The sequence below is a fragment of the Pigmentiphaga soli genome (assembly GCF_039541095.1).
Lineage (GTDB): Bacteria > Pseudomonadota > Gammaproteobacteria > Burkholderiales > Burkholderiaceae_B > Pigmentiphaga > Pigmentiphaga soli.
The window spans coordinates 1-52,397 of sequence record NZ_BAABFO010000033.1 but is presented as its reverse complement, the minus strand read 5'-3'; the positions used below and the strand labels follow the sequence as shown (position 1 = coordinate 52,397).

Here is a 52,397-nt window from a genome sequence, read left to right as displayed (position 1 = left end):
GCCGCCGGGGCGCGCGCGCCGGCGGCCGGCGCGGCGGCGGCAGCAGGCAAGGCCGCCGGCAGCGACGGCGGCTCGCCGAACGCCGCGCGGTAATAGCCCAGCCAGTCGATGCCGTCGACCGCGCGGCCCGCCTGCGCGGCGGCCTCGACGGCCTTGGCGGCTTCGGCAGGGCCGGCCGCATGCGCCGTCTCGGCCTCTACCGACGCTTCATGGCCCGGCACGGCAGCCGCGGCTTCGGACGCCGGCGCCTCGGCCTCGGGCGCCCGGCCCGTCATGCCGCGCAGCGCCGTGGTGTCGATCCGTTCGCCGCGGGCGGCGGCTTCCAGCGCGTCCAGCAGTTCCTGCGGCGCCGGCTCGGGCATGGCGCCGCGTTCCATCTCGGCGAACATGCGCCGCACCTCGCCGGTGGCGGCCAGGATCACGTCCATGATCTCGGGCGTGACGGCCAGCGTCTGGCCGCGCAGCAGGTCCAGCAGATTCTCGCCGCGGTGGCACAGTTCGACCAGCGGCGTCGCGTCGAGGAAGCCGGCGCCGCCCTTGACGGTATGGAAGCCCCGGAAGATCTGGTTCAGCAGGGCGGTATCGTCCGGACGCTGCTCGAGGTCGACCAGCCCGATATCGACGTCGTCGAGCAGGTCGGACGCCTCGGTCAGGAAGTCGGCAAGCAGGTCCTGCATGTCGGAAAAAGCGGACACGGGGCGGCCTCGCTCAGAAACCCAGGCTTTCGAGCAGGTCGTCGACCTGCCGCTGGTCGGCCACGACGTCGTCGCGGCCGGCCACGTCGATGACCGGGCCGTTCATCCATTCGGAATGCGTGGCGTTGCGCTTGTCGGGCGGCGTGCTTTCGATCAGCAGCTTGACCAGTTCGTCTTCGAAGCTTTGCGCCAGCTTCAGCACCTTCTGGATCACCTGCCCGGTCAGGTCGTGGAAGTCCTGCGCCATCATGATGTCGGTCAGCAGGCTCTGGGTGGCGCGCGCGTCGTCCTGCGCGCGCTGCAGGAAGACATGGGTTTCGGCGGCGATCTGGCGGAAATCGTCCACGCCGAGTTCGCGCGCGTAGAGCTTGTCCCATTTCGTGCTGAGCGCGGCGCCGTCGCGCTCGACGCGGTCCTGGATCTCCTGGCCTTTTTCCACGTTCGACAGCGCCCGCTCGGCGGCCTGGCCGGTCAGCCGGGCGATGTAGTCGAGCCGCTGGCGGGTGTCGGGCAGGGAATGCACGGCCTGCTCCACTTTCTGGTGATAGCCCAGTTCGCGCAGCGCGTCGTGCAACTGCCGGGTCAGCATGCCGATGCGCTGGTAGAACTCCGGGCCGTGCTCGTCGGCCACGGCGCCCGCCTCGGCCGCCGGCGGCTGCGCCTCGGCAGGCTCCTGCGTTTCGGGCTCGACCGCTTCAAGGCGCGCCAGGGTCTCGGACGAAATCTGGTCGAACAGCGCTTCGAGATCTTCGTTGTCGCGAGGACTGGCCATTCACGCACTCCCGTTCATTTTCTGCACGATCTTGGTGACTTTCTCTTCCAGCGTCGCCTTCGTGAAGGGCTTGACGATGTAGCCGTTGGCGCCGATCTGCGCGGCCAGGACGATGTCTTCCTTCTTGGCCTCGGCCGTGACCAGCAGCACCGGCAGCTTGCGCAGCGCGGCATCGGAGCGGATCTCGCGCAGCAGCTCGAAGCCGTTCATGTTCGGCATGTTGATATCGCTGACCACGAAATTGAACATGCCGCTACGCAGCTTGCCCAGCGCGATCTGGCCGTCCTCGGCCTCGTCGGCGTTGTTGTAGCCGAGCTCTTTGAGCAGGTTGCGGACAATGCGCCGCATCGTCGAGAAGTCGTCGACGATGAGGAACTTGAGTTCGTCAGGCTTCATTTGCTCCCTTTCGCGCCTTGATATGGGTGAGTTGGGCGCCGATCATACTTGCCAGCTCCACGGGGTGGAACTTGGCCACGTAGGCGTCCACGCCGACCTGCTGGCCGAGCTTCTTGTTGGCGACCGACGACAGGGAAGAATGCATGACCACGGGAATGCCATTGAAGCGCGGGTCGGCCTTGATGTGGCGGGTGAGCACGTAGCCGTCCATCTCGGGCATCTCGGCGTCGACCAGGATCAGGCCGAGCGCGGCCTCCAGCGGCGTCTTCTCGGCTTCGGCGCGGGCCGCGATGGCCTTGAGCTTTTCCCAGGCCTCGGCGCCGTTGTTGGCGTGCTGGTGCGGCAGGCCCATGCGGTCGAGCACCTCGATGATCTTCTTGCGCGCCAGCGTGGAGTCGTCGGCGAAGAACACGTTGGACTTCGAATCGGCGTCGACCTGCTGGATCTCGGGCGGCACCCGGTCTTCGCCGATCACGGTGGCGAGGATCTGCTCCACGTCGAGGATCGACACCAGCTTGCCGTCCGGCAGTTCGGTCAGCGCGGTCATGAAGCTGGTGTTGGCGGTGGGCATGGACTGCGGCGACTTCACGCGGTCCCACTCGATGCGGACGATGCGGTCGACGTCGGCCACCAGGAAGGCCTGGGTGTGGCTGGAGAATTCCGTGATCAGCAGCTTGGTGCGCGCCGCGTCGGACTGCAGATTGATGGTGGTGGCCAGGTCGATCACGGGCAGGATCGCGCCCCGCAGCGAAATGATGCCCTCGACCCCGCGCGGCACGTTCGGCGTGCGCGTGATGGGCAGGGTTTCGCATACTTCGCGCACCTTGAACACATTGATGCCGAACACCTCGCTGCCGCCCAGCGAAAACAGCAGCAGCTCCATCTTGTTGGACCCGGCCAGCCGCGCCTTCTCGTCCACCATGTCCATCAACCGATTGTCGCCGGCGCCCATGAACCTATCTCCTGAAAGCCGGCCTCGTGCCGGCCGCATGGCCTAGTCATCCGCCCTGGTGCCCGACTGGCGCCAGGGTTCCCCCACATCGTCCGTTTTCCCGGAAACAGCCGGTACATCGACCGCAATCCCGTCTTTCTTGAGGAATTCTTCGCTGCGCTTGTTCAACACCACGATGCTGATGCGCCGGTTTTCCGGCGCGCGCGGGTTGCTGTGGTCGAAAGGCACCGAATCGGCCAGCCCGATTACCCGCAGCGCCTTGTCGGGCGCCATCCCGGCGGCCAGCATGGCGCGCCGCGCGGCGTTGGCGCGGTCGGCCGAGAGTTCCCAGTTGCTATAGCCGGCGTCGCCGCCCGCATAAGGCGCCGAATCGGTATGGCCGGCGATGGATATCTTGTTGTCGACCCCGTTCAGCGCGCGCGCCAGTTCGCCCAGGATCTCGCGGCTGTAGTCCTTCAGCTCCGTCTTGCCGGTGTCGAACATCGGGCGGTTGCGCTCGTCGACGATCTGGATGCGCAGCCCTTCGTCGGTGAAGTCGATCAGGATCTGGTCGCTGAACGGCTTGAGCACGGCCTGGGTGAGGACCAGGCTGCGCAGCTTGGCCTGCAGGGCTTCCAGGCGCTGGCGGTCGCGTTCGTCGATCTGCGCCTGTGCCGGGTCGCCGCCCTGGGTTTCGCCGCGGCGGTGGTTCAGGCTCTGGCCTCCGGTCAGCAGCGCGACCGGATCGCCCGACACCTTGCCGGACGACAGCGTGACCTTCAGCGGCGTCTGGAAGTATTCCGAAATGCCTTTCAGGTCGGCCTCGGCGCTGGTGGTAAGCAGCCACATCAGCAGGAAGAAGGCCATCATCGCCGTCACGAAGTCGGCATAGGCGATCTTCCACATGCCGGCGTGCGCCGTCGACTTGCGGTGCTTGCGGGTCTTGCGGACGACGATCGGCGCAATGCCGTCTTTGAGCGCCATCGGCGAACCCCGTCAGCCAGCCTGGCTGCTGGTGCTGGCCGACTTGCCGCGTACGGTGTCTTCCAGTTCGGCGAACGACGGGCGCTCGGTGGAAAACAGCACCTTGCGCCCGAACTCCACCGCCAGCGCCGGCGCATAGCCGTTCAGGCTGGCCAGCAGCGCCACCTTGATGCATTCGAGCTGCTTGGCACTTTCGCTGGCTTTCTGCTCGAGCACGGAGGCCAGCGGCCCGACGATGCCGTAGGAAAGCAGGATGCCGACGAAGGTGCCCACCAGCGCGGCGCCGATCTTGGCGCCCAGCACGGCGGGAGGGTCGCCCACCGAGCTCATCACGTTGACCACGCCCATCACGGCGGCCACGATGCCGAACGCCGGCAGGCCGTCGGCCATGCGCTGGATGGCGACGGCCGGAATGCCGCTTTCCTGCAGATGGGTGTCGATCTCCTGGTCCATCAGCGCTTCCAGCTCGAGCGGATTCAGGTTGCCGCTGACCATCAGCCGCAGGTAGTCGGTCACGAACTCGACCAGGCCGCGGTCGGCCAGCAGGGCCGGATATTTCTGGAACAGCGGGCTGTTCAGGGGCTCTTCGACGTCGGCCTCGATCGCCATCAGGCCTTCGCGGCGCACCCGGTTCAGGATCTCGTACAGCAGGGCCAGCAGGTCGAGGTAGCGCTGCTTGGTGAAGCGCGAGCCTTGCAGCGTGGTCGGCACCGCGGCCAGCGTGGTGCGCACCACCTTGGCCGAATTGCCGCACACGAAGGCGCCCAGCGCCGCGCCGGCGATGATCACCAGCTCGAACGGCTGGAACAGCGCGCCCAGCGCCCCGCCGTGCATCGCATAGCCGCCCAGCACGGACGCGACCACGATGATGTAGCCAATGATGACGAGCATGCGCTCGCACTCCTGAAAAAACCTCCGCCGGGACTGATCAACGGAGCTACGTCAAGGTTTTCGGCAGCCGCCGCGGAATCTTGAGCGTGGCAAGCGGCCACCGCCGCCGGGACAGCGAGCGGCAGCCGGGCTGCCCCGTGGCCTTCAGGAACGCACCGGATCGGCGTCGGCCCGGCTCCGGGTCTTGCCCGCGCGCGACGGCATGTGGCACAGGCCGCAGACGTATTGATGTGACAATTCGAAACTGTGGGTGACGAACTCGCCGCCGCAATGGGTGCAGCGCGTCATGCCCAGCATGCCGGCATCGAAAAAACGGATCAGCCGCCAGGCGCGGGTGATCGACAGCACCTCGGGCATGCCGAAATGCCCGATCTGCTCGCGGTAAAGGCGGTATGCGCGCAGCAAGGCCTCCACCGGCAGCGTATCGCCCATCGCGCTCTGGTGGCGGTAGATGTTCATGAACAGCGAGGCGTGGATATTCGGCTGCCAGGTCATGAACCAGTCGGTGGAAAACGGCAGCATGCCCTTCGGGGGAGATTTGCCCTTGATCTCACGATACAAGCGAAGCAAGCGCTCACGCGAAAGATTGACTTCGGATTCCAGGACCTGGAGCCGCGCATCGAGACGGATCAGCTCGGAGGCGATCTCGATCTGGCGCGCTTCGGACAGGACGCTTTTAACGCGGGCCATGCGTGGTCCGGATCGGAGTAGCCATCGGGAAGGCCATCGCGTCAGCCGGCCTGCGCCGTGCGGCTGGCCATCAGGATGGCTGCGTGCATGCGCGATGGCGCGTCGTCACGCTTGGGCGACGCCAGCAGACTCCAGACGAGGGTGTCTTCGAAGCGGAACTGCGCCAGCAGCATGTTGGAAGCCGCGATCTTCAGCAGCTGGGCCGTGGTGAGCGACTCGACGATTTCGGCCACTTCGGCGGAAATGCCGAGCCGGTACATGCCTTCGGCGCGATCGACTCGCAGCATCTGCTGGGCCAGCATCAGATAGGTCAGGTTGGCGTCACGAATCTCGGCATTCAGTCTCGACATGGCGGAAGCTTCCGGCGCTTCCGGCGCGATGGCGGCGTCGGGCAGTTCGAAACTCTGATTCATCGTGATTCCTTGGAGGTCATGCTTTGTCTTTGCCACAGGCAAAGCACCCGCCCGATAGGCCGCTGAGATAACATTGCGTGCCGCAACGACACTATCGGGCTCCGCATTATCGGGAATCCCCGGTATCGGCGCACTCGGAAGCCGTCTGGTCTTCATGTTCTCCGCATTCGCTATAGACATGTAAGAAAAAAGCTGACACACTAAGTTTCATATGTTTCATCTCTAAGTGTGATGCTAAAGTCAGCGCTTACCCAAATGACCGATTACACGGCACAAGCTTCATCCGCAGATCCCATGCTGGGCGCGCTGCTCGATACCTTGCCTGCCGCGGCATGGGTCACCGACCTCTCCGGCCGCTACCGCTACGTCACGGCGGCATACGCGAAGATGGTCGGTCGCGGCATCGAACAATGCATCGGCCACACGGCCCACGAGATCCTGCCGCCATCGCTTGCCCGCGTGTACGCGCTACGCCATCAGCAACTGCTGGAAAGCCGCGGCCACCGGCGCTTCGAACAGATCTGGCCGGTCAACGGCGAACCGCGCTGGTTCGAAGTCTGTGTGCGCTGCCTGGTGGACGAGCACGGCGAGCCCATGGGCGTGGCCGGCTACGCGCAAGACATCACGCTGCACGTGGAACAGCAGGAAACCGCGCGCCGCATCCAGGCCGGCCTGGAAAAGCGCGTGGCGCAGCGTACCCGCCAGCTCAGCACCGCCAACGAAGAACTCGAGGCTTTTTCGTATTCGGTATCGCACGACCTGCGCGCCCCGTTGCACGCCATTCGCGGCTTCGCCGAGTTGCTGCGCGACAACTTCGAACCCGCCCTGGGCGGCACCGGGCGCGAATACCTGCGCCACATCATCGAAGGTACCGACCGCATGAGCGGCCTGATCACCGACCTGCTGCAGCTCGCGCGCGTCAACAGCGGCGGCCTGTCGCGCGAACGCACCGACCTCGGCGCGCTGGCGCACGACGTGCTGGCCGAACTCGCGGCGCAGGCGCCCGAACGGCGGGTGCAATGCTCGGTGGCCCCCACCCCGCCGGCCGACTGTGACCGCGGCCTGATGCGGGTGGTGCTGGCCAACCTGCTCGGCAATGCATGGAAATTCACCAGCCGCACCGAAGCCGCGCGCATCGAATTCGGCAGCTTCGAACGCGACGGCCGCCCGGTCTACTTCGTACGCGACAACGGCGCCGGCTTCGACAGCCACAACGCCGAACGCATCTTCGGCGCCTTCCAGCGCTTCCATCGCGAAGCCGACTTCCCAGGCACCGGCATCGGGCTGGCCACCGTCAAGCGCATCATCGGCCGTCATGGCGGGCAGGTGTGGGCCGAAAGCGTGCCGGGGGAAGGGGCGGCGTTCTACTTCACGCTGGATACGCTGGACTGCTGATCAGGGATTTCGGCCGAACTGCCTGTGCGTAGCCAGGCGCCGGAGCACGGCCACGGTCCCATCCAAACACGCACGCTCATTCCCTTAGGGCGGCGATCAAGTCCTCTGCGCCGGTGTAGCGTTCGGCCGAAGTGGCTTCGCACCCACATCGTGTTCACCGACGGCCCATTCGAGACTGCTTAGCGCATCGTGGGCATCGACCGCTGCGGCGAGAGCCCGCGCAAAGGCTTCGGGCACGCCATCGTCCGGACGCAGCCTCCCGGCTCTGGTGAGGCACGCAAGCCCTTCTTGGCCGGTACACCGTTCCTCCCAGAGATGTAACTCCGAATTACGAGAACAGACGCCACGCGGGCCTCCTTTCGTCGACTTTGCCGAAAACATTAGGACTTTATTTTCAGACCACCCCCTGCCCGGCGCCTAAAGTTCCAAACCCCACCCCCCGTTAACAGGCTCAACGCGGCCCAATTCGCATCCAGATTCATGCAGGGCCCGCGGCGGCGCGCCGGCGGCGGGTATTGCCGAAAGCCGGCGCACGCCAACCGGGCACGGTGCGGTGGCCCTGCCATCCGCCCATGCAGCTACGGGCCCATCCGGCCCGAAACGAAACAGACTCATCCCCCTGGGAGAAAGCCATGGCACAAGTCATCAATACCAACATCGCTTCGCTGAACGCGCAGCGCAACCTGAACGACTCGCAGAACACGGTCAACACCGCGCTGCAGCGTCTGTCCACCGGCCTGCGGATCAACAGCGCCAAGGACGACGCCGCCGGCCTGGCCATCTCCGAACGCATGTCGACCCAGATCAACGGCCTGAACCAGGCCGTGCGCAACGCCAACGACGGCATCTCGCTGGCGCAGACGGCCGAAGGCGCGCTGACCCAGATCAGCAACAACCTGCAGCGTATCCGCGAACTGGCGGTGCAGTCGCGCAACGCCACGAATACCGATGACGACCGCCTCGCGCTGCAGAAGGAAGTGGACCAACTGCGCGATGAAATCGACCGTGTTGCCAAGAACACCGATTTCAACGGCACCAAGCTGATCGACGGCTCGTTCACCAATCAGGCCTTCCAGGTCGGTGCAAACCAAGGGCAAACCATCAGCATTAGCGCGATTGCCAATGCGAACGTCGATCAGCTCGGCTCGTGGACCAGCGTGGATTCGAAAGCGTCGCTTACCGCGAAGGCTGCCGTCGGCGTTACGACGCCTGCGTCGCAAGATCCCGGCGAAGAAACGCTGTTGGGAACGGCTTTTGCCGCTCCCACCGATACTAACGGAGATGGCACTCAGTTCGACTACGCTGGCTTCAACATGGAGGTCAACGGCACCACCGTAGCCGTTGCTGCCGCAACCGGAGCCACGGCAAATGCTGCCCGTGCTGACCTGCTGTCGAAGGTCAAGGACGCTCTCGACAACGCCACCGGGATCCCCGCTCTCGACGATCTGTCAATCGACGACAGCACGCCCGGCCAACTAGATTTCTCCAACGCAGGCGGCGCGGCCATCACGATCACTGGCCTCCCCGGCGTCACTTCGCTGGAAATCGATGCCCAGACGGATACCGCCGCCAGCACGAGCTTCGCCGCCATTACCGCTGGCCAGCTCAATATCAATGGCCAGGATATTGTCTTGGGTGCCGCCACGAGCGCTTCCCAGCGTACCCAGCAACTGGTGTCGGCCATCAACAACTCGACCGGCACCACCCATGTGAAGGCCAGCGTCGACAGCGACGGCAACCTGACCCTGACCGCGGACAATGACCAGGACATCGCAATCACGACCAACCTCGCCGATCCGGCCGACCTAAAGACGGCCACCGGATTGGTGGCAGGCACGACCGACGCCGGCGACGCAAATGTGTTCACCGACGCGGACATCGACTTCGAGTCGTATGTGGCGGGCGAGGACCAGAGTGGCTTCAAGAATCTCGACATCACGACCGTCACCGGCTCCGACAACGCCATCCTTGCCATGGACGCCGCGCTGAAGTCCGTGAACGAGTCTCGCGCCGACCTGGGCGCCATCCAGAACCGCTTCGCGTCGGTCGTGTCGAGCCTGCAGACCACGTCCGAAAACCTGACGGCCTCGCGCAGCCGGATCCTGGATGCCGACTTCGCCGCCGAAACGGCCAATCTGACCCGCGGCCAGATCCTGCAGCAGGCGGGTACCGCGATGCTGGCCCAGGCCAATTCGCTGCCCAACAACGTGCTGACGCTGCTGCGCGGCTGATGCACGCGCCGCGGTCGCGGCGCGCCGGGCACGTCAGCCCGACTTCGCGATCCGGCGAACCGGCCGGCAGGCAGCCGAACCGGCCGCCTGCCGGCTGCAGCAGGTCGCCAAGGCCCGCGACAGCGACACCGGGCCTGCCGCAATTGCGAGCGCTTATTCCGGAAAATCCCCCGCGCAGCGAAGCAAGCACTCAAGTTGCGGCGCGGCGCGCCGTTATGGCATGCTGAAACGGTCGCTGCACCGCGGTGCGCCGTCCGATCTCGCAAGGAGCGTCCATGAGCATCGCCATCACCGCCCACCCGGTCGACCCGCGTCTCACCGCGTCCGCCGCAGCGTCGGCGGCGCAGCCCGCGTCGGCCACCTCGGCGCCTTCCGCCGCGCCTGACCCGTCGCTGCCCTCCACCGCGCAAATCCCGCAGGTGGGCGAACTGCAAGAGGCGGTCGACAGTTTCAACAGCTTCGTCCCGCTGGCGGCGCACAACATCACTTTTGCCATCGATGACGACAGCGGGCAGGTCGTGGTCAAGGTCATGGACGGCGACACCAACACCGTGATCCGCCAGATCCCGTCCGAGGAAGCGCTGCAGCTCAGCCGTTCCCTGGACAAACTCGAGGGCCTGCTGCTCAAGAGCAGCGCCTAGCAGTACGAACGGCAACAAGGAAAGGAGTCCATCGTGGCCAGTGTCGGAGGAGCCCTCGGCGTCGGTTCAGGTCTCGACCTGACGACCCTGCTCAACAACCTGATGGCGGCCGAACAGCAGCCGCTCACCAAGCTGCAGGCCCAGGAAGCCAGCGTCCAGACCCAGGTGTCGGCCTATGGGCAATTGAGCAGCGCGCTGTCGTCGCTGCGCGATTCGGTCAAGAACCTCACGCCCGACAGCTTCAATTCCACCGCCTCGTCGAGCAGCGACAAGAGCATCGCCACCGTGACCACGCAGAACGGCGCGGCCACCGGCGGCTTTTCGCTCGAGGTGACGAAGCTGGCGCAGGCGGAAAAAACCGTCAGCCGCACGCTGGCGGCCGATACGAAAGTCGCGGCGGGCACGCTGCGCGTCACGCTGGGCACGGTGTCGGACGGCGAATTCCAGCCGAGCGATAACGGCGAACCGATAGACATCGTCATCGACCCGGGCAAGAACTCGCTTGACGACGTGCGCGACGCCATCAATGCCGCGCAGGCCGGCGTCACCGCCACCGTCGTCAACGACGACTCCGGCGCGCGGCTGATGCTGTCGAGCAGCAAGACCGGCGCCGGCGCCGCGTTCCGCATCGAAGGCACCAGCGACGCCGGCGGCGCCGGCGAACCCTTGTCGACGTTCAACTACGACCCGGCCGCCGCCGTCGATTACGACGCCGACTCCCCGGCCGCCTTCACCACCCGCCTGCAGGCCGCGGGCGACGCCGTCTTCAAGATCGACGGCCTGCGGCTCACCTCGCCCACCAACACGGTCGACGGCGCCGTCACCGGCGTCAAGCTGACGCTGGTCAAGGCCGGCACCACGCAGATCAGCATCACGCAGGACACCAGCGGCACCAAGAAGGCGCTGCAAGGCCTGGTCGACGCCTACAACAGCTTCCTGAAAACCGCCAACCAGCTGTCGCTGAACAACCCCAGCGCCACCAAGGGCGAAGCCAGCACCGGCAACGGGCCGCTGGCCGGCGACAGCCTGGTGCGCGACGTCATGACGCGGCTGCGCAACGGCATCCTCGACCCGGTTTCCGGCGTCGACGCCGAATACACCACCCTGTCGTCGCTGGGCATATCGTTCCAGAGCGACGGCACGCTCACGCTCGACAGCGCCCAGCTGGACAAGGCCCTGGCGCGCGACCCGTCCGCCGCGGCCCGCCTGTTCGGCACCGGCGACGACGGCACGCCCACCGGCGTGGGCGCCCGGCTGGTGGCGCAGATCGGCGGCTTCGTGGATGACGACGGCGCGATCGACGCGCGGGTCGACGGTCTGGGGCTGACCACCAAGTCGCTGCAGAAGCAGGAAGAGGAACTCAACGACCGGCTCACGCAGATCGAAGCGCAATACCGGCAGCAATTCACCTCGCTCGACTCGCTGCTCACCAACCTGAACAACACCGGCAATTTCCTGACCCAGCAGCTCGACGCGCTGGCGCAGTTGCGCGGCTAGCAACGCCGCGGCCGGCCGCCGCGGCGGGCCCGATTTGATGCCCCTTTAACCCCGATATTCCGCTTTAGACTCGCGCCCCGCAGCCGTTAAAAAGGAGGCATGAAGCAGCGATGACCGCAGTCAATCGGGACGGCGGTATCCGACAGGAGAACCAAGGTGTCAGGATTCGCAACATTCGGTGCACGCGCGTACGCCAGCGTCGGCGTCGAAACCGGCGTCTCTTCCTCGACCCCGCACGGGCTGGTGCTGATGCTCTACGACGGCGCGCTCGAATCGCTGCGCCTGGCGCGCGGCTGCCTCCAGGCCGGCGATCCGATAGGCAAGACCCGAGCCGTGTCGCGCGCCACCCGCATCATCGACGAAGGGCTGCGCTGCAGCCTCGACTTCAAGGCCGGCGGCGACCTCGCCGGCCAGCTCGATTCGCTGTACGACTACATGTGCCGCCGCACGCTGCACGCCGGCATCGAGAACGACGCCGCCGCGCTGGAAGAGGTCATCGGCCTGCTCGACGGACTGCGCGGCGCCTGGGCCAGCATCGCGCCCGCGGCCCAGGTGGCGGCCTGACGTGCTACTGCAGGAACGTACCATGCCCGCCCCCCAGGCCACGGCGTCCGACCGCCCTCCCCCCGGACTCCATCCCGAACCGGCCGCCTTCGATCCGTCCTCCGCCGCCGGCGCCTCGCTGCGTGAAATCTACACGCAGTTCGCGCAGATCAGCAGCGCGATGCTGGAAGCCGCGCGGCGCGGCGACTGGAACGACGTCACGCTGCGCGAACGCGCCTGCGCGCAGCTGATCGAGATCCTGCGCAACCGCGAACCGCTGCGGCCTTCCGACGAAGCCGAACGCCAGGCCTGCATGCAGCTGCTGCGCAAGGTACTGGCCGACGACGCCGCCATCCGCGACCTGGCCGAACCCTGGCTGCGGGAGCTCGACCAGATCCTGCACCCCGGCCGGCGCCGCCTGCCCGTCCACACGTTCAGATAGCGCCTTTGCGGGCACCGGCGGCCCGCCGCGCTTTCCGGAGATTCCTGTGGTTACCGACACCCGCCAGACCCGCGCCGTTTCCGGCGTCACGCCGGTACAGAGCTGGGAACGCTACCGCGAAGACGCGCGCGAGGCGATCCTGGCCCGGCTGGTGCATGGCGGCGGCACGCGGGTCGACGCCAGCGGGCAGCGGCAGCCGGCGCCGCAGCCGGCCGGCCTGGTGCGCGCCACGGTGCTGCAGGCCAATACCGAATCCGAAGCGCTGGTCGACATCGCCGGCCATTCCTATCTGGTCAACACGCGCCAGGCGCTCACGCCCGGCGCCAGCGTGATCCTGCGCCTGCTGGACGACCGCAGCTTCTTCGGCGTGGACGATCCTCGCCGCCCTGCCGCCCGGCCGTCCACCCCGGCCGGCGACCCCACGGCGGACGAAGCCGCCGGGGCCGGGGAAGGCGCCGACGCGCACGAAGCCGGCGCGGCGCGCGCCACGCGCGGCGTCGTGCCCACCGTCATGCCGGCGCTTGCCGAGCTGCGCATGGAAAGCGGCAGCCTCGACGTGCGCCTGAGCGGCGCCGCGCGGCTGCTGTTCGCACTCACGGCCCAGGCCTCGGGTTCGGCCCGCATGGTGCCGCTGGCGCCGCTCGATACCGCCGACCTGGACGACACCAGCCGCCTGGCGCAGCGGCTGCAGAACGCGGTCGAGCAGTCCGGCCTGTTCTACGAATCCCATCTGCAGGAATGGCGCGAGGGCCGGCGCTCGCTCGACGCCTTGCGGGCCGAGCCGCAGGCGGCGCTGTCGCCCGGCCCCGGCCCGCATCCCGAAGCCGCCAGTTCCGAACCAGCCGACACCACGCCGGCCACGCCCGAACAGAATGCCGCCCGCGGCCTGCAGGCAGCGCTGGGCGCCATTCCCGACGACGTGCGCCCGCTGGTGCAGGACCAGATCGCGCTGCTGGAAAGCAGCCGCCTGGCCCTGCAGGGCGCCTGGGACGGCCGCCCGTTCACGATCGAGGTGGAGCCCGACGCCAGCCAGGCGCGCGACGACATCCCGCTGTCGTGGCGGATACGCCTGCGGCTAGATACACCCAACCTGGGCAAGCTGGAGGTCGACATCGCGCTGCGCGGTACCGAAGCGCAGGTCAACCTGAAACCCGACTCGCGCGGCGCCCGCGGCGCCTCGCTGCGCGAAATCCGGGCGCAGCTGGCCGACGCCACGCCCGAACTGCAACAAGCCTTGGACGCCCGCGGCCTGCGCATGACCGGCTTCGGCGTCGCCGCCCAGCCCCGCCAGGCGGGCGCCCGATCATGAGCTCCCCCTTTCCCCTCCCCGCCGCCGACACCGAGCCGGACGACCCCAAGCGCAGCCTGGCCGTGGCGCTGCGCTACGAAAAAGAACGCCGCACCCCCGTGGTGGTGGCCAAGGGCTCCGGCCTGATCGCGGAAGAAATCCTGCGCCGCGCGCAGGAGGCCGGCGTGTTCGTGCACAGCTCGCACGAACTGGTCGACCTGCTGATGAAAGTGGACCTGGACGCCCGCATCCCGCCGGCGCTATACGCCGCCGTGGCCGAAGTGCTGGCCTGGGTCTACAGACAGGACGCGCGGGTAGCGCAACGCCTGCCCCCGCCTGGCAGCCCGTCCCTCGGCTGACTGGACTGCGCCGCCCCAAGACACCCCATCCGGGATGCCGCGGATCCGGCTTTGCCGGTCCGCCAGCATCGCCCCTGGGGGACGCGCGAAGCGCGTAGGGGGGGCCTCATACCGGCATGTTCATGATGTCGGTGTAAGCCGACACCACGCGATTGCGGGCCTGGGCCAGCATCTGGAACGACAGGCTGGCCTGGTTCATCGCGATCATGGTCTGTTCCAGCCCGACTTCGGGCACGCCCATCTGGTAGGCCTGTTGCAGCGAGGCGGCTTCGCCCTGGGCCTGCTGCACGGATTTGACCGCGTCGCCCAGCATGTCGGCGAAGCCGGCGGCCGGCGCCGAGGCGCCGGGGGCGGCATGGGGCTGGGCCAGCATGCGGGCCGCGCGGGCCATGCCGGGCGCGTCGGCGGCGAGCGGCTGCAGTGCGTCTGGGATGCGTTCCATGCTGGGCCCCGGCGGAAATGGACGCCCTATGATACGGGCGCCCCCCTGCCCACAGTGCGCGAAGTACAGGGGCTTTCCCCCCCTATTCGACCCATGGCCGCCACGGCCCCCACCGAATAATAAAGGCGACGTTCAGCATTGGGTCGCCGCCGCGCCCATTTTCATCCGCACCCGAGCGACGCCCCCCTTTCATGGCAGACGATACTCCGCCCCAGGCTGCCCCCACCGCCCGTCGCGGCAGCATGCTGCACGACGCGTTCGGGCGGCTGAGCACCCGCCATCGCCTGGCATTGATGATCGGCATTCCGCTGCTGGCCGCCGTCCTGGTGGCCACGCTGCTGTGGATGCGCGATCCCGACTACCGCGTGCTGTTCAGCGGCCTGGCCGACCAGGACGGCGGCACCATCGTGGCCGCGCTCGAACAGCAGCACGTGCCGTACCGGCTCACCGAAGGCGGCAGCGCCATCCTGGTGCCGGCCGACCGCGTCCACGAGATCCGGCTGCGGCTGGCCTCGCAAGGGCTGCCCCGCTCGGGCAACGTCGGCTTCGAGCTGATGGACAACAGCCGCATGGGCCTGACCCAGTTCCAGGAACAGGTCAACTACCAGCGCGCGCTCGAGGGCGAGCTGGCCCGGTCGATCCAGAGCCTGGGCGCCGTCAAGGCGGCGCGCGTGCACCTGGCGATCCCCAAGCCCAGCATCTTCATCCGCGAACAGAACCGCCCCACCGCGTCGGTGCTGGTGCAAACCTACCCCGGCCGCACGCTCGACCGCGGCCAGGTGGCCGGCATCGTGCACCTGGTGTCGTCGTCGGTGCCCGACCTGACGCCGGCCAACGTCAGCGTGGTCGACCAGACGGGCGGCCTCCTGTCGTCGGGCGACGGCCCCGCCGGGCTCGACGCCTCCCAGCTCGAATACCTGCGCTCGCTCGAGCAGCAGTACGTGCGCCGCATCTCCGACCTCCTGGCGCCGGTGGTGGGCGCGCAGAACCTGCGGGCCCAGGTCGCCATCGACCTGGACTTCAGCCGGCAGGAACAGACCGACGAAATCTACAAGCCCAACGACCCGGCCGGCGCCGCGGTGCGCAGCCGCCAGACCTCCGAAGCCACCGAACCCGGCACCGGCCAGGGCGGCGTGCCGGGTTCGCTGTCGAACACGCCGCCCGGCACGGCCACCGCCCCGTTCACCGGCAACGCCGCCACCAATCCCGCGGTTGGCGCCGCCACCGCGGCAACGGCCGGCCAGAGCGTGCGTCGCGCCGGCACCACCAACTACGAAGTCGACAAGACGGTGCGCTACATGAGCCAGCCGCTCGGCCGGATCCGGCGGCTGTCGGCGGCGGTGGTCGTCAACTACCGCACCGCCACCGTCAACGGCGCCCAGGTGCCGGTGCCGGTCGGCGCCGACGAACTGGCCCAGATCCGCTCGCTGGTAAGCGAGGCGGTCGGCTTCGACGACGCGCGCCGCGACTCGATCTCCGTCATCAGCGTGCCGTTCAACGACGCCGTCGTCGAAACCCCGCCCGAGCCGCCGTTCTGGCAGAAGCCGCAATTCGTCGCGATGGCCCGCGAAACCGGCATCGCACTGGTCATCGCGCTGGCCGTGCTGTACCTGATCATCGGCGTCATCCGGCCCGCCATCCGCCAGCTGACCGCGCCGCCGCCTCCGCCGCCCGCGCCCGCGCCGCCGCCGGTGTTCGCGCAGAAGCCGGACGAGCCGCCGGGCAGCGTCCCGCCCGAAGACGCGCTGGACCGCGTACGCCGCTTCGCGCGCGAGAATCCGCAGGTGGTCGCCACCGTGCTGCGCCAGTGGGTCAACGACGCCCAAACCGACGCCAAGCCGTCCTGAGCCATGCTGACGCCTCCTTTCACCACCGAACAAGGCGTGACCGACGGCGCCATCCTGCTGCTGTCGCTGGGCGAAGAAGAAGCCGCGCAAGTGCTCAAGTACCTGTCGCCGCGCGACGTGCAGCGGCTGGGCACGGCGATGGCCGGCATGCAGGGCGTCGGCCGCGACGCGATGGAATCGGTGCTCGCCCGCTTCCAGACCGACATTTCCAGCCATACCGGGCTGGGCGCCGACGCCGACAGCTATCTGCGCGCCGTGCTGACCAAGGCGCTGGGCACCGACAAGGCCGGCTTCCTGCTCGACCGCATCCTGCAGTCGGGCGACACCTCCGGCATCGAAAGCCTGAAGTGGATGGACGCCTCCGGCGTGGCCGAGCTGATCCGGCACGAACATCCGCAGATCATCGCGTCGATCCTGGTCCACCTGGAGGCCGACCAGGCCGCCGGGGTGCTGAACCTGCTGCCCGATCGCGTCCGCGCCGACGTCATGCTACGCATCGCCACCCTCGACGGCATCCAGCCGGCGGCGCTGCGCGAACTGAACGACGTGCTGCTCAAGGCCCTGTCGGGCAACGACCAGATCAAGCGGCGCAAGCTGGGCGGCATCAAGACCGCCGCCGACATCCTGAACTACGTGGGCACCACGTCGGAAACCCAGATCCTGGCCTCGGTGCGCCAGGTCGACGGCGACCTCGCGCAGCGCATCATCGACGAGATGTTCACCTTCGACAACCTGCTGGAGGCCGACGACCGCGGCCTGCAGCTGCTGTTGCGCGAAATCACGCCCGACTCGCTGGTGCTGGCGCTCAAGGGCGCCAGTTCGGAGCTGCGGGCCAAGGTGTTCCGCTGCATGCCGACCCGCGCCGCGCAGCAGCTGCGCGAAGACCTGGAAACGCGCGGCCCGGCCCGCATTTCCGAGGTCGAGGCGCAACAGAAGGAAATCCTGAAGGTCGCGCGCCGACTGGTGGAATCGGGCGACCTGGCGATCGGCGGCATGGGGGAAGACCAATATGTCTGACTCGCCGCGCCGCATCGTGCCGGCCGATCAGGCGCGGCACCTGCCCACCTGGACCTTGCCGCCGTTCGCCGAAGGCCACGCGCCGGGCGCGCGCCGCCGGCCGCTGACGGAAGCCGAGCACAAGGAAGCGGAATTGCAAGCGGCGCCGCCGGCCGAGGAAGTGCCGCCGGCGCCGCCCCCGCCGGCGGTCGACCCGCGCGAGGTCGAGCGGATCAAGGGCGCGGCCTTCGACGAAGGCTATGCGGCGGGCTACGACCAGGGCAGCGCGGCGGCGCGCAAGGAGGCCGGCCGCCTGCGTGCGCTGGCCGACGCCAGCGCGTCGGTGTTCGACGATTTCGAGAACCGGCTGGCGCCCCGGCTGCTGGACCTGGCGATCGCGATCGCGCGCCAGGTCGTGCGCCGCGAGCTCGGCTGCGACCGCACGGCGGTGCTGGCGGCGGTACGCGACGGCTTCGCGCAACTGACGGGCGGCGAGACCGGCCGCCGGCTGGCGCTGAACCCGGCCGACGTGCAACTGGTCACCGCCCACCTGGGCGACGAACTGGCGCTGGGCCAATGGCGGATCGTGGAAGACGAGCGGATCGAACCGGGCGGCTGCCGCATCGCCACCCGGCAGTCGGAAATCGACGCCACGCTGGCCACCCGCTGGCAGCGGACGCTGGCCGCGCTGGGCGCGGGCGACCAGGCCGAAGACGGCGCGACGGCATCGGCCACGGTCGGCGGCGGCACGGCCGCCTCGGCCGCAGCCGGCCACGCCGACACGCCGCACCCGGCCAACGGCACCGCCCCGCGCGGCACGGAGCCGTGCCATGGCTGACGCCTGCGGCCGCCTCGCCGACTACCTGGCCGGCTGCGCCGCCCGCGTGCGCGGCGCCGCGCCGCTGGGCGTGAGCGGCCGCCTGACGCGGGTGGCCGGGCTGGTCATGGAAGCGGTCGGCATGAAGCTGCCGGTGGGCAGCACCTGCCTGATCATGCAGGGCGGCACGGTGGCGGCCGAGGCCGAAGTGGTGGGCTTCAACGACGAACGCCTGTTCCTGATGCCCTCCACCGAAGTGCACGGCCTGACCGCCGGCGCCACCGTGATGCCACTGGAGCCGCCGCGCCGCCGCCCGCGCTACCGCGACCCGTCCGGCATCGATTTCTTCCCGGCCGAGGAAACCACCAAGCATCTGCCAGTGGGCGAGGCGCTGCTGGGCCGCGTGCTCGACGGCGCCGGCCGGCCGCTGGATGGCCTGGGCGCGCTGGCGCCCGCCGAGCGCGCGCCGCTGGCGGCGCGGCCGGTCAACCCGATCGAGCGCCAGCCGATCGAACGCCCGCTCGACGTGGGCGTGCGCGCCATCAACGCCATGCTGACGGTAGGCCGCGGCCAACGCATGGGCCTGTTCGCCGGCTCCGGCGTCGGCAAAAGCGTGCTGCTGGGCATGATGGCCCGCTACACCGAGGCCGACGTCACGGTGGTGGGCCTGATCGGCGAACGCGGCCGCGAGGTCAAGGAATTCATCGACCAGATCCTCGGTCCCGAGGGCCTGGCGCGCTCCGTGGTGGTGGCCGCCCCGGCCGATTCGGCGCCGCTGATGCGGCTGCAAGGCGCGGCCTACGCCACCGTGCTGGCCGAGCACTTCCGCGACCGCGGCCGCAACGTGCTGCTGATCATGGATTCGCTCACCCGCTACGCGATGGCGCAGCGCGAGATCGCGCTGGCCATCGGCGAACCGCCCGCCACCAAGGGCTATCCGCCGTCGGTGTTCGCCCGCCTGCCGGCGCTGGTGGAGCGGGCCGGCAACGGCACCCGCGGCAAGGGCTCGATCACGGCCTTCTACACCGTGCTGACCGAAGGCGACGACCAGCAGGACCCGATCGCCGACTCGGCGCGCGCCATCCTCGACGGCCACATCGTGCTGAACCGCGCGCTGGCCGACGCCGGCCACTACCCCGCGATCGACATCGAGCAATCGATCTCGCGCGCAATGCACAACATCACCGACCCGGCGCAGCAGCGCGGCGCCCGCACCGTCAAGAAACTGTTCTCGCGCTACCAGCGCTCGCGCGACCTGATCCAGGTGGGCGCCTACGTGCCGGGCACCGACCCCGAACTGGACCGCGCCATCGCCGCCCACGAGGGCATCTCGCAATTCCTGCAACAGGACATGCACGCGCGCGCCGCGATGGACGACAGCCGCGCGCAATTGGCCGACCTCGCCGCCCGCTACGGCGGCCTGCACTAGATAGCCCGGACACGACGCCATGGCAGACTCGGCAACCCTGCACTCCCTGATCGAACTGGCCGACGCCCGCAAGCAGAAGGCCGGCCAGGCCTTCGCCCAGGCCGCCGCGGCGCACGCCCAGGCGCGCGAACGGCTGGTGCTGATCCAGAACTACCGCAGCGAATACGAGACCCGGCTGCGCGAACAGGCGGGCACCGGCATCGACGGCACGCGGGTGGTCAACTACGCGCGCTTCATCCAGCAATTGTCGGATGCCCTGGAACAGCAGCAGCGCGAGGTCGAGCGCTGCGCCCGGCACCTGCAGGCCATGCGCGAAGACTTCTTCGCCGAAGAGCGCAAGCTCAAGTCATTCGAAATCCTGGCCGAGCGCGAACAGCAGCGCGTGGCCGGCGCCGAAGCCCGGCGCGTCCAGAAACAGATCGATGAGTTCGCGAACCGCAAGAGCTTCGGTTCGCCGACGGGATTCATGCCATGACAGCCACGCCCATTCTGCCCGCGGCCCCGGCCGCGTCCACGCCCGCCTCCGCACCGGCAAACGCCCGTGGCGCCGATGCCAGCGGCGGGCCGAGTTTCGACGACGCGCTGAAAAACGCCGGCCAGCCGCCCGCGGCCCATGACCGCAGCGGCGCGCCCGATGGCCAGAAGGCCGGCGCCGGGCATGCCGATGCCGCCGACGGCGCCGATGGCGCCAAGAAGGCCGGCGATACGGACAAAGCCGACGCCGCCACGGCCGAAGATGCCGCGGCCGACGCCTCCTCCATGCCCTGGCTGGACCAGTGGGCCGCCTACGCCACGCCCACAACGGCAGCCGATGCCGCGCAGAACACCGATGGCGCCAGCGCCGGGACGGTTGACGACGCCAGCGCCGTGACCGACGCCCTGGCCGGCGGCGCATCGCGCCGCGGGGCCGGCAATGCGCCGCCGGCGGCGGCCGGCGCGCTGCAGCTCGACGACCAGGCGGCGGGCAACCGCCCCGGCGCCGATCCGGCCGGCTCCGGCCGCGTCGATGCGGCGGCCGACGGCGCGGGAGCCGGCGCCAGGAATGGCGCCGACCTGGCGCCCGCCTCGTTCGCCGATGTCCTGCGCCGCGACGACGGCCCGGCCGGCGCGGCGGCACACGCGGCCGCCTCGACCCCGGACGCGCTGGCGGCGGCCGGCGCCCTGCCGCCCGCGGCCGAATCCGCCGCGCGCGCGCCGGCCCCCGCCACCGTGCCGGGCCCGGCCGCCACGCTGCACGGCCCCGCGCTGCAAGCGCGGCTGGACGACGCGCTGCGCTGGATGGCCGGCAACGGCGTGCAGCACGCGCAGATCCGGGTCGAACCCGACGCGCTGGGGCCGATCACCGTCCATCTGCGCATCGAAGGCGACGTCGCCAACGTGGCCTTCACCAGCGCCCACGAAACCACGCGTCACGCGCTGGAAGCGTCGCTTCCGGGCCTGCGCGACGCGCTGGCCGCCGGCGGCCTGAGCCTGGGCCAGGCCAGCGTCGGCGCCGAACGCCACCCGCAGGGCTCGGCGGCCGATTCGTCGGCCGACCGCCAGGCGGGCCAGCGGCAACCCGACGACGCCGACGCGCAACGCGCCGGCATCGTCTCCGGCACGTCGGCGGCGCCTCCGGTCGCGCGGCCTGCCGCGCAGCGGGGCGGCGGCCTGCTGAGCCTCTATGCCTGACGACCCGGCGCCGATTATCCGCCGCTTTCCCCGGCTGTTCGCGCCTTCGGCCGAGCCGCCGTCGCTGATAATCGGGCGTGGGGATTCACTTTCTTCAAATTCCGTACCGGAGACGCATTACATGGCTCAGGCCAACGAGCGCGCCCAGCGCAGACGCCTAAGAACACCGTTTATTGTCCTGGGCGCACTACTGCTGCTGATCGCCATCGCCGCGGCCGCGGCCTATATGTTGATCCGCAATTCCCAGCTGGCCATCCTGGACGGCTACGGCAAGCCGGCCGCCGGCATGGCCGCCGACGGCGCGCCATCGATGGCCGGCACGGCGGGCTCGCTCGGCGGCGCCGACAGCGCGTCCGCCGAAGCCGGCGATCCCGCCACCCACACCTTCGTGACGCTCGACATCTTCACCGTCAACCTGGCCGACCGCGACCGCGAACGCTTCGCCCAGGTGGGCGTGGTGATCGAACTCAGCGACAAGGCCCTCAAGGCGTTCAAACCCATCACGCCGGTGGTGCGCAGCGACATCCTGCTGCTGCTCAGCTCCAAGTCGGCCGCCGAGCTGCTGACGCTGGAAGGCAAGCAGAAGATCCTGCGGGAAATCGTGGCCATCACCCGCAAGTACATCGCGCCCGAACGGCGCAATGAAGTCTATGGCGCCCATTTCGCCAGTTTCGTCATTCAATAGCCCGGTGCCGGCTGTCGCCGGCGCAACGGCCCCATCCCTCGCTACGACAACGCGGAGCATCGGACATGGCGGGTGAATTCCTTTCCCAGGACGAAGTTGACGCCCTGCTGCGGGGCGTCACCGGCGAGCAGGAAGAACGGCCCGACGACCAGGAGCCCAAGGGCGGCATCCGCCCCTACAACCTGGCCAAGCAGGAGCGCATCGTCCGCGGCCGCATGCCGTCGCTGGAAATCATCCACGAACGCTTCGGCCGCCTGCTGCGCGCGGGCCTGTTCAACTTCATGCGGCGCAACCCGGAAGTCTCGGCCGGCCCGGTGCGGCTGGTGAAATACAGCGAATTCCTGCGCAACATCGTGGTGCCCACCAACCTGAACATCGTGTCGCTGAAGCCGCTGCGCGGCAACGCGCTGTTCATCTTCGAGCCGCGCCTGGTGTTCGCGGTGATCGACAACCTGTTCGGCGGCGACGGCCGCTACCACACCCGCGTCGAAGGCCGCGACTTCACCATGACCGAGCAGCGCATCATCCAGCGCATGCTGGGCGTGGTGCTCGACGACTACGCCCGCGCCTGGGCCGCCGTGTATCCGATGCAGTTCGAGTACCAGCGCGCCGAGATGCACACGCAGTTCGCCAACATCGCCACGCCGTCGGAAATCGTCGTGTGCGCGACGTTCTCGATCGAGTTCGGCTCGTCCGGCGGCGACCTGCACATCTGCTTCCCGTATGCGTCGGTGGAGCCGATCCGCGACGTGCTGTACAGCCCCGTGCAAGGCGACCAGATGGAGCCCGACAAACGCTGGCTGCGCATGCTGTCCAAGCAGATCCAGCTGGCCGACGTGGAGATGGTGGTCAACCTGGCCGAAACCGAACTGCTGATGCGCGACCTGCTCAACATGCAGGTAGGCGACGTGATCCCGCTCGACATCGCGCCCACCGTGCCGGCCTATGTGGACGGCGTTCCTATCTTCGACTGCAAGGTCGGCGTCAGCAACGGCCAGTACGCGGTGCGCATCGGCAAGGTGCTGGCCACCCTGCAATCGGAAAACAACCTCGGAGATGATCATGGCAACTGACCCGCAGGCCCCCGCGGGCGCCGACGAAGACTGGGCGGCCGCCATGGCCGAGCAGCAGCAGGCGGCCCGCCCGGCCGACGAACTGTTCGAAGAGTTCTCCAAGCCGGGCCCCACTACCCAGACGGCGAACGACATCGAAATCATCATGGACATCCCGGTGACGCTCACCGTGGAACTGGGCCGCACCCGCATCCCGATCAAGCAGATCCTGCAGCTGGCTCAGGGCTCGGTGGTGGAGCTGGACGGCCTGGCGGGCGAGCCGATGGACGTGATGGTCAACGGCTGCCTGATCGCGCAGGGCGAAGTGGTGGTGGTCAACGACAAGTTCGGCATCCGCCTGACCGACATCGTCACGCCGTCGGAACGGCTGCGCAAGCTCAACCGCTGATCGCCGTGGCCCCCACCGCTTCCTACCTGCAGACCGTGCTCGCGCTGGCCGCCGTGCTGGCGCTGATCGGCGTACTGGCCTGGCTGGCGCGGCGCATGCGGCTGCCGCATGCCGGCGGCGCCAGCCCCTTGGCGCTGCGCGGGCAATTGATGGTCGGCCCGCGCGAACGCGTGGTGCTGGTCGAGGTGGGCGAACACTGGATCGTGGCCGGCGTGGCGCAGGGCAGCGTGCAACCGCTGGCGGTGCTGCCGCGGCAGGAACAGCCTGTCGCGCCGGCACCGGCCGGCAATGCCATGGATTTCGGCACGCTGCTGGCGCGGCTGCGGCCCGGCGGCGCGAACGACAACGCTCCCCGATGAAACGCAGTTCCCTTTCCACCGCCGCCCGCGCGGCCGCCCTGCTCGCCCTTTTCCTGCTGCCCGCCGGCCTCGCGCTGGCCCAGCAATCGGTGCTGCCGGCACTCACCAGCCGCCCCGGCGCCGACGGCAGCACCACCTGGTCGCTGTCGCTGCAGACCCTGGTGGTGCTGACCGCGCTCAGCTTCCTGCCGGCGGTGCTGCTGATGATGACCGGCTTCACCCGCATCATCATCGTGCTGTCGCTGCTGCGCAGCGCGCTGGGCCTGCAAAGCTCGCCGCCCAACCAGGTGCTGATCGGCCTGGCGCTGTTCATGACCTTCTTCATCATGGCGCCCACCTTCGACCGCATCTACGCCGACGCCTACCAGCCGCTGGACCGCAACGAGATCGACTTCCCGCAGGCGCTGGACCGCGCGCAGGCGCCGCTCAAGGCCTTCATGCTCAAGCAGACGCGCGAGACCGACCTCGCGCTGTTCGTGCGGCTGGCCCGCATCGGGCCGGTGTCCGAGGCGGCGCAGCTGCCGCTGCGGGTGGTGGTGCCGGCCTTCGTCACCAGCGAGCTGAAAACCGCGTTCCAGATCGGCTTCATGGTGTTTCTGCCCTTTCTGGTCATCGACATGGTGGTTTCCAGCGTGCTGATGTCGATGGGCATGATGATGCTGTCGCCGGTGCTGATTTCCTTGCCGTTCAAGCTGATGCTGTTCGTGCTGGCCGACGGCTGGAACCTGCTGATCGGCAGCCTGGTGGCCAGCTTCGGCTCCTGACCCATCCCTTTCCCGTACGCGCATGAACGATACCGCAGGCATTCTCACCCTGGCCCAGCAGGCCGTGCAGGTCGCGCTGTACCTGGCCGCCCCGCTGCTGCTGGCCGCGCTGGCCGTCGGCCTGGTGGTCAGCGTGCTGCAGGCCGCCACCCAGATCAACGAAATGACGCTGTCGTTCGTGCCCAAGCTGCTGGCGATCTTCGCCGCCGCGCTGATCGCCGGCCCGTGGATGCTGTCGATCGCCACCGACTACATCCGGCGCGTGCTGACCAACATTCCCTTCATGCTGGGCTAGCGGCCCGGCCATGGTCAGCTTCACCGACGCCCAGGTCTACGCCGCGCTGGCGTCCTGGCTGTGGCCTTTCGTGCGCGTGCTGGCGCTGATCCAGACCGCGCCGTTCTTCGGCCACCGCGCGGTGCCGCAGCGCGCCAAGGTGGGGCTGGCGCTGCTGATATCGGGACTGCTGGCGCCCGCGGCGGCGGCGCCGCCGGTCGACGCCTTCTCGGCCACAGGACTGCTGTTGCTGCTGCAGCAGATCATCGTAGGCGCCTCGCTCGGCTTCGGGCTGCGCGCCGTGTTCTCGGCCTTCGAACTGGCCGGCGACCTGATCGGCATGCAGATGGGGCTGGGCTTCGCCTCCTTCCTCGACCCGCAGCGCGGCCAGCCGTCGCCGCTGCTGGCCACCTTCCTGATGCTGCTCGCGCTGCTGGTCTTCATATCCACCGACGGCCACCTCGTGCTGTTGATGACGCTGGGCGAGAGCTTCGAGGTGATCCCGATCGCGCCGGCGCCGCTGCAAGGCCTGGACTGGATGCGGCTGGCCGGGCTGGGCGCGATCGTGTTCTCCGCCGGGCTGCAGATCGCGCTGCCGGTGGCGGCGGCGGTGCTGTCCCTGAACGTCGCGCTCGGCTTCGTCTCGCGCAGCGCGCCGCAGCTCAATGTGTTCAACCTCGGCTTCGCGATCACGCTGCTGGCCGGCATGCTGCTGCTGTGGATGACGCTGGGGGTGCTGGCCGGGCCGGTGGAGCGGGTGGTGGGCATTCCGGTGCCTTATTTCAAGGCGTCGGTGGTGCGGTAGAGCTGGTGCGATGGGGCTTGCCGGCGGGCGGCTCCATCCTTACAATTTATAGGAAAGTAAGGAGACAGGCATGTCGGAATCCACGCTTACGGCCAAAGGCCAGACCACGGTTCCCGCTTCCGTGCGGGAAGCGCTCGGGGCTGCGCCCGGAACGCGCCTGGTGTGGCATGTTGCGCCCGACGGCAGCATCCTGGTACGGGCCAAGACGAAATCCATACTCGATCTGGCCGGCACGCTCACGCCCCCCGCCGGCCGGCATGTTCCGGTGGAAGAAATGAATGCCTGGCGCCGCTGATGGCGGCGCTCGACACCAACGTGCTCGTGCGCTATCTGGTACGGGACGACCCGCGGCAGGAACAGCGGGCCCGCACGCTGATCGGGCGGTGCGTGGCCGCCGGGGAAAGCCTGTTCGTGCCCATCACGGTGGCGCTTGAATTGGAGTGGGTGCTGCGTTCGAGATTCGGTTTTCAGAAAGGCGACATCGCCGCGACGTTCTCGGCGCTGTTGTCGACGTCCGAATTGCAATTCGAATCCGAAACCGGCCTTGAAATCGCGCTCGCTTACTTCAAGGACGGTACGGCCGATTTTTCCGACTGCATGCATATCGCCCTTGCGGGAATGTCCGGGCACGGCCCGTTCTGGACTTTCGACAGGGCTGCCTCCAGGCTCGATGGCGCGAAGCTGATCGGCTGATCCGGCACCCGCTGCGCAGACCGGAAAATCCGGTCTGCGCAGGGCTTCATAGCCCCAGCTGCCGCCGTTCTTCGGGCGTCAGCGTGGACTTGTCGACCACCTTCACCAAGCCGTCCGGCCGGTAGGCGGAAGGGTCGCGGCCGGCCGCGGGCGTGGGGGCGGGGGGCGCGGCGTCGTTGCCGAAGCCGAGCACGCGCACGGTAAAGATCGACGGCAGGGCCTGGCGCGCGGCGGCGCGCTCCTGCCGCACCACGTCCTGTGCCGCCACCGTCGCCTGCGAGGCCGCCGCGCTGGCGCTGGTCAGCGCCGCCACGTTCACCATCGCCACCACCGGCAGGCCGGTGGACTTGCCCTGCACCTGGATGTTGGCGGCGTTGACCACCTGCAGCGCGGCGATGTTCACGTTGCCCGAGACCCGGATGCCCGCTTCGCCCGCGTCGACCGTGCCCATGGGCGCGGTCAGGTCCACATCGCCCGGAGGCACCTCGGGGATCGGGTTGAGCGTGGCGATGCCGGCACCGGTCGAAGGCACCTGCGGCGACAGCGCGACATTGCCCAGGTCATCATAGGTGACCCTGGGCGGCGTATAGACCAGCGAAGTCTTGGCGCCTCGGCCCGCGTTGATATCGCCTTCGGCCGACCACACCTGGATGCCGCCGCCGAATGTCGTCATGATGCGCGACAGCCCGAGCAGCACACTGCCTTCGCTATACATCCGGATGCCGCCCGCGCCTTGAGTCAGCAGGCCGGCCGGCGACTGGGTCCTTCCCGTGTATGGGTCCGTACCCGACACCGGTGTCACTCCCTCCACGCCCACGATGGTCTGCCCGCCGGGCGTCAGCGTCTGGATGTCGCCGCCCTGGAGAGTGCGGATGCCGCCGTTGGCCTGGGTGCCCTGGAACAGCGTCAGGTCGCCGTCGCGTTCGATGGCATTGCCCTGCGCGTCGGTGGCCGGGAACAACGCGGCGATGGCGTCGCGGCCGCGCAGGTAGCTGCCGAAGCGCTTGCTGTCGGGGTCGTTGTACTCGCGTCCGCTGGCCAGAAGTTCCGCGTAATACACCTCGCGCACGAAGATGCGCTGCTGTTCGGCAGGCAGCGCCAAGAAGTAGGCCAGCAAGTCGGCAGAATCCCCTCCGGCGTAGCCGTAGCGGTCGACCAGCCACTGTCGGAGTTCCGCATCGTAGGTCTTGGCCACCTTGCCCGGCTGGCCGGCCAGCGGCAGATCGGGGTCTGCAAGCTTGGCCGAATCCAGGTACAACCGCGCAAAATCCGTGTAAGCGGTCGCGCCCTCGCCCGGCGCTCCGGCCCCCAGACCGGCCTGCACGGCGATGCTCGCCCCCGGCCGCGCATCGCCCGGCACCACAGGCCCCAGGCTGGCAAAGGTGGCCGCATGGCCCAGGTAGACGTCGCCGCCCGCCGAGACCTCCAGCGTGCCGGGGCCGACCACCGAAAAACCCTTGCTGGTGACGAAGAACATGTCGCCTTGCGCCGCCACCATCGAGACGTCGTCCGCGCTGCCGTGGGCGAACAGGCCGCCGCCGTCGATGATGTCGCCGCCGGCCAGCATGCGAACCGGCTTGGACGCCCAGTAGTAGGTGCCCGTAACGGCATTGGTGTTGGGATCCCGCACGTCCCGGCTGCCGCCGATCTGCACGTTCTGCAGGTCGCCCGTCACGGCATAGATGTGCGAAACCACGCCATCGCCCTCCATGCTGCCGTCGCTCAGCGTCTCGGGCCCGAACATGAAGGGCGTGCCGCCCTGGCCGCGGTACCGGCCCGGGCCCGACTCGTAGAAGGTCGAGTACACCACCATGTTCGTGGTGCTGTCGCTCCCCGACCCGGCATTGGCCGACCAGTAATTGGAAGCCAGCACGGTCGCACTATCGAAATCCCCGGGCGCCACCATCCGCCATGCCGGCGCCAGCGGCGTGGCGATGGCGCCGGCTGCCACGCCCAGGGGGCCGAACGGCAGGCTGAGATTCTGATAGCTGTTGGCCGACACGCCGGAAACGCGGTCGCGGGCCAGCAGGTCGAGGTGGCCGTTGGGCGACGGCAGCAGATAGGCGCCGTCGCCGCCGGGGGCGTAGTAAATGCTGCCGCCGGGCGCTGTCACGCTCAGCACGGACGGCAGGAAGGCCGTCACGCTCTGGACCGAGGCGCCGGGCAGCCCCCCCATCGGCGCGGCATTGCCGCCGGCCGAGAACAGATCGAGGGCGGTGGCGTCCGACCACAGCGTGAACCAGGTGGCCGTCGAACCGCTGGCTCCGCCGACGGCGGCTGCGGTGTCCAGGCGCGATTCGCTGCGGCCCGGGTCGATCACGTTACCCATGGCCAAGTCGCCCAGCGTCTGCACGCCGACCGTGCCGTCGCCCGGCGCAAAGCTGGCGCCGGCGCGGCTGGCTGCGGCATAGGCGGTGTTCACGTCCAGCCCGCGCGGATCCTGCTGCTCGGCGACGCCGTAGTCGGTCAACTGCACCACCCCCACGGCGGCGGCGCGCAGCGTGGTGTCGCCGCGCAGGTCGTCGTACTGGCCGCCGTAGATGCGGCCGCCAGCCGTAACCGACAGGCTTCCGCCGCCGGTCTGCACCACCTCGCCACCGATCACGCGGCCGCTGCCGCCCACGGCCACCACGATGTTGCCCTGCGTGTTGCCGTCGTCCACGCCGATGTCGCCGCCAGCGCGCACCACGACGTTGCCGCCGCCCAGCGCGCCCAGGCCCGCATAGCTCGCCAAGCCCACGGCGGCGCCGCCGCTCAGCTTGGCCGTGCCGTCGAGCACATAGGTACCGAAGTTGATGCCCCAGGCCGTGGCCTGGCCCAGTTCGGCCCCGCCCTGACGCAGCAGCCACGAACCCACCATCTCGGCGTTGGGATCCTGGTAGCCGGTGATGCCGCCGCCGACCGCCAGCGTGAAATCGCCCCCGCCAGTGGGATACCAGATGCGCTGGCCGAGGGTGGCTTCGTAGCCCTCGCGCGACGGCACCTTGCCACTGAGCAGCGTGCCGTCGTCCTGTACCTCGCGCGGCGCGTTCCAGGCCGTGCCCGCGCCGGTGCCGTCCACTGCCGTGCCCGCGGTATAGACGCCGTAGGGCGACAACTGCGTGTAGTCGCCGGCGGCGTACAGCTCCAGGTCGCCGGTGCCGGTGCGCAGCACGCTGACGCCGGTGTCCGGGGTGCCCAGGCCGTGGGTGCTGGTGTTCACCTGGAAGGGATCGTTCAGCACCAGGTCGCCGCCGGAGCCACCCGCCGAAGCGGCGGCCCGCACCGCGCGGGTGTCGGCGCTGGTCAGGTCGGCGCCGGCCACCAGGCGCATCGACCATGACTGCATCCCGGGCGCCAGCATCGGCGCGATGGCCCAGATCGGGCGCGAGCCGACGATGCCGCTGAGGTTGGTGACCGTGGTGCCGGCAGGAATGGCGTCGCCCGCCTGCAGGCTCACCGCGGCCGTGAGCGCATAACTGGCCGTCGCCGGCCGCGCCAGCAGGGCCACCGGCGTGCCGCGCGGGATCGTCATCGCCTGGACGCTCAGTCCCGCGGCCGGCTGGCCGATCTGCAGGTTGCCGGCCTTGACGATGGTGCCGCTGGGCAACGTGGTGCCGGTGATGGCCGACAGCGGCGTGCCCTTGGGATAGACCGTGCCGTTGGGCAGGATGATGTCGCCACCCAGCACCTGGTTCGGATTGGTGCTGGCGTTCTTGTTCACCAGGTTGGCGCCGCCGAGCGTAACGTCGAAGGGCAGCGGCACGTCGGTCCGGGGATACAGCCTTGCCACGCCTGACAGCGGCAGGTCGAAGCCCAGCTCGGCCGAGGTCGGCAACTGGGTGCCGCTGGCCAGGATCTCGCCACCGGTGGCGGCATACGCCGTGGCCAGCGTCTGGTTCGCCATGATGACGCCCAGGATCGTGCCATCCGGCGAATCGACCGGCTGGCCGAAGCCGTCGTTGACGCTGCCGTTCACGTGCAGGTCGCCGCCGGCGCGCAGCACCAGCACGCCCGGCTCGCCTGAACCGCGCAGCGCCGGGTCGGCTCCCGGCCCATATCGGTAGCCCGACAGGTCCAGATCGCCCCGGGTGGTCAGGTCGCCCGTGCTGGCGATCTCCACGCCGGGACGCAGGTGGAAGGCATCGCCGTAGGCTTTCAGCCCCGCCAGGCGGCCCTGCAAGCTGACATTGCTCCAGGCCGCGTCGATGAACTGCGTGTTGCGCGCGTCGATCTGCTTGAGCCCCACCACGCCGTCGGCGCCCACCGGGCTGCCCGCCGCGTCGCCGTTGTCCTGCGTCACGGTTCCGTCGGCGTCCGTGGGCGAGTAGGTCCAGAAGCCATCGACGGCAATGCTGGCCGCACCCCGGACCGTCAGGGGGCCGGCCGCGTCGATGGCGATGTCGCCGCCCGCCTCGGTCAGGCGCGGCGCGTTGATGTCGATCTGGCCGCGGGCCACGCCGTCGGGCGTGGTGAGGTCGAGCGTCGCGCCAGACGCCAGCCGCACCGTGCCGCCCTTGGAGACCAGCACGATCCGCCCGCGGTTGGATGCGTCGATCGGCGCGCCGTAGCTATCGACGGCCAGCGCATTGCCGTGCGCGTCCAGCACCGCGTTGCCGGTGAGCACCACGTCGTCGCGCGCCGACAGCACGATGTTGCCGGGCGTATTGCCCGACGCGTCGATCACGCCGTCGATGGTGATGCTGCCCGCATCGGCAGTGAGGCTCACCTGCCGTGCCGTCACGGGGCCGGCCACCGTCAGGCCCCCCTGTTTGACATCGAAGCTGCGCGCGCCATGGAAGCCGGCGGCGTCGAGCCGGCCGTTCAGCGCCGTGAAGCCGGCGGCGTCGATCATGCGCGTCGTCATGCCGAATCGGCCGTCATCGTAGCCGTCGCCGCCGTCCGCCAGCAGCGTGCCGCCCAGCGTGATCGCGCCTTCCGGGGCGTTCACCTGTAGCGAACCGCCCGCATTGCCGCCGGCCGATACGTCGATGCGCGAACCCGTCGCCTGCGCAATGTTGCCGTGCCCGCTGGCCAGCGACACGTCGCCGCCCCAGCTGTATTTGGTCACGTCGAAGAAGGCGATGGCGCGGCCGGCCAAGTCCAGCTGCGCGCCGTCGCCCAGCGCGACGTCGCCGTCGGCCTGGACCGCCAGCTTGCCGCTCGGCAACGCCACCGCAGTGTCAAGGCTCACCGATTGCCCGGCCAGCGTAATCGAGGCGCCCAGTTCATCGACGGTCCGGATGTCGGCGGATGCTGCTCCATCGGGTGCCGTCACCGTCAGCGCGCCGCCAGCCGTGTAGGTCATGGCCGAACCGCCCAGGCCCGTCAGCAGCGGCGTCGCGATGGCCAGGTCGCCGCCGCTACGGCTGCCGTCGCCGGCCTGCGTGCCGCCTGCGGTGAGCGTACCCAGGTGATTGGCGGTCACGCGGTCGGCCGCCCGGATCTGCACGCCGGCAAAGCCCAACGCCAAGCGGTCCAGCGCCGCCTGGCTTTGCGGCTGGCTCAGATCGTCGTAGCCGAAGGTGACCGTGTCGGCATCGATCTCCAGCCGGCCCGTGCCGGTGCCCGGCCCACCCGGCCGCACCGTGGCCGGCGCCTGGCTGGCGTAGGGGCTGGCAGAGGTGCCGGCGCCGGTGGAGATGCCGCCCCACAGGAAGTCGCGCGTGGCGATGCGCACCACGTCGGCATCGTCGCCCCAGCCGTAGAAGGCCGGCGTCTCGAAGACCATGCGCACCGGCGAATCGCCGGTGTCCAGCGTGGCGGAGCCATAGAAGTTGAAGGCGCCGCCAGCCGTCAGCGTCAGGCGCTCCAGCGCCGGCACGCCGGTATCCGGCGCCGGCCGCAGCAGCCGGTCCAGCACGTCCTGCGTCAGGTGCCAGCCCGGCTGCAGCGCGCCGGCCGCCCCGGCGGCCGCCAGGCTGTCGGCGGTTCCGATGTCGATCTGGTCTTGCGCCACCGTCAGATAGCGCGCGCCCAGGTTCACGTCGCCCAGGTCCAGGCTGCCCGGCGCCGCGAAGGCAATGGTCCCGTCCGTCAGCAGCGACGCGCCATCGCCCACGACAATGGTGCCTGTGTTCACCGACGGCAGGAAGTCCAGCCAGCCGTTGCCCACCGCCAGCACCGCCGGCTCGCTGCCGTTGGGCGAGGCCTTCAGGCCATTGGCATAGGCGTAGCCCAGCGTGGAATCGATCACATTGCCGCCGAAGCCGCGCGTATCGATCGTCGCGCCGCCCTCCACCGTAAGGGTATTGCCCACCAGGAAGACCTGGCCGGCCTTGAGCACCGCGCCGTCGCGCACGGTCACGCCGTTATGGCTCTGGCCTTCGCTGCCGAAATACAGCCGCGCGCTGTCGCCCAGGGTGCTGTTGCCGTCGAAATATCGCCATGCGCCGCCGATGGACAGCGACGATGCGCCGAACGCGTCCAGCGCGGCGTCCGTCAGCGACACCATGCCCTCGGCCGGCGCCGTATCGGCCGGCCGGATTTCGATCGGGGCGCCGCTGCCCACGATCATCGCGCCATCGATGCCCGTCACCTCGCTGGTGACGGCGCCGCCGAAGCGCACGGTGCCGGCGAAGTCGAGCGGGTCGGCCACCGCGTCGCTGGCGCCGAACTCCAGGTCGAGCAGCTTGCCGTCTTCCGGTAGGCGTGCGTGCACCGTGCCGAACTGTTCGGCCTGCGCCAGCAGGAACTGGGTGAAGGTGGTTTCGTTGTACTGCGCATAGTTGCGCACCACCGAACCCGGCGTCAGGATCACCTGCGTGGCCAGCGCGTCGCGCCGGCCGGTGCCGGCGGTGCCCTGCACCGCCGTGGTGGCCCACGAACCGTTGGGAATCGGCGCCACGTAGCTGGCCTGGCCCGGCGCCGCAGTGCCGCCCAGCTCCACCCGGAAGGCGCCCGGCATCAGCGCGAAGCTGGCCGGCAGCAGCGTGTAGGTACCCGCCGGCAGGCCCGGTACACCGTCGCCCACCGTGATCTGCCGGCCCACGGACGGGTCGCCTGCGCCCTTGTCGTTGTCGCGCAGCAGCGGCGCGTAGCCGGAGGCGTAGCCTGGCAGGATGGCGTACACCTGGTTGTCCGGGCGGCTGTAGGTATTGGCCGCCGGGTTGGCGTCGTACAGCGGCGCGGCCAGCACGTTGACCGAACCGCCACGGCCGGAGACGAAGCCCTCGCCCTGCAGCGTGCCGCCGCCCGAGAGGTCCACTACCGCCCCCGGCTCGCCGATCAGCTGCGCGGCGCCAATGCTGACGCCGGTGACGAGCACGTTGTTGTCGGCCACCTTGACACCGCTATTGTCGCCGCGCGTGACGAAGGTGTCGGCCAGGTTGTACTTCGTCGTCTCCCGGCCCACGGTGCCCACGCCGTCGTAGGTCACGCCGTCGACCGTGCCGCCAAAGGGCATGTCGAGCCCCGCGGCGCTCACCGAGGTGAGGCTGCCGCTGCGCAGGATGACCACCGGATCTGCCGGCACAGCGAAGAAGACCACGACGTCGTTGGTCCAGTCCGTGCCCAGACTGCCGCCCGTGGTATTGAGCGCTATCGTGCCCAGCGGGGCGCGCACCACGCCGCCTTGGTCGACCGTGCCGCCCACCAGCACCAGGTTGCCGAACGCCGAATACGGCACGTCGGGCACCGTGCCGGTGCTGGAGCGGATGATCAGTTCGCTGTCGGGATCCACCATGGCGCGGACGGGCGCGCTGCCCGGCGCGCCGGCGACGACGCGCATGCCCGCCATCAGCGCGCCATGGCTGCTGCTGGCGGGATAGACCTGGGCCGCGTCGACCTCCAGCCGGCCCGGCACCGCCAGGCCGCCGTCGCCCAGCCGCACGTCGCCGCGGCTGGCCAGGATGAGATCGGCAAAGCCGTCGAGCGCCACGTAGCCGCCACCGAACAGGCCGGTGCCCTGGATGGCATACGCGCCGGACAATACCTTGCCGTGGATATCGATCAGGCCGGCCGACAACGTCAGCGCGCTGGCGCCGCGCGGCGCCTGTCCGGGAAACACGCTGAACAGCCCGGGTGCGAAGCTGTCGGGATTGCCGCCGGGCCCGCCCCAGGCTCCTCCGTCCAGGCGGATGTAGGATGCGTCGATACGCGCCTGCGCATCGGGCGTGTCGTCGGCCACCGTCAGCAGGCCGCCTTTCAGATTCACGCTGCCGGCCAGGGCGAGATCCACATCGCCCTCGAAGCGGATGCCGTCCGGCGCGGAAAGCGTCAGCGATGAGAAGCCACCTGCTGCGATCTGGTCGACGCCGGCCATCGCCTGGCCGAACACCAGGGCGTCGTCGGCCTGGCCCGGCTGCAAAGCGGCAGCCAGCCCGCTCGGGCGGGCCTGCTGCACCAGCGTCACCTGGCGCAATCGGTTCATCGATTCGTCGATGTCGTCGCGAGTCTGCACATAGCTGCGGCCATCCAGGTACAGCGCGAGCGAGCCGCCCAACGCGGCATCGCCGCCAGCCGCAGCACGTAACGTGCCGTCGAGCACGATGCCGCTGTTGGAATGCAGCTCGATGATGCCGCCATCGCTGACCAGCGTGATGGGTTGGCCCGGATCCGCTGCGCCGCCGCCGGCAAGGGAATCGACCATGGCAGCGGAGCCAGAGGCGTCCAGCAGCGCGCCGGGACGGACGATGACGCTGCCGTCGCTGGGCGCCACGATGATCGAGCCGCCCGCCGGAACGACGCCATAGCGGCGGCCCTGGGCGTCACGGGCCACATAGGCCCGCGCGGCGGCATCCAGCACCGCCTGGCTGCCTATCCATACCGACAGGGCGGGCGTGTAGTGCTGGCCATCGGGATTTTCTGGCATGGCCGCCAGGCGAATCGCGCCTCCCCAGGCATCGAGGCGGCCGTCGATGGTCATCTGCCCGTCGCTGTGCAGATCGATGGACTGGCCGGGATCGACCCGGATCGATGCGCCGTGTCCGATCGTCATCGGCGCCAGGCCGGCAGCGAACCGCGAGCCTGACGACAGCGCCAGGCTGGCGCCGGCGCGCTGGGTCAGCACGCTGTTCTTCGGGTCTTCCTGGTACAGCGGCGGCGTCCAGACCTGCAGGATGGCGGTGGGGTCGCTGCCGGTCGGCACGGTGTGCGCCGCGGCCAGGTCGGGCCGCAGCACCGGCATCACGACCGCCACATCTACGCCGTCGCCTACGGCAATGCCGCCGTGGGCGCTGACCGTATAGCCGGCGAAGCCGGTCTTGAAGAGGAAGGGAGACAGCGCGACGGACCCAGGCGACGCATCGGCGCCTGCTTCGCTGTCGGCGGACGCCTGGCCGTTGCCGTTGCCATCGCCGCTGCCGAGGGGCGAACCCGCGCCGTTACCGATATCGATGGCGGACCCGGATTCGAGCCGCAGCGTGCCGCCGCCCTTCACGCCGTAGCCGCGCAATGCGCCGTCCAGCGCCAGCACGCCGTCGCGCTGGCCATCGGTTTCGCTGGCGACGTAGCCGGCCGCCACGGTCACGTCGCCGCCGCTGCCGCCGTCGACAGCGCCGTCGCTGCGCATGGCCGCGCCGGACGATACGTCGATCGTCGTGTCGGCGCCGATGGCGACGAAGCCGGCACTGCGGATGTCGACGCTGCCGCCATCCATGAAAGGCAACGCATGGCCGTCGTCCGCATCCAGCGCGAAGTTGCTCCACAGGCCGCTGGCGTCCAGCACGGCGCCGCCGTCCACCGTCACGGCGGCGCTGCCGTCGGCCGCGAACAGCGCCGTGTCGATCGTCTTGCCCGTCGACGCCGTCTGCGCCAGCACGTTGCCCAGCGCGATGCTGCCGCCGTGCGCGGTCAGGCCGGCGCGCACCGACACCCGCGGCGCGTGGAGGGCGATCGTGCCGCCCGGCATCACGGCCATTGCGCCGTCGACTTCCACGCTTTCGCTGCCGGCCGCCAGGATCGAGCCCAGCCCCAGGCCGCTCAGGTAATCGCTGTCCAGGTACAGCACGGAGACATCGGCAGTGGCCGGGCCGTCGCCCCCGGCGGCTGCCGCATCGCCGCCAGGGCCGGCTGCGCCCGCGTCGCCGGCTGCGGCGCCAACGATAGCCGGCGGGCCGAACACGATCGACGCGACCGTCGGCGTCAGGTTGTGGAACACGCCCGTGGGGCCGATATCCGCGTCGGTGTTGTAGGCCGTCTGGTAGGCGCCCAGGATCAGCGCCGCGCCACGCGCCGCCGCCGTCTGCGACTGGTTGTAGCCGTCCAGCGATGCGTCGGCCTTCTGCACCTGCCGCGGGCCTTGGTAGGTATCGGCCACCACGTCGCCGGACAGGTCCGCTTCTCGTGTCGAAACGATCAGTCGTCCGGCGTCGCGGCCGACCGTGTAGCCGTTCTCCAGCCGGCGCGTCTTGCCGATCAGCGGGCTGTAGAAGTACGAGGTCGCGCTGTCGCCCCAGCGGGCGTGGGTGTCCTCGAAGCCTTTGTACAGCCCGGCGTAGGCCACGTCGGCCCGCGCATTGCCCAGTTCGTACAGCCGGCCGTCCGTGCCTTTCATCCAGCTCTGGTTGATGTAGCCCGTCTGCACGTCCAGCGTGCCGCCCGACAGGTTGATGCGCGAGCCCGCCAGCGTGTCGACCGCGTTGCCGGCGAAGGCCACGCTGCCGCCCTGCGCCGCCCATTCGCCGATCGAATGGCCCGACAGGTCCAGGTAGCCGCCCACCTCCAGCAGCCCGCCGGCGGTGTACCAGCGATCCGAGGTGTAGCCGCCGGTGCCGGCCGGCACGTGGATCAGCGTGCGGCGGTCCACCCATACGTCGCTGTTGTTCAGGTTCTTCGTGTCGCGATTCAACGGCGCGTCGCGCTGCTCGTTGCCCTGGACGTTGATTTCCACGTTGTTCGACGACATCGCCACCGCGACGCCCACCGCGCCCGACACGTCGATGGTCGCGCCATCGGAGACCGTTGTGCGGCCGATGGCGGCGGCGTTGCCCGAATCCGCGCCGGCACCGGCGCCGGTGCCGTTTCCGGCGCTGACCGCCACCTGCCCGCCGGTGGCCACCGTGGCCGAGCCTCCCGCGAAGTCCACCGCGCCGCCGGCCACGATCTCCACCCGCGACAGGTCCGCCCGGTCGTCCAGCTTCGACAGGTTGTCGAACACGTCCTGGCTGGCCGTGCGCCGCGCCTGGTCGTTCCCCGCCGAGTCCCGGATCAGCGTCTGCCGCTGGCTGTCGAGCGCGGTGCTGCCGTCGTCCTGCAGCAGGATCGCGTTCAACGCGTTGGCCTTGATCGTGACGGTGCCGGCCGTGTCCGACACCGGCGTCGACAGGTGAATCGTGCCCCGGTTGTTCACCGTCGTCGTCGACAGCGCCACCCCGTCCTGCACGACTTCATGGCCGGTCAGCGTGATGTCGCCTTCGGACGATTGCAGCAGGCCGCGGTTGGCCACGCGGCCTGCCGCGACACCGTCGGCGTGGGCAGCCGCAGCGTCCGCCCCCGCCACCACTTCGTTGCCGCGCGTGGTCGAGGTCTGGTTCGCATCGGTGCCCTGCCCCGGGCGCACGATGAAGAAGTCGCCCGCGGCAAGCTGCGACTGGCCCTTGGGCGTGGTGATCGTGCCGGCATTCTCTACCTCCGCGCCCAGCAGCAGCGCATAGCCGCCGCCCTGCGTCACGCTGCCCGGCGCGGCCGTCCGGATTTGCGCGCCGGCCTCCACCAGCAGCTTGCCCGATGCATCGGTGAACGATGGCTGGTAGCTGCCGCTGGCCTGCAGGCTATAGATGCCGCGGTCGGCGAACTGCTCGTCCGCGATCGCCGCCGCGGCGGCCACGAGGTTGCGCGTGTCCACCTGCGACGAACCGCCGAACACGATGCCGTTGCGGTTGGCGATCAGCACCGTGCCGTCGGCATGGATCTGGCCCAGGATCTGCGAAGGCCGCATCCGCGGGTCGTTGACCCGGTTCAGCACGGCCCAGCCGGTCTGCGCGGTGCGCGTGCCGTCGGCCGCATACGTGGCCTGGTCGAAGTCCACCGTGGTGTTCCTGCCGACGTTGAAGGTCTCCCAGTTCAGGATCGCCTTGTCGGCCATCTGTCCGACCGTCACCACCGTGCGGCCATCGATGACCTTCTGGCTGCTGTTGTCCAGCGGCTTCGCGTTGAGCCAGCCCGCCGTCAGGCTGCCGGTGTCGACCTTCAGGCCGCCGTCGGCCAGGCCGTCGGGCACGCCGTCGTCGCCGTTGGCCAGGGCCTTCGCGTGCGCCTCGGCCTGCGCCGCCTGCTGCGCGGCGATCGCCCGTGCGGCCAGGTTGAGGTTGTTGATCGAGGTCTGCAGCGTCTGCCGCGCCGCCGCCGATTGCTGCCCGGGATTGGTCAGCAGGCTGGCCGGCGTGCCGTTGGGCAGCCTGCCGGTCTGCGTCGCCGTGTTGTGTACGGCACCCTTGCCCGAGAACCAGCCCGAGCTGAACGCGCGCTGCGCATGCGCGGACGGGGCGGCCCCTGCCAGCACCAGCGCGGCGATCGCCGAAGCGACCGGCGTGGGCCGGAAGGCCGGACGGAAAGCGGAGCCGGAGAAACGAACGGCGCGCCGGCGCGCGAACGGCCGGAACGAGGACAGAAGCGGGGCGGACACGGACATGTCGGGTCGAATCCTGAGGAAAGGGATCTGGCACGGCGCGCCCGGGGGCGCGTTACATGTCCGTATAGACGCAGGCGAAAAAAAATGTGGAACAGAAAACCACGTGAAATTTTCGTGACAGCGGGCGATCGCCCGCCTCAGCCCAACAGCACCACGTCGCCCAGTTGCCGGGCCGGCACGCCGTACAGCTGCCGGATCAGCGCCAGTGCCTGGTCGATGTTGCGGATCGTGAAGCGGCCACTGATGCGCCGGCCGGCAAGGCGCCCGTCCAGCAGCACCACCCGGCCGCGGCGGTAGCGGTTGATCTCTTCCACCGCATCGGCCAGCGGCGTGTCGTCGAACACCACATAGCCCTGGCGCCATGCGGAAGCGCCGGCCACGTGCCGCCGCACGGGCGCCGACACGCCATTGCCGTCGTAAGCCACCGACTGCTCGGCCTCCAGCACCAGCACCTGCCCGGCGTGGCTCAGCTGCGCCGTGCCTTCGCTGCACACCACGCGCGTCGCTTCGCTCGACAGATGCCTGACCTCGATGCAGCCCACCGCCAGCCGGATGCGCCCGCTGCCGGCATCGACCTCCAGCGGCACGGCGCCGTCGCTGCGTATCTCGGCCTCGCCGGCGATCAGCCGGATCCTCATCGGCATGGACCGCCGGACGGCCACGCTGGTCTGCGTGTTCAGGAATAGCCGGGCGTGCGGGTCGAGCTCCACGTCGAGCTGCTGGCCGGCCGCCGTGCGGTAGTCGGCGCCGAGCTCGGGCAGCGACGGCCACAGCCCCAGGGGCGGCCAGACCAGCGCCACGGCGCCGGCCGCCGTCGCGGTGGCTGCGCCCAGAAACAGGCGGCGCGCAGGCACCGCGGTCCTGGCGATCGGCGCTTCCGGGTGGCGCTGCCGCGCGGCCTGCAGCACCTGGCCCATCTGCCGCCATTCCGCGCTGGCGCGGCGCCATGTTTGCGCATGCGCCGCACTTTGCGCGCACCAGCGCCGCAGCGCTTCGGCGTCGGCCGCGGTCGGACGGCCGACCGCGAGCCGGCGCGCCCACGCCCGCGCCTGGGCCAGCATGGCCTCATCGTTGGCGGCCGCCGGCAGCGCGCCGGCGGTCGACGGATCGCGGTCGGAATCGCCGTTCATGACTGTGATTCTTGCTCTCTTCCATCGGCGCCGCGCGGCGCGGCGCGGCGCGTTTTGCCGGTCGGCGGCCGTTCCTTGTCCGGCGCACCGCCGGGCGCCTGCGCGGCCGCCATGTGCCGCACGCAGAACTCGTGCGCCGCCTGCAGCTCGCGGCTCACCAGCCGGGTAGAGATGCCCCAGCGCAGCGCCAATTCCTTCAGAGACAGGCCGTCCACGCGCGCCGCATACAGGATATCGCGCTGCCGCGCAGGCAGCGCCGCCAGCGCGTCGACGGCCAGCGTCAGCTCCACTCGCGCCTCCACGGTCTGGCCCGGCCCAGGCGCGACGTCGGCCAGTTCATACAGTTCGGATACTTCGTCCGCGCTCAGGTAGCGTTGCGAACCGCGCAGCCGATCGATGGCGGCGTTGAACGCGGTATGCAGCAGATAGGCCTGCGGATGACGGACTTCGTTCAATTCGCCGCGGTCGGCCAGCTGCACATAGGCGTCGTGCAAGGCGTCGCCTGCCAGTTCCGCCGAGCCCAGCCGGCGTACCAATTGCGCCTTGAGCATTTCATAGCGTTCGCTGAACAGGCGCCGCAGTTCGGTCAGCGCGGCGCCGGTCATGACGCGCAGGCCTGCCGAGCGTCGGGCCGCGGCGTTACGAGCAGCGCCACCGGCTGGCGCAACGTGGGCGGCGGCGCCACATCCACGCGCTGGCCGCGCAGGCGCGCCGCGATGCGGGCTTCCAGACTGGGGCGGTCGGCCGCGGCCACGCGCACCTCGTCCAGGGTGCCGTCGCCGCCCACCCGCACGCCGATGGCCAACCGGTATTGCCCTATCGACAGCCCGGGATCGGCGCACAGGATGCGCGCCACCATCGATTGCAGGCGGCCGTAGAAAAAAACATAGGCCGATGCATCGGGCGCCGCGGCGATCGGCGGCACGGACGACGCGTCGCCATCCGGTACCAGGATGAAAGCGCCGCCGGCGACGAACCGGGCCGCCATGCCTGTGCCGGCCAGCAGCGCGGCCAACGCCTGGTCGGGCGTCATGCGGCCGCGGACAGGCGCCGAATAGCGCCCCGCGACCTGACCTGTGTCGTACAGCACGGAACGCTCGGTGACCCGGCTATAGGCCTGCAAGGCATCGTGCAAGGGCTGGCGCGCGATGTCGAACGAAACGGCCGCGGCGCCGTCCGGCGCCGGCCCGCCCGCGGCGCCATGGCACGGCAGCCCCAGCGTCAAGGCGAGCGCCATCATTCGCGCCCAGCGGGCGAACGGCCGGTCGGCCAGGCAGTAAAGGAAACTGAACAGGACATCCGATCCCGAGGCGCGGCGCATTGCCATGTCGGCCGCCCCGGCAAGAGGGGCGGCAGGAAGCCGGCATCGTAGCCAGCACGAATGACGGCTCCATGACGGATCCGTGACAAAGCGGATGCCTTGTGCCCCGATCCCGGCCGCGCCGCCCCGGAGGGCTTACTGCACGTGCAGATTGACCTCTTTGGCAAGCGTGCCGAATTTGTCGAGATCGGTCCGGATGCGTTCGCCGAATACCTGCGGCGTGCTGGCGACCACGTGCATGCCGAGCGCCTCGATACGGTCGATCACCTTCTTCGTCTTCATCACCTCGGCCAGCTCGGCCGAGAGCTTGTCCAGCACGGGCCGGGGCGTGCCCTTCGGCGCCAGCAGGCCGTAGTAGCCCTCCATGTCCACGCCCGGGATGCCGGCCTCCTGGATGGTCGGGATGTCGGGCGTTTCCGGTTCGCGGCGCTGGGTGGTCACGGCCAGCACCTTGAATTTGGCGGTGCCGGATTTGATCTGCGGCAGCACCGAGCCCACCGCGACGAAGCCGACGTCGACGGCGCAGTTCATGACGTCGACCATGGCCGCCGAGGCGCCCTGGTAAGGCACGTGGACCATGTCGAAGCCGCCGCGCATCTTCATCATCTCGCCGGTCAGGTGGTGATAGCTGCCCACGCCCGAGGTGGCGTACGACACCGACCGCGTCTTGGCCAGCGCGATCAGCCCCGCCACGTCGTTGATCGGCAGCTTGGGGCAGCCCACCAGGTAGAAGCCGGAGGTGGCCAGCAGCGAGATCGGCGCGAAATCCTTGACCGGGTCGTAGCCCAGCTTGCCGTAGGTGGCCGGGCTGATGCCGAGCGGCGCCTCGGTGGCGAGGAACAGCGTGTAGCCATCGGGCGCCGACTTGGCGACGTAGTCGGCGCCGATGGTGCCGCCGGCGCCGGCGCGGTTCTCGACGATGACGGGCTGGTGCACCCGCTGGGACAGCGCTTCGCCTGCGATCCGCGCCACGGCGTCGGGCGCCGGGCCCGGCAGGAACGGCACGACGATGCGGATCGGACGCGACGGGAAATCGCCCTGCGCCGGCGCGGCCTGGGGCAGGCCGGCCAGCACGATGAGGGCACTGATGACGGGCAAGGCAATGCGCATGGTGACTTCCCTTCTGTTAGACGCAATAGACATCCAGGACCCCCGGGATGTCGTCGTTGAGGAGCAGGACTTTCTTCGACTTGATCTTCCATGCGCCGCCCGCCGGCGCCAGCAGGTATTCGGCGCGGCCGAAATAGGTGTGCTGCATGCGCGAGCGCGGGAACAGCACGTGGCAGGCCCAGGTCGCGCGCAGGGCCAGCGCATCGGGCTGCTGCGCCGCGCCGGGCATGATGTGGGAGACCAGGTGCGAGGTGCGCGGCAGGGGCGTGGTCACCGGCGACTTGCCGGCGCGCACGCGCGTGATGCGGTCTTCCAGGCCGCGGCGGCTCTGGTAGAAGATGTGGGCCAGAGAGTTGTCGGTGTCGTCGTTCAACGTCGTCTCGTCGCGCCACATGGGCAGCCAGAACCGGCAGTCGGGCGTGTACAGGTCCAGCCACTCGTCCCAGCGGCGTTCGTCGAGCAGGACGCCGTCGAGCTGGACGACCTCGATGCCGGCCTCCAGCCGTTCGCGTGACAGGGCATTCATGCGGCGGCCTCCTGGCGTTCGGCGTCGAGGCCTGCCTGCATCAGGCGCGCCCATTCGCGATAGGGCGAGTGGTGCGCCGTTTCGCTGTTCAGTTCGAACATGCCGTGCTGGCTGCTGACGGGCTCGATGCCGAGCGCGCGGGCGCGTTCGTCGGCGCCCGGCCGCAGGCTGGCGCCGCCGCGCGAGAAGCCTTGCAGGTAGTCGTAGGTTTCGGCGGCAAAGCCGCGCTGGCCGGCCTCGAACACGGCGCTGTCGTCGGGCGAGGCGAAGCCGCTGGCGCTGAAGAAGTCCTCGAACTGGCGCAGGCGCCACTGGCGCGTGGCGCTCGCCTCGCCGATGGGGGCCAGCGCATAGACCCGCATTTCGGTGCGGTCGACCGAGATCGGCCGGAAGGTCCTGACGTTGAGCGTGGTGACGTCGGCGATCTGCATGTTGGGGAAGACGAGGTTGTTGCGCCCCTTGAGCATCCATTCCGCGCGCACGCCGCCCACGCGCTGCCGCACCTCGTCGATGGTGGCGTAGACCGGGCGCTTTTCCACTTCCGCCTGGTTGATCCAGGTGATGGCGTGGCCATTGCGGAAGTTGAAACTGCCGCACTCCTGCTGCATGCGCTTCTTCCAGTCGAACTGGTGCGCCTCGGTATGGCCGTCGCCGCGGGCGCGCTTGACCATCAGGTCCATGTACGAGATGTGGGTGGTGGTCAGGTGGTACTGGTCGAGCCCGTTGTCCATCTGCAGCTTCCAGTTGCCGCGGTAGATGTAGGCCACGCGGCCCGGGATCACCTCCATGCCTTGCGCCCCCTGCTGCATCGCCAGGTCGATGAAGGTTTTCATCTCGCCCAGGTATTCTTCGAGCGGCGGCACGTCGGCCGACAGCGAGCCGAACACCAGCCCGCCGTACGAGGCCAGGCGGGCAACGGGCACCAGGTCGTGGCTGAAGCGGTCGAACGATTCGGGATAACAGGCGGCCTTGTGGTCCTTGATGCCGACGTTCTTGCCGGAGGCGTCGAAGGCCCAGCCGTGGTAGGGGCAGACGTGCACCCGGGCGCTGCCGCGTTCGCTATGGGTGAGCTGGGTGCCCTTGTGCGGACAGAGATCGAGGAAGGCGCCGAGCCGGCCGGCGGCGTCGCGCATCACCAGCACCGGCGTGCGGCCGATCCAGGCCGACACGTAGTCGTGGGGCCTGGCGAGCTGGCTCTCGACCGCGAGAAAGACCCAGGTCCGGCCGAAGATGTACTTCATCTCCAGCTCGAACAGGTCCGGGTCGGCGAAGACATCCCGGTGTACCCGGAAAATGCCTTCGGCCGGCCGGTCGTCGACCAGCCGGCTGACATCGAAAGACTTCATGAGCAGCGCTCTCCTCTTGTCTGTCCGGGTCGGCATTGCCGAGCGGACCGGCGGCCCGCCGGGATGGCGGGTCGACAAGGGAAAGCAACTTCTGCACCAAGGTCAGGAAGGGCCGGCCGTCACGCCGCCGGCTTGCGCCCGCTGCGGCTCAGGTGCGCCCCGATGCGCGGCCCCGGGAACACCAGGCTGATGCGCGTGCCGGCGAATTCGGGCCGGCTGCGCAGATCCCAGTGGGCGCCGTGCGACTGGGCGATTTCCTTGACGATGGCCAGCCCAAGCCCCGAGCCGCCGGCCAGCGAGCCGGCCGCGCGGTAGAACGGGTCAAACACGCGTTCGCGATCGGCCGCGCAAATGCCCGGCCCGTCGTCTTCCACGATCAGGCTGGGCGGGGCGTCGAGCACGCGCAGCGCAATGTGGCTGCCGCCGTAGCGGATCGCGTTGTCGATCAGATTGCCCAGCAGCTGGTCGAGCAGCACCCGGTCGCCGTCGATCCAGACCGGATCCTCGGGCGCGGCCAGCGTCAGTTCGGTCTGCGCCTGGCGCGCGGCCGGGATCCAGGTGGCGCCGCATTCCTGCGTCAGCTCGCCCAGGTCGAGCCGCTCGAAGCCGTCCTGCGGCCGCACGTTGGCGTCGATCCGGGCCAGCACCAGCAGTTGTTCGCCGACGCGGATCATGCGGTCGGCCACCGACTTGATGCGCTCGGCGCGCTGGCGGATGTCGTCGGGCAGCGGCCGCGACAGCATCAGCTCGGACTCCAGCTTCAGCCCGCTGAGCGGCGTGCGCAGCTGGTGCGCGGCATGGCCGATGAAGCGCCGCTGCGAGGCCACGGCCTCGTCCAGCCGTCCCAGCAGCGAATTGGTCTTGGCGATCAGCGGGGCCAGCTCGACCGGCACGCCGTTGCCGACGATGGGCTGCAGGTCGTCGATGCTGCGCGCCTCGATCTCGTCGGACAGGCGGCTGACCGATTGCAGGCCGGACCGCACGCCGGTCACGATCACGAAGCCCAGCAGCACCACCAGCAGCAGCTGGCAGGCCACCAGCACCGACAGCACCTCTTCGATGAAGCGGCTGCGGGTGGAGATGGTCTCGGCGATGACGACGTCGATCGGCACGCCCTGGAAGCGGAAGCTCAGCGCCGCGGCCCGCACCTGCAGGCCTTCCATCGTGTCGTCGTACAGGCGCGGCCGCGTGTTGTTGACCTGCTCCAGCAGCGTGCTGGCGGCCTCGGTGTCGTCCTCGGCCCAGGTGGCGGCCGGATCGCGCGGCGGTACCGCCAGGTCGGGCCGGCCGGCGATGACCGAACCGTCGACGCTGACCTTGTAGTAGAGCCGCTCGTCGGGGTCCACCTCGAGCAGGCGCGCGAAATTCCACGACCCTTCCAGCCGCGCGCCGCCGCCCGGCTGCAGCACGACCTGACGCGCCAGCGCGCGGGCCGCGTCGACCAGCACCCGGTCGTAGGACTGCGCGCTCAGCCGGCGCGTGATGACGTAGGTGGCGACGCTGTCCATCATCGCCAGCAGCAGCACGGCTGGCAGCAGCCGCACCAGCAGGTGCCAGGCGAGCGAACGTCGATGCAAACGCCGCGAGGTGGCCGGCGGCTCGCCGGCCGGGGCAGATTCGCTTGCCGCCGGCGCGCTACGCGGTACCAGCATCGAGTTCCAGCAAGTAGCCGAACCCGCGCACCGTCTGGATGCTGACGCCGGAATTCTCCAGGCGCTTGCGCAGCCGGTAAACGTAGACTTCCACCGCGTTCTCGCTGAAATCGGCGTCCCACGCCGACAGCGAGTTGACGATCTGCCGCTTGGTGACGACGCGGCCGGCGCGCCCCATCAGCATTTCCAGCACCGACAGCTCGCGCACCGACAGCGCGATGCGTTCGCCGCGCACCCGCAGCTCGCGGCCGACGGTGTCGAAGCTGAGCGTGCCGACCTCGATGACCGGGCTCACCTGGCCGGCGCGGCGGCGGATCAGCGCGCGCACGCGCGCCGCCAGCTCGGGCAGGTCGAAAGGCTTGGTGACGTAATCGTCGGCGCCGGCGTCCAGGCCGGCCACGCGGTCTTCGAGCGCGTCGCGCGCCGTCAGGATCAGGACCGGCACCGAATTCTCGCTGGCGCGCAGGCGCCGCAGGACGGTCAGGCCGTCCTCGCCGGGAAGATTGAGGTCGAGCAGGACCATATCGTAGGTCTGGCTCGACAGGGCGGCCGACGCGCGCTCGCCGTTGGCCAGCAGATCGACCGCGTAGCCCTGGTCGCCCAGGAATTCGCTGAGCGCGCCACCCAGGGTGGCGTCGTCTTCGACAACCAATACACGCATGTGCTCAGGCGCCGCCGCGGCGGCGCATCGGAAAAGGAAGCGCCAAGCGTAAACCCATGCGCGGCGGCGCGCTAGGGGGAAAGCGCCGGGATTACGAAATGGTCATGTTGCGGGAAGCCGTCAGGGCGCGGGCGCCGGCTGCCCGGCGTCGGCCCCCGGCGTGCTGACGAAGCCGATGCGCTTCATGCCGGAGCGCGAGGCATCGGCCATGATCTCGGCCAGCACTTCGTAACGCGTGCCCTTGTCGGCCCGCAGCTGGATCTCGGGCTGCGGCGTCTGGCCGGATACCGCGGCGAAACGGCCGGGCAGCTCTTCCAGGGCGACCGGCGCGTCGTTCCAGAACACCTTGCCGTCGGCATCGATGGCCAGGTCGATCTTGACCGGGTCGTTGTCGACCGGCGACGACGTGGCCTGGGGCACGTCGATGCGCACCGCGTGCGACAGCAGCGGCGCCGTGATGATGAAGATCACCAGCAGCACCAGCATGACGTCGATCAGCGGCACCATGTTGATCTCGGACTGCGGCGCGCCGCTGCTGGCGCCGCCGTTGAAACTGCCGAAGGCCATGGCGTTCTCCTTACTGGCCCGGGGCGAGGACGTCGGGCCGCTGCGGCGCGGCGGGCGCGTTCTTCAGCGGATGCACGTTGCCGGCGGGGGCGATCTGCTGGCCGGTGGTCAGGAAGGCGAACAGGTCGTGCGCGAAGGCGTCGAGCCGGGACAGCAGCACGCGGTTGCTGCGGGTGAAGAAGTTGTAGGCCAGCACCGCCGGGATGGCCACCGCCAGGCCGACGCCGGTCATGATCAGCGCCTCGCCCACCGGGCCGGCGATGCGGTCGATGGTGGCGCCGCCGCCCTGGCCGATCGCCACCAGCGCGTGGTAGACGCCCCACACCGTGCCGAACAGGCCGACGAAGGGCGCGGTGGAGCCCACCGAGGCCAGCAGCGTGAGGCCGTTCTCGAGCTTGGCGGTTTCCTCGTCGATCACCTTGCGCATGGTACGGGTGACGAAATCGCTTTGCGAGCCGGCCTCTTCCAGCTTGGCCGCGCCGAACCTGGCGTGGTGCTGGCGCGCGTACAGCGCGTGGCTGGTCAGGTGCGAGAACGGGTCGTTGGCGCCGTGGGTGGTGATTTCCCGGTCGACCGCCTCGAGCGAGGTGGCGTTCCAGAAGTGCTGCATGAAGGCGTTGCTGCGCCGGCGCGTGCGGGCATTGGACACGGCCTTGACGATGATCAGGTACCAGGTGGCCAGCGACATCACCACCAGGATGGCGAACAGCGCCTTGCCCAGGCCGTCGGTCTGGGTGATGAAATGCTCGAAGCCCAGTTGCGGGGTAGGGTTCATGTCAGATCACTTCAGGTAGAAGTCGAAAGGAAGATTGATGAAGCCGGCCACCGGCGTGCCGTTCTCGGTGGCCGGCTTGAAGCGGGTCTTGCGGGCGGTTTCGAGCGCGGCCTGGTCCAGCCGCGGGAAGCCCGACGAGCTGACCAGGTCGGCCTGGTAGACCACCCCCTGGGTGTTGACGTAGATGCGCACCATGACCCGCCCTTCTTCGCGCAGCCGGCGCGAGGTATAGGGATATTCGAGCTGGGGCTTGACCAGGTATTCGATATTGCCCAGCTGGCGCGGCTGGTCGGCCGGCGGCGCCTGCGGCGAGGCGGCCTGCCGGGCCGTGTCGGGCGTGCCGCTGGCCTGGGTGGTGGGCTGGGGCGCAGGCGCGGGCGCGGCCTCGGCCGGCGGTTCGGGCGGCGTCGTGATGGCCGTGTCGGACTCGGGCTTGGGCTCGGGCGGCGGCTCGGGCTTGGGCTGCGGCTTGGGCTTGACGACCGGCTTGGGCCGGGGCTTGACCACCGGCTTGGGCTTCGGCTTGGGTTCGGGCTTGGGTTCCGGCGGCGTGGGCGCGGGCGGCGCCGGCGGCATCTGCACCACCGGCGACAGTTCGATGAACCTGACCGCGACGGTTTCGGGCTCGGGCTTGAGTTCCGGCTGCGATGGCATCAGCACCAGGCCGGCGATGACGGCGGCATGCAGCGCGATCACGGCAATGGCCACGCCGACGCGCATCGACGCCGGCACCGGCGAATTCCATGACAAGGCGGAGCTCATTGATAACAACGCACTGCGTGCTGCATTGGGGAAGATCGCTACAGTATCACAAATGCGAACTATTCGCAGTTGTAGTCGCGAGGCGGCGCGTCCGGATCTCTCCCCAGTTATCCCCAACGGCTGTGGGCAACCGTGGGGACAGCCACGGGAACAACCTCCAAAACCCTTGTGCCAGGCGGGCCCGAGGTAGGCGTGTCAAAAAAGAGGCAGTTCAGGAAAGCGGCGGCCGGGCCGGCCGCCAGGTCATCCCAACGTGCGGAATGCCATCCTCCAGATAGGGCCCGGTAACCGGCGCAAAGCCATGCGCCGCATAGAAACCCTGCAGATGCGACTGCGCCGACAGGTAGACCGGCCGCTCCGGCCATCGTTGCAGCGCCGCCTGCATGCCCTGCCGCATCAATTCGTGGCCATGGCCGCGGCCGCGCTCCGGCGCCGCCACGCAAACGCGGCCGATCGCCGTGCGGCCATGCGCGGCGTCGTCCAGCACGCGCAGGCAGGCCGCCAGCCGCTGTCCGCGCCAGCCCAGCACGTGCAGCGTGGACGGCAGCAGGTCGCGGCCGTCCACATCCTGGTAGGCGCAGCGCTGTTCGACGACGAAGATCTCGGCGCGCAAGGCGAGGAGCGCATAGAGCCGGGCGGCGTCGAGGTCGGGCGCCGCGACGCGGGACCACTGGATCGTCATGGAAAGAAACCCTCGGTGGAAGCAGCAGGCTGCCATGCTACGCCCAGCCCCACCTCGGTGCGCGCGCGCCCCATCGCGGGGACCCATGCCATCTCCGTGGTGCGGGGCATACCCCTGATCCGGTAGGGCGCCGGCCGCCCGGACCTGCATCGGCGCGTCCTCGCAAGCCTGGCATGGCGATTGCATAACACCGGCATCACACCGGTATACCAGCGGTATTAACTCCTTCGCCGCAATCGACCTTCTTGCTAGAGGACCCATAACAGTGACCGACTCCCCCCTGCTCCCCGCCGGCACCACGCTCTGGATCTCCGGCGCGCGCGTACTGCTGCCGGACAGCGACTGGCACGCGCCGGCCATGGCCGACATCGCGATCCAGGACGACCGGATCCTGGCCGTCGCCCCGCGCTTCGAGCCGCGCCCCGGCGCACCGGCGCCCGAAAGGCTGGACGCGCGCGGCCACCTGGTCATCCCCGGCTTCGTCAACGCGCACTACCACTCGCACGACGTGCTGGCCAAGGGCACGCTGGAACAGGTGCCGCTGGAACAATGGCGCCTGTACGCGCTGCCGGCCCAGTACCCGCCGCGCTCGCTGGAAGAGGTGCGCGCGCGCACGCTGCTGGGCGCGCTGGAATGCCTGCGCTCGGGCATGACCACCGTGCAGGACATGCTGACCCTGTACCCGTTCGACCCGGCCCACCTCGACACCGTGCTGCAGGCCTACGAGGACGTCGGCATCCGCGTGGTGTTCTCGCTGCAGTACGGCGACCGCAAGGGGCTGGACACCGTGCCGTACTGGAAGGACATCTTCCCGGCCGAGTACCACCACCTGCTGTCGAGCGCGGCCGAACCGGAAAAGCGCTTCGACCTGCTCGGCCACTTCGAGGAAACCTGCCTGAAGGCGCCGGCCAAGGCGCGCCGCCACTGGGCCCTGGGGCCGTCCGCCCCCGAGCGCTGCACGCCCGAACTGATGGCGCGCACCGTCGACCTGGCCAAGCGCTACGACATCCCGGTCTATTCGCACATCTATGAATCCAAGGGCATGGCGCTGCAGGCGCGGCTGGAGCTGCAGCAGTACGGCGGCTCGCTGATCCGCCGCCTGCATGCCGAAGGCTGCCTGGGCCCGCACATGAATTTCGCCCATAGCGTGTGGCTGGCGCCCGACGAGATCGAGATCCTGGCCGAGACCGGCGCCGGCACCGTGCTCAACCCGCAAGGCAACCTGAAGATGCAGTGCGGCCTGCCGCCGATCAAGGCGCTGATGCGCGCCGGCGTGCGCATCGGCCTGGGCTGCGACAACTGCAGCTGCTCCGACGCGCAGAACATGTACGCGGCGATGAAGCTGTTCTCGCTGCTGGCCACCGTAAGCGAATTCCGCAAGGGCCCGCCGCCGGCCATGGAAGCGATGAAGGCCGCCACCGAAGGCGGCGCCGCCGGCGCCCGGCTGGGCCACCTGATCGGCAAGATCGCCCCGGGCTACAAGGCCGACCTGTCCATCGTCGACCTGGCCGACCCGAGCTTCGTGCCGCTCAACAGCGTGGTGCGGCAGCTGGTCAACATCGAAGGCGGCCGCGCCGTGCGGCACGTGATGGTCGACGGCGAGTGGGTCATCCGCGACCGCAAGTTCACCACGGTGGACGAGGCCGCGATCTTCGACGAAGTCGAGGCCGTCATGCCGACTTTCCGCAAGGACTTCGCCGACATCGGCGCGCGCGTCGCGATGCTGCAGCCGTGGCTCGACCAGGCGCAGGAAAAGATGCACGCCTCCGACGTCGGCATCGAACGTCTACCCCGCTTGAGCTGAATCCATTTTCCCTATTTCCTGCAAGGCATAGCCATGAACACGTTTTCGCGCATCAAGACCCTCGCCGCGGCCACGCTGCTGGCCTGCGCCGCCGCCCCCGCGCTGGCGGCCGACCTGGTCCCGATCAAGTTCTCGCTGAACTCATCGATCAGCGCCGACGCGGCGCCCTATCTGCTGGCACTGGAACGCGGCTATTTCAAGCAGGCCGGCCTGGACGTGACAATCGACGCTTCCAGCGGCTCGGGCGAGGCCGTGACCCGGGTCGCCTCGGGCGTCTACCAGATGGGCTCGGCCGACTTCGCCACGCTGGTCGAGTTCGCCGGCCGCCAGCCCGCCGTCTCGCCCAAGGCCGTGCTGGTGGTGTACGACCGCGCGCCGCAGGCCGTCATCAGCCTGGCCGCGGCCAACATCAAGAAACCCGCCGACCTGGTCGGCAAGACCGTGGGCGGCGGCACCACCGACGGCCCGGCGCGCCTGTTCCCGGCCCTGCTGGCTTCGGCCGGCGTGTCCAAGGACGCCGTCAAGTGGCGCCAGGTGTCGCCGCAGATCCGCGACTCGATGCTGCTGACCAAGCAGGTGGACGCGGTGGTCGGCAACGACTACACCACCTGGTTCAACCTGAAGCCGCGCGGCCTGAAGCCGGAAGACGTCAACATCCTCGAATACGCCGACTTCGGGCTCGACGTGTACAGCAACTCGATCATCGCCAGCCAGGCCATGCTCAAGGACGACCCCGACGCCGTCAAGCGCTTCGTGGCCGCGGCCATGAAAGGCTGGCAGGACGCCATCGCCGATCCGCAGGCCGCCGCCAAGACACTGACCAACCGCGACAAGCTGATCGACGGCCCGCTGGAGGCCGAGCGGCTGGCCTGGGTGCTGGACCACAAGGTCAAGACGCCGCACGCGCTCAAGTACGGCATCGGCTCGATCGATCCGCAGCGGATGGAGAAGAACATCGCCACCGTGGCGGAAAGCTTCGGCCTGCCTTCCGTGCCGTCGGTAGCGACCGTATACGACGGCCGCTTCGCCCCTGGGAAATGACCCACCCCTACGCGCTTCGCGCGCCCTGTAGAGGCTCCCCCCTACGCGCTTCGCGCGCC

General features: G+C 69.5%; 47 protein-coding genes. 25 read left to right on the top strand and 22 right to left on the bottom strand.

Features of this window, described 5'->3' with window-relative positions; translation table 11 throughout:
• The 8 genes from ABD927_RS22530 to flhD all read right to left on the bottom strand — a co-directional run.
• Positions 1-695 (bottom strand): Hpt domain-containing protein (locus ABD927_RS22530; RefSeq protein WP_345252134.1); only part of this gene is annotated, 695 nt, incomplete at its 3' end.
• A gap of 13 nt (positions 696-708) precedes the next feature.
• Positions 709-1,467: a protein phosphatase CheZ gene (gene cheZ / locus ABD927_RS22525; protein WP_345252133.1), complete on the bottom strand. Its 759-nt coding sequence runs from the start codon at positions 1,465-1,467 to the stop codon at positions 709-711.
• Entirely contained in the window at positions 1,468-1,863 is a 396-nt protein-coding gene (gene cheY, locus ABD927_RS22520) for a chemotaxis response regulator CheY (RefSeq protein WP_345252132.1), read from the bottom strand.
• Positions 1,853-2,815 carry a chemotaxis protein gene (locus ABD927_RS22515; RefSeq protein WP_345252131.1) on the bottom strand — a complete coding sequence of 321 codons (963 nt, stop codon included), beginning with the start codon at positions 2,813-2,815 and terminating at the stop codon, positions 1,853-1,855. Before ABD927_RS22515 ends, cheY begins: the two co-directional genes overlap by 11 nt.
• Before the next feature lie 42 nt (positions 2,816-2,857).
• On the bottom strand, positions 2,858-3,778 hold the full coding sequence (gene motB / locus ABD927_RS22510) for a flagellar motor protein MotB (RefSeq protein WP_345252130.1): 921 nt from the start codon (positions 3,776-3,778) through the stop codon (positions 2,858-2,860).
• Between the two features lie 12 nt (positions 3,779-3,790).
• Positions 3,791-4,669 carry a flagellar motor stator protein MotA gene (gene motA, locus ABD927_RS22505; RefSeq protein WP_345252129.1) on the bottom strand — a complete coding sequence of 293 codons (879 nt, stop codon included), beginning with the start codon at positions 4,667-4,669 and terminating at the stop codon, positions 3,791-3,793.
• Positions 4,670-4,813: 144 nt separating this feature from the next.
• Entirely contained in the window at positions 4,814-5,359 is a 546-nt protein-coding gene (gene flhC, locus ABD927_RS22500) for a flagellar transcriptional regulator FlhC (protein WP_345252128.1), read from the bottom strand.
• A 41-nt stretch (positions 5,360-5,400) separates the two neighbouring features.
• Positions 5,401-5,709, bottom strand: coding sequence for a flagellar transcriptional regulator FlhD (flhD, locus tag ABD927_RS22495; RefSeq protein WP_425570343.1), 309 nt, complete (start codon positions 5,707-5,709; stop codon positions 5,401-5,403).
• A gap of 357 nt (positions 5,710-6,066) precedes the next feature.
• On the opposite strand from flhD, the gene ABD927_RS22490 reads away from it, so the two are divergent.
• From ABD927_RS22490 to ABD927_RS22455, 8 genes are all read left to right on the top strand, one after another.
• A complete protein-coding gene (locus tag ABD927_RS22490; protein ID WP_345252126.1) occupies positions 6,067-7,167 on the top strand; it encodes a sensor histidine kinase in 1,101 nt (366 codons plus the stop codon).
• Between the two features lie 632 nt (positions 7,168-7,799).
• On the top strand, positions 7,800-9,398 hold the full coding sequence (locus tag ABD927_RS22485) for a flagellin (RefSeq protein ID WP_345252125.1): 1,599 nt from the start codon (positions 7,800-7,802) through the stop codon (positions 9,396-9,398).
• A 275-nt stretch (positions 9,399-9,673) separates the two neighbouring features.
• Positions 9,674-10,039, top strand: a complete 366-nt coding sequence (locus tag ABD927_RS22480; RefSeq protein ID WP_345252124.1) for a flagellar protein FlaG — start codon at positions 9,674-9,676, stop codon at positions 10,037-10,039.
• 33 nt (positions 10,040-10,072) lie between these two features.
• Positions 10,073-11,536, top strand: coding sequence for a flagellar filament capping protein FliD (fliD, locus tag ABD927_RS22475; RefSeq protein WP_345252123.1), 1,464 nt, complete (start codon positions 10,073-10,075; stop codon positions 11,534-11,536).
• A gap of 156 nt (positions 11,537-11,692) precedes the next feature.
• Positions 11,693-12,100 carry a flagellar export chaperone FliS gene (fliS, locus tag ABD927_RS22470; protein ID WP_345252122.1) on the top strand — a complete coding sequence of 136 codons (408 nt, stop codon included), beginning with the start codon at positions 11,693-11,695 and terminating at the stop codon, positions 12,098-12,100.
• A 22-nt stretch (positions 12,101-12,122) separates the two neighbouring features.
• Positions 12,123-12,521, top strand: a complete 399-nt coding sequence (locus ABD927_RS22465) for a flagellar protein FliT (RefSeq protein ID WP_345252121.1) — start codon at positions 12,123-12,125, stop codon at positions 12,519-12,521.
• A 46-nt stretch (positions 12,522-12,567) separates the two neighbouring features.
• Positions 12,568-13,830, top strand: a complete 1,263-nt coding sequence (fliK, locus tag ABD927_RS22460; protein WP_345252120.1) for a flagellar hook-length control protein FliK — start codon at positions 12,568-12,570, stop codon at positions 13,828-13,830.
• Positions 13,827-14,168, top strand: coding sequence for an EscU/YscU/HrcU family type III secretion system export apparatus switch protein (locus ABD927_RS22455; RefSeq protein WP_345252119.1), 342 nt, complete (start codon positions 13,827-13,829; stop codon positions 14,166-14,168). Before fliK ends, ABD927_RS22455 begins: the two co-directional genes overlap by 4 nt.
• Before the next feature lie 106 nt (positions 14,169-14,274).
• Here ABD927_RS22455 and fliE read toward each other — a convergent pair whose 3' ends face one another.
• Complete coding sequence (fliE, locus tag ABD927_RS22450) at positions 14,275-14,610, bottom strand: flagellar hook-basal body complex protein FliE (protein WP_345252118.1); 336 nt, start codon at positions 14,608-14,610, stop codon at positions 14,275-14,277.
• A 191-nt stretch (positions 14,611-14,801) separates the two neighbouring features.
• On the opposite strand from fliE, the gene fliF reads away from it, so the two are divergent.
• The 15 genes from fliF to ABD927_RS22375 all read left to right on the top strand — a co-directional run bounded on the left by fliF (position 14,802) and on the right by ABD927_RS22375 (position 26,411).
• Positions 14,802-16,457: a flagellar basal-body MS-ring/collar protein FliF gene (gene fliF / locus ABD927_RS22445; RefSeq protein WP_345252117.1), complete on the top strand. Its 1,656-nt coding sequence runs from the start codon at positions 14,802-14,804 to the stop codon at positions 16,455-16,457.
• Between the two features lie 3 nt (positions 16,458-16,460).
• Positions 16,461-17,474, top strand: a complete 1,014-nt coding sequence (gene fliG, locus ABD927_RS22440) for a flagellar motor switch protein FliG (RefSeq protein ID WP_345252116.1) — start codon at positions 16,461-16,463, stop codon at positions 17,472-17,474.
• Complete coding sequence (locus tag ABD927_RS22435) at positions 17,467-18,291, top strand: flagellar assembly protein FliH (protein WP_345252115.1); 825 nt, start codon at positions 17,467-17,469, stop codon at positions 18,289-18,291. The genes fliG and ABD927_RS22435 overlap by 8 nt, the downstream gene beginning before the upstream one ends.
• Positions 18,284-19,699 carry a flagellar protein export ATPase FliI gene (gene fliI, locus ABD927_RS22430; RefSeq protein ID WP_345252114.1) on the top strand — a complete coding sequence of 472 codons (1,416 nt, stop codon included), beginning with the start codon at positions 18,284-18,286 and terminating at the stop codon, positions 19,697-19,699. The genes ABD927_RS22435 and fliI overlap by 8 nt, the downstream gene beginning before the upstream one ends.
• Positions 19,700-19,718: 19 nt before the next feature.
• Positions 19,719-20,174 carry a flagellar export protein FliJ gene (fliJ, locus tag ABD927_RS22425; protein WP_345252113.1) on the top strand — a complete coding sequence of 152 codons (456 nt, stop codon included), beginning with the start codon at positions 19,719-19,721 and terminating at the stop codon, positions 20,172-20,174.
• On the top strand, positions 20,171-21,370 hold the full coding sequence (locus ABD927_RS22420) for a flagellar hook-length control protein FliK (RefSeq protein WP_345252112.1): 1,200 nt from the start codon (positions 20,171-20,173) through the stop codon (positions 21,368-21,370). Before fliJ ends, ABD927_RS22420 begins: the two co-directional genes overlap by 4 nt.
• A 121-nt stretch (positions 21,371-21,491) precedes the next feature.
• The gene (locus ABD927_RS22415; RefSeq protein ID WP_345252111.1) at positions 21,492-22,055 is read left to right on the top strand and encodes a flagellar basal body-associated FliL family protein; all 564 of its coding nucleotides are present in this window, start codon (positions 21,492-21,494) and stop codon (positions 22,053-22,055) included.
• A gap of 65 nt (positions 22,056-22,120) precedes the next feature.
• On the top strand, positions 22,121-23,128 hold the full coding sequence (fliM, locus tag ABD927_RS22410) for a flagellar motor switch protein FliM (protein ID WP_345252110.1): 1,008 nt from the start codon (positions 22,121-22,123) through the stop codon (positions 23,126-23,128).
• Complete coding sequence (gene fliN, locus ABD927_RS22405; protein WP_345252109.1) at positions 23,118-23,516, top strand: flagellar motor switch protein FliN; 399 nt, start codon at positions 23,118-23,120, stop codon at positions 23,514-23,516. Before fliM ends, fliN begins: the two co-directional genes overlap by 11 nt.
• A gap of 5 nt (positions 23,517-23,521) precedes the next feature.
• Positions 23,522-23,875 (top strand): flagellar biosynthetic protein FliO, encoded by a 354-nt coding sequence (gene fliO, locus ABD927_RS22400; protein WP_345252108.1) that lies wholly within the window; start codon positions 23,522-23,524, stop codon positions 23,873-23,875.
• The gene (gene fliP, locus ABD927_RS22395; RefSeq protein WP_345252107.1) at positions 23,872-24,639 is read left to right on the top strand and encodes a flagellar type III secretion system pore protein FliP; all 768 of its coding nucleotides are present in this window, start codon (positions 23,872-23,874) and stop codon (positions 24,637-24,639) included. The genes fliO and fliP overlap by 4 nt, the downstream gene beginning before the upstream one ends.
• A 22-nt stretch (positions 24,640-24,661) precedes the next feature.
• On the top strand, positions 24,662-24,934 hold the full coding sequence (gene fliQ / locus ABD927_RS22390) for a flagellar biosynthesis protein FliQ (protein ID WP_345252106.1): 273 nt from the start codon (positions 24,662-24,664) through the stop codon (positions 24,932-24,934).
• Between the two features lie 10 nt (positions 24,935-24,944).
• Complete coding sequence (gene fliR, locus ABD927_RS22385) at positions 24,945-25,718, top strand: flagellar biosynthetic protein FliR (protein ID WP_345252105.1); 774 nt, start codon at positions 24,945-24,947, stop codon at positions 25,716-25,718.
• Positions 25,719-25,788: 70 nt separating this feature from the next.
• Entirely contained in the window at positions 25,789-26,013 is a 225-nt protein-coding gene (locus tag ABD927_RS22380; RefSeq protein WP_345252104.1) for an AbrB/MazE/SpoVT family DNA-binding domain-containing protein, read from the top strand.
• On the top strand, positions 26,013-26,411 hold the full coding sequence (locus ABD927_RS22375) for a type II toxin-antitoxin system VapC family toxin (RefSeq protein WP_345252103.1): 399 nt from the start codon (positions 26,013-26,015) through the stop codon (positions 26,409-26,411). The genes ABD927_RS22380 and ABD927_RS22375 overlap by 1 nt, the downstream gene beginning before the upstream one ends.
• A gap of 46 nt (positions 26,412-26,457) precedes the next feature.
• Here ABD927_RS22375 and ABD927_RS22370 read toward each other — a convergent pair whose 3' ends face one another.
• From ABD927_RS22370 to ABD927_RS22305, 13 genes are all read right to left on the bottom strand, one after another.
• A complete protein-coding gene (locus tag ABD927_RS22370) occupies positions 26,458-38,955 on the bottom strand; it encodes a filamentous haemagglutinin family protein (protein ID WP_345252102.1) in 12,498 nt (4,165 codons plus the stop codon).
• Between the two features lie 143 nt (positions 38,956-39,098).
• Complete coding sequence (locus ABD927_RS22365; RefSeq protein ID WP_345252101.1) at positions 39,099-40,091, bottom strand: FecR family protein; 993 nt, start codon at positions 40,089-40,091, stop codon at positions 39,099-39,101.
• Positions 40,088-40,696 carry an RNA polymerase sigma factor gene (locus tag ABD927_RS22360; protein ID WP_345252100.1) on the bottom strand — a complete coding sequence of 203 codons (609 nt, stop codon included), beginning with the start codon at positions 40,694-40,696 and terminating at the stop codon, positions 40,088-40,090. Before ABD927_RS22360 ends, ABD927_RS22365 begins: the two co-directional genes overlap by 4 nt.
• On the bottom strand, positions 40,693-41,418 hold the full coding sequence (locus ABD927_RS22355; RefSeq protein ID WP_345252099.1) for a secretin and TonB N-terminal domain-containing protein: 726 nt from the start codon (positions 41,416-41,418) through the stop codon (positions 40,693-40,695). The genes ABD927_RS22360 and ABD927_RS22355 overlap by 4 nt, the downstream gene beginning before the upstream one ends.
• Positions 41,419-41,547: 129 nt before the next feature.
• Positions 41,548-42,522: a Bug family tripartite tricarboxylate transporter substrate binding protein gene (locus ABD927_RS22350; RefSeq protein WP_345252098.1), complete on the bottom strand. Its 975-nt coding sequence runs from the start codon at positions 42,520-42,522 to the stop codon at positions 41,548-41,550.
• 16 nt (positions 42,523-42,538) lie between these two features.
• Positions 42,539-43,048 carry an aromatic-ring-hydroxylating dioxygenase subunit beta gene (locus ABD927_RS22345; protein WP_345252097.1) on the bottom strand — a complete coding sequence of 170 codons (510 nt, stop codon included), beginning with the start codon at positions 43,046-43,048 and terminating at the stop codon, positions 42,539-42,541.
• Positions 43,045-44,394, bottom strand: coding sequence for an aromatic ring-hydroxylating oxygenase subunit alpha (locus ABD927_RS22340; RefSeq protein WP_345252096.1), 1,350 nt, complete (start codon positions 44,392-44,394; stop codon positions 43,045-43,047). The genes ABD927_RS22345 and ABD927_RS22340 overlap by 4 nt, the downstream gene beginning before the upstream one ends.
• Before the next feature lie 119 nt (positions 44,395-44,513).
• On the bottom strand, positions 44,514-45,905 hold the full coding sequence (locus tag ABD927_RS22335; protein ID WP_425570342.1) for a sensor histidine kinase: 1,392 nt from the start codon (positions 45,903-45,905) through the stop codon (positions 44,514-44,516).
• 124 nt (positions 45,906-46,029) lie between these two features.
• Positions 46,030-46,707 (bottom strand): response regulator, encoded by a 678-nt coding sequence (locus ABD927_RS22325; RefSeq protein ID WP_345252095.1) that lies wholly within the window; start codon positions 46,705-46,707, stop codon positions 46,030-46,032.
• Between the two features lie 120 nt (positions 46,708-46,827).
• Entirely contained in the window at positions 46,828-47,274 is a 447-nt protein-coding gene (locus ABD927_RS22320; protein ID WP_345252094.1) for an ExbD/TolR family protein, read from the bottom strand.
• A gap of 10 nt (positions 47,275-47,284) precedes the next feature.
• Complete coding sequence (locus ABD927_RS22315; RefSeq protein WP_345252093.1) at positions 47,285-48,049, bottom strand: MotA/TolQ/ExbB proton channel family protein; 765 nt, start codon at positions 48,047-48,049, stop codon at positions 47,285-47,287.
• 6 nt (positions 48,050-48,055) lie between these two features.
• Positions 48,056-48,799, bottom strand: coding sequence for an energy transducer TonB (locus tag ABD927_RS22310; RefSeq protein ID WP_345252092.1), 744 nt, complete (start codon positions 48,797-48,799; stop codon positions 48,056-48,058).
• A 223-nt stretch (positions 48,800-49,022) separates the two neighbouring features.
• Positions 49,023-49,493: a GNAT family N-acetyltransferase gene (locus ABD927_RS22305; protein WP_345252091.1), complete on the bottom strand. Its 471-nt coding sequence runs from the start codon at positions 49,491-49,493 to the stop codon at positions 49,023-49,025.
• 265 nt (positions 49,494-49,758) lie between these two features.
• Here ABD927_RS22305 and ABD927_RS22300 point away from each other — a divergent pair, with 265 nt between their 5' ends.
• The gene (locus ABD927_RS22300; protein WP_345252090.1) at positions 49,759-51,297 is read left to right on the top strand and encodes an amidohydrolase family protein; all 1,539 of its coding nucleotides are present in this window, start codon (positions 49,759-49,761) and stop codon (positions 51,295-51,297) included.
• Between the two features lie 33 nt (positions 51,298-51,330).
• Entirely contained in the window at positions 51,331-52,338 is a 1,008-nt protein-coding gene (locus ABD927_RS22295) for an ABC transporter substrate-binding protein (RefSeq protein WP_345252089.1), read from the top strand.
• Positions 52,339-52,397: the final 59 nt, after the last annotated feature.

Excerpts from the sequence above, each read along its gene's own strand:
- ABD927_RS22375 (WP_345252103.1), top strand. The coding sequence starts at position 26,013 with ATGGCGGCGCTCGACACCAACGTGCTCGTGCGCTATCTGGTACGGGAC.
- fliF (WP_345252117.1), top strand. The coding sequence starts at position 14,802 with ATGGCAGACGATACTCCGCCCCAGGCTGCCCCCACCGCCCGTCGCGGC.
- fliM (WP_345252110.1), top strand. The coding sequence starts at position 22,121 with ATGGCGGGTGAATTCCTTTCCCAGGACGAAGTTGACGCCCTGCTGCGG.
- motB (WP_345252130.1), bottom strand. The coding sequence starts at position 3,778 with ATGGCGCTCAAAGACGGCATTGCGCCGATCGTCGTCCGCAAGACCCGC.
- ABD927_RS22485 (WP_345252125.1), top strand. The coding sequence starts at position 7,800 with ATGGCACAAGTCATCAATACCAACATCGCTTCGCTGAACGCGCAGCGC.
- ABD927_RS22315 (WP_345252093.1), bottom strand. The coding sequence starts at position 48,049 with ATGAACCCTACCCCGCAACTGGGCTTCGAGCATTTCATCACCCAGACC.
- ABD927_RS22345 (WP_345252097.1), bottom strand. The coding sequence starts at position 43,048 with ATGAATGCCCTGTCACGCGAACGGCTGGAGGCCGGCATCGAGGTCGTC.
- ABD927_RS22350 (WP_345252098.1), bottom strand. The coding sequence starts at position 42,522 with ATGCGCATTGCCTTGCCCGTCATCAGTGCCCTCATCGTGCTGGCCGGC.
- fliJ (WP_345252113.1), top strand. The coding sequence starts at position 19,719 with ATGGCAGACTCGGCAACCCTGCACTCCCTGATCGAACTGGCCGACGCC.
- ABD927_RS22335 (WP_425570342.1), bottom strand. The coding sequence starts at position 45,905 with ATGATGGACAGCGTCGCCACCTACGTCATCACGCGCCGGCTGAGCGCG.
- ABD927_RS22465 (WP_345252121.1), top strand. The coding sequence starts at position 12,123 with ATGCCCGCCCCCCAGGCCACGGCGTCCGACCGCCCTCCCCCCGGACTC.
- ABD927_RS22295 (WP_345252089.1), top strand. The coding sequence starts at position 51,331 with ATGAACACGTTTTCGCGCATCAAGACCCTCGCCGCGGCCACGCTGCTG.
- flhD (WP_425570343.1), bottom strand. The coding sequence starts at position 5,709 with ATGTCGAGACTGAATGCCGAGATTCGTGACGCCAACCTGACCTATCTG.
- ABD927_RS22340 (WP_345252096.1), bottom strand. The coding sequence starts at position 44,394 with ATGAAGTCTTTCGATGTCAGCCGGCTGGTCGACGACCGGCCGGCCGAA.
- cheY (WP_345252132.1), bottom strand. The coding sequence starts at position 1,863 with ATGAAGCCTGACGAACTCAAGTTCCTCATCGTCGACGACTTCTCGACG.
- ABD927_RS22415 (WP_345252111.1), top strand. The coding sequence starts at position 21,492 with ATGGCTCAGGCCAACGAGCGCGCCCAGCGCAGACGCCTAAGAACACCG.
- flhC (WP_345252128.1), bottom strand. The coding sequence starts at position 5,359 with ATGGCCCGCGTTAAAAGCGTCCTGTCCGAAGCGCGCCAGATCGAGATC.
- ABD927_RS22455 (WP_345252119.1), top strand. The coding sequence starts at position 13,827 with ATGAGCTCCCCCTTTCCCCTCCCCGCCGCCGACACCGAGCCGGACGAC.
- ABD927_RS22360 (WP_345252100.1), bottom strand. The coding sequence starts at position 40,696 with ATGACCGGCGCCGCGCTGACCGAACTGCGGCGCCTGTTCAGCGAACGC.
- ABD927_RS22320 (WP_345252094.1), bottom strand. The coding sequence starts at position 47,274 with ATGGCCTTCGGCAGTTTCAACGGCGGCGCCAGCAGCGGCGCGCCGCAG.
- fliE (WP_345252118.1), bottom strand. The coding sequence starts at position 14,610 with ATGGAACGCATCCCAGACGCACTGCAGCCGCTCGCCGCCGACGCGCCC.
- cheZ (WP_345252133.1), bottom strand. The coding sequence starts at position 1,467 with ATGGCCAGTCCTCGCGACAACGAAGATCTCGAAGCGCTGTTCGACCAG.
- ABD927_RS22490 (WP_345252126.1), top strand. The coding sequence starts at position 6,067 with ATGCTGGGCGCGCTGCTCGATACCTTGCCTGCCGCGGCATGGGTCACC.
- ABD927_RS22380 (WP_345252104.1), top strand. The coding sequence starts at position 25,789 with ATGTCGGAATCCACGCTTACGGCCAAAGGCCAGACCACGGTTCCCGCT.
- ABD927_RS22365 (WP_345252101.1), bottom strand. The coding sequence starts at position 40,091 with ATGAACGGCGATTCCGACCGCGATCCGTCGACCGCCGGCGCGCTGCCG.
- fliG (WP_345252116.1), top strand. The coding sequence starts at position 16,461 with ATGCTGACGCCTCCTTTCACCACCGAACAAGGCGTGACCGACGGCGCC.
- fliR (WP_345252105.1), top strand. The coding sequence starts at position 24,945 with ATGGTCAGCTTCACCGACGCCCAGGTCTACGCCGCGCTGGCGTCCTGG.
- ABD927_RS22305 (WP_345252091.1), bottom strand. The coding sequence starts at position 49,493 with ATGACGATCCAGTGGTCCCGCGTCGCGGCGCCCGACCTCGACGCCGCC.
- fliP (WP_345252107.1), top strand. The coding sequence starts at position 23,872 with ATGAAACGCAGTTCCCTTTCCACCGCCGCCCGCGCGGCCGCCCTGCTC.
- ABD927_RS22325 (WP_345252095.1), bottom strand. The coding sequence starts at position 46,707 with ATGCGTGTATTGGTTGTCGAAGACGACGCCACCCTGGGTGGCGCGCTC.
- ABD927_RS22355 (WP_345252099.1), bottom strand. The coding sequence starts at position 41,418 with ATGGCAATGCGCCGCGCCTCGGGATCGGATGTCCTGTTCAGTTTCCTT.
- fliI (WP_345252114.1), top strand. The coding sequence starts at position 18,284 with ATGGCTGACGCCTGCGGCCGCCTCGCCGACTACCTGGCCGGCTGCGCC.
- fliQ (WP_345252106.1), top strand. The coding sequence starts at position 24,662 with ATGAACGATACCGCAGGCATTCTCACCCTGGCCCAGCAGGCCGTGCAG.
- ABD927_RS22515 (WP_345252131.1), bottom strand. The coding sequence starts at position 2,815 with ATGGGCGCCGGCGACAATCGGTTGATGGACATGGTGGACGAGAAGGCG.
- ABD927_RS22480 (WP_345252124.1), top strand. The coding sequence starts at position 9,674 with ATGAGCATCGCCATCACCGCCCACCCGGTCGACCCGCGTCTCACCGCG.
- ABD927_RS22420 (WP_345252112.1), top strand. The coding sequence starts at position 20,171 with ATGACAGCCACGCCCATTCTGCCCGCGGCCCCGGCCGCGTCCACGCCC.
- ABD927_RS22435 (WP_345252115.1), top strand. The coding sequence starts at position 17,467 with ATGTCTGACTCGCCGCGCCGCATCGTGCCGGCCGATCAGGCGCGGCAC.
- fliN (WP_345252109.1), top strand. The coding sequence starts at position 23,118 with ATGGCAACTGACCCGCAGGCCCCCGCGGGCGCCGACGAAGACTGGGCG.
- motA (WP_345252129.1), bottom strand. The coding sequence starts at position 4,669 with ATGCTCGTCATCATTGGCTACATCATCGTGGTCGCGTCCGTGCTGGGC.